The organism is Leptolyngbya sp. NK1-12 (assembly GCF_032598965.1).
In the GTDB taxonomy this organism is placed as follows: Bacteria; Cyanobacteriota; Cyanobacteriia; order Elainellales; family Elainellaceae; genus Elainella.
In genome coordinates, this window is the sequence record NZ_CP053586.1 from 5,917,145 (window position 1) to 5,972,039 (window position 54,895).

Consider the following 54,895-nt stretch of genomic DNA (forward strand, 5'->3'; position numbering starts at 1 on the left):
AGTGCTACACTGATTTTTCATCTAATGCTGCCAGCATGGTAGACAAGGCTTTTGTAAAAGCGATCGTGTCTTTCTGAGTTAAATACCGACCAAAGTACTGAGCAATGCTCTGAGCATACACTGCCCACATTCTCTGCTGCATTTCTAGTCCAGCTTTTGTTAACACGGCATACGCGCCTCGACGATCGTCCTTGCAGATTTTTCGTTGAATCAACCCTGCTGCTTCGAGGCGATCGGCGAGGCGGGTTACATTGGTGCGGTTCACCAGTAAAACCTCCGCCAACTCACTCAGCCGCAATTGTTGTTCAGGAGCCTGCTTGAGGGCGATCAGCACGTCATACCACTCAAACGGGGGCAGTTCAGCCTGCTTAAAGTCTTGCTCTATCCGGTCAACCAAGCGGGTATGAGCCGTCAGAAACAGTTTCCACAGAGAGTTTTGAGCCGCGTCAAGCTGAGTCATACCATCTAAATCAATAATTTCTACTGTAATTATTGCATTTGTAATAGGTTGATGCTATACCTCTATTAGTTACATTTGTAATTATCTTGATTGTAACTAGAAACCTACTCCCTACTCCTCAATGCTAAACATTCCTCCTACAACTCCATCAAAGAGCCTTTCTCCTCGTTGGTTGGGTCTCTTTGCCATCCTTGTGACGGTTGTGTGCTGGGCAGTTGCGGCTAACATTGCCTTTGACCTGTTTACCAGCGGTGTTCACCCGTTGGAGTTGGCTGGCATCAGCGCCATGATAGCGACCTTTGGTTTGGCAATTCTCCACAGCTTTTGGGGAGGAGGACACAAACCCATGCACCGGAAGCAGTTTGTTCTGGGTCTAGTGCTGGTCTTTCTGGTCGCCGCAGATTATATTGCCATTCAACAATTGCCTGTGGCGATCGCGATCGTCCTCCTGTTCACCGCGCCAATTCTAGTCGTGCTGTGGACAGCGTTAGTATCTCGTCGTGCCCCATCTCGTTTGGTTCTGATTGCCCTGATTTTGTCGATTCTAGGGGTTGTGCTGGTCTCTAGACTGTTAGAAATTCCGCTAGAGCAAGTCAATTGGTTTGGCGTTGGCATTGGTCTCACAACAGCAGTTTGCTTTGCTGCTTACATCATTTTGAGTGAGCAACTAGCTAGTTCCGAAGCACCTATTAACATCCTGCTGAAAACCTATGCCGTTGCCAGTCTGTTCTGGTTGGTATACCAATTCACGCAGGGATTACCGCTGACGCTGCTAACTCCCACCCACTTTCCAAAAGTCCTAGTTGTTGGCATTGTGGGAAATTTACTGCCTTACCTGCTGTTTTTGTGGAGTATCCAGCGGGTTCATGCCGAACGAGCCGCGATCGTCGCAACCTTAGAACCCTTTGTAGCAGCTATTCTGGCATGGTTCTGGTTTGGTCAAACATTAACCTGGTTGCAAATCATAGGCGGCATTTTGATCATCACAGCGGCGACGGCTCTGCAACTGAAAGAGTCTCAGCCTTCTTCACCAATCAAGAAAGACTAATTTTTTCGAGTCGCGATCGCAACTTGAAGTCATCAAAACATCAATTCACAGGAATTCAATTATGTCTACTTCTGAATTAGAACTTGTGAGTCATCATTTGTGCCCTTATGTTCAACGAGCTGTAATTACGTTGTTAGAGAAGGACATTCCTCACCGACGCACTTATATCGATCTGTTGAATAAACCGGAGTGGTTTAGGCAAATCTCTCCATTGGGCAAAGTTCCTCTCTTGAAAGTGGGTGATGAAGTCTTATTTGAATCTGCTGTCATTTGTGAATACCTGGATGAAGTTACGCTAGGTTCCCTCCATCCGGCTGACCCACTGACTAAAGCAAAGCATCGTGCCTGGATTGAATTTGGCTCCAGTATTCTGAATGCGATCGCAGGATTTTATAACGCCGCAACTGAAGCAGCCTTTGAGCTAAAGCGCCTTGATTTAGTTGATAAGTTCGTCTGGATCGAGCGCCACTGGCAAGGAGGTCCGTATTTTGCAGGGGATGACTTTACACTCGTCGATGCGGTATACGGACCGATTTTTCGTTATTTTGATGTATTTGACACCATTGCTGACTTCAAAGTATTTGCAGATACACCCTATCTCCGCAATTGGCGACAAGCGTTGCAAGCCCGTCCTTCTATTCAACAAGCTGTCAGTGCAGACTATCCCCAACAATTGCTGACGTTTCTCCAGCAGCGAAATTCTTACCTATCTGGGCTAATCAATTCCACAACAGTTCAACTCTCTACAAACCGAAGTTAAAGGGTTTTTATGACACATGTACTGCACATCGATACCAGTCCACGTCTCGATCGCTCTCACTCTCGCTTACTGGCAAGGGAATTTTTAGAGCAATGGAAAACAAATCATCCGAATGCAACCATTACCCATCGTGACTTGGCGCGTCAGCCAATTCCTTACATTAACGATACCTGGGTGAGCGCAAAGTTTACATCTGCTGATCAATACACACCTGAGTTGGCAGCCGCGATCGCGCTTTCTGATGAATTGATCGATGAATTCCTGTCTGCCGATCGTTACGTCTTATCTACACCCATGTATAACTTTGGCATTCCCGCTGTACTCAAATCCTATATTGATTACATTGTCCGCCCCAAACGAACGTTTGCAGCGACAGAAGCGGGATTCAAAGGATTAGTAACTAACAAGAAAATGGTGCTGGTTCAGACGCGAGGCAGTGATTTTCGTCCCGGTTCTGTCTATGATGCAGTAAATTTTCAGGAACCCTATCTAAAAACGGTTTTCGGCTTTATCGGTATCACAGATATTGAGGCGATAGCTGCCAATGGACTCAACACACACCTGCGTGAGCAGGAACTAGCAACTGCTCAAACCGCGCTGCAAAGGCTTTCTGCCACCTGGTGAATTCCTGTTTAAGTATTCAATGCTCCAAACGGTTTGGCATCCGAGAAGTCATAGATTTCAATGGATTCTCCACGCCGCAGCATCCGTTTTTCCAAGTGTGGAAACTCAACAATTTCGACATCCATCACTCCACAGGGTACAGACCTTCTGCAAACTTGCGATCGCGTTAACCCTTTGCCTAGCCTAAATCCCACCCCTTTGGTCAGCCAGACAAATCAAGTTGTGCGATCGTAGCCCAAATTTGCTCAACTTGCAGATTCACCTCAACTGGCGTCTTGCCTTGACATGCAACCATTTAGTTGCATAATAGGGATATGGATGTCGTGTTCAAAGCCCTCTCCGATTCCAGTCGAAGACAGTTGCTCGATCAGTTGTACACCCACAATGGACAAACTCTAGGAGAACTTTGCGAACACCTGGCCATGTCGCGGCAGGCAGTCAGTAAACATCTTGCGGTGTTAGAGGCTGCCAATCTTGTCGTCACGCTGTGGCAGGGACGAGAAAAACTGCACTATCTCAATCCCGCGCCGATTCAAGAGATCTACGATCGCTGGCTTAGCAAGTACGATCGTCAACAACTCGATGCCTTGAGCCAACTCAAGCGCAACCTCGAACGAAACCCTCAGGAGACCGACCATGAGTAACCCGACATTCCTCTATGTCACCTACATTGCCACCACGATTGAACAACTCTGGGATGCAATCACCAGTGACTCCTTCACTCAGCAGTATTTGGGCGAGGAGCAGCTTCAGTCGGATTGGCAAGCGGGGTCACCTGTTGAGCAAGTTAACTCAGAGGGCGAATTAGAACGCAAGGGGGAAGTGTTGCGGTCGCAACCCCCGCACGAACTTTCCTACACCTTCCAGTTTTTCGATCACACCCAACCATCTCGTGTTCGCTTCTTGCTGGAGCCGTCTGGAACTAGAGTCAAACTCACCGTCATTCACGATCGATTGGAGGCGCAAAGCTATCTCAGCGTCAGCCGCAGAGGAACGATGTGCTTGTCTACTCTTAAACGCTTACTGGAACTCGAACTTGCAATTGCAGCTTAAACAACAGTCCTGATCTAACTCATTCAAGGAACTCATCATGACTCCGACTGTCATTGAACAATCGGGTCGAGGCGATCGCGCCTTTGACCTCTACTCTCGATTGCTGCGAGAACGGATTATTTTTCTAGCAGAACCCGTCATGCCCGAAATGGCAAACCGCATCGTCGCGCAACTGCTGTTTCTCGAAGCCGAAGATCCCGATAAAGATATCTACCTCTACATCAATTCTCCCGGTGGTTCTGTGAACGATGGGCTAGGGATCTATGACACGATGAACCACATTCGCCCTGATGTTTGCACAATTTGCTATGGCTTTGCTGCGAGTATGGGCGCATTTTTGTTGGGGGCAGGTGCAAAAGGCAAACGCAGCAGTTTACCCAGTTCGCGGATCATGATTCACCAGCCTTCTGGAGGTGCACAGGGGCAAGCTGCAGATATCGAGATTCAAGCGAAGGAAATTCTCTATCTCAAGAACCAGATCAATCAGCGGATGGCGGACTATACCGGACAGTCGCTGGAGCAGATTGAGCAAGATACCGAGCGCGATTTCTATCTGTCGGCTCAAGAGGCTGTCGCCTATAGCTTGATTGACAAGGTAATCGAGCGCCCGATGCTCCAGATGCCTGCTGAACTGGTGGCAGCGAGATAAATTGTGTGCTCCCCTGATTCAGCATAGTTCCAGGGAACGTAACCCCTGTTTGCAGCTTGACAGCCAGGGTTAGCCCTGGGGGTTAGTCTTCATCGTTCTACCTTCCAAAGGGTTGGGTAGCGGGTGATTGCACCATCGCGATCGACCTCTAGAATATCGGCATAGCCGACATCCGGCGCGGCATATTCGTATTGATAGTCTGATAGTCGATGGTATTGTTGCTCAAGTTTCTTCAGCGTAAAGTTTGGAAAATCTAACCAAGCAGCAGGGGCTTGCGATCGCTCTCCAATTCTTAATGACAAGCGCCGAATCGCAATCAAATTTGTAGCAGGCGTAAAGCCCAAATCTAGATCGGTACAGCCTGCTGCTTGCTGTGTTTCTAAACCATTGAGACTCCAACACTGATTTTGAGTCAAAGCAATTGTGAGCATAACGGCTGATTTCCCCACATATCCTGAGACATGAGCGGCAAAAGTTTTCCAATTAACATCAGTTTCGACCTTGTAGGAGAGTCCGCATGGCATCTGATTAAACAGAAAAAGGGCTGTTCCCGACAATTGCCAACCGTTGATAGTCTCCCAAAGATAACAAATATCGTGTCCTGGGAGATCTAATCTACGCCAGAGAATCGTATGGTCAGGAGAATTCATTCAACACTCCAGAGTTAATTGTTACAGAGGGCGGCACTGAGTTTCCTCACCTGGTGTGATGAATAAGACGGAACTGGATGAGTGAACTTTAGCAGTATGCCAAATACCACGGTGCACCAGTACGTAATCACCTGGGGCATTTAGGGATATCAAACTTTCAATTCCATTTTGCTCCAGGATGAAATCAACCTGACCTGACAGTAGACAAACAAATTCGTCTCCGGCAGGGTGCATTTCCCAACAATCCCAATCTTTCTCGAAGGTATAGTGTGAAATCAGCCGTTTTCCTTTGAAGTCACCGAATTTGTGTTCAAGATCTTGATAAAAGCGATCGCTCACTGTAATTGGAATTGGATCACCGTTTTCTTCAAGCACAACAAAGGTAGAACTGATTGTAGATGTATTAACGTTACTGCTCATAAAACATTCTTCAACGGATTAATATTTTGATTAAGGTAGATGTGAGAAAAGCATATTGAGATTTTACTAAACTGTTTCCAGATAGTTCAAAGTCCCAAAACAGTGCTGAAGAGTTGGGCTACCGGAACACACTATGTCCAATCTTCAACAGTCAACGCCCACCGTTCATGGTCACGCCATTCTCCGTTGATTTTGAGGTATCGTCGAGAAAAACCCTCCTTCGTAAAACCCAATCGTTTTACTAAATTGATTGAAGCCATATTCTCAGGCTGGATATTGGCTTCAATTCGATGGAGACCGAGTGTATCAAAAGCATGATTGATCACTAAACGAATCCCTTCCGACATCAAGCCCTGACCGGCAAAATTTACATCAACGTGATAACCAAGATAGGCATTTTGAAACGCTCTGTAGAAGATTTGACTGAGATTTGCGACTCCAACAATCTCGTGAGTTGAATGGCAAATCAGCAAACCTTCAAAGTCTTCATTCTGGCAACGACTGATGTAAGCTTTGCACTCTTCCTCAGTCAGTGGCGGCGAAACCCAGAGAAAATAAAAGTCTTTGCTTCTTTGGTGAAGGGAGAGCAATTCTTGACAATCGTCTTCGGTTGGTTTTCTAATAAAAACGCGAAATGACATGGAGATTCTTGGCTCTTCAGTCGCTACAAACATTAACTTAACCGTAGCTCAGATGGACGGTTTGCCAGTGAAAACCGCCAACTGAGCGTCGAAAGCACGTTTGAAGGCGGGTCGGGCTTCGCCGCGAGCGACATAAGCGACAAGGTTCGGATAGTCGTCCAGAATGCCTGATCCGCTTAGCCTGCGTAGCACCTGCACCATCAGCAAATCACTAGCGCTAAACGCCCCATCGAGCCACTCACCAGCGCCGAGCCGAGCGGAAAGGTCGTTCAGTCGGCTGCGGATGCGATCCTCAACGATCGCCAGTCGCTCCTCGTGCCAGTCCTTGTCGCGCTCTAAATACAGAGAGACTTCGCGTTGAACGATCACAGGCTCCACCGTGGAGAGCGCAGCAAACATCCATGCGATCGCGCGTGACCGGGCGTCTGCATCGTTCGGCAGCAGTCCCGCATAGCGCTCCGCGATATGGAACACGATCGCGCCCGACTCGAACAAGACGAGATCGCCTTCTTCATAGGTCGGAATCTGTCCGAAAGGTTGGAGGGATCGATGGGCGCTTTGCTTCATTGCACTGAAAGAAACAAGGTGAACGTCATAAGGTTGACCCACTTCTTCAAGCGCCCAGCGCACGGGCATGTCACGCGCCAGCCCCTGACCGCGATCGGGCGATTGTTCAAAAGCAGTGATGATGGGAATCATTGGAAAACTCCGAGTAATTGCAGGCTTGCCTTAAAGGTGTCGAATTTCGATAGGTGGCGATCGCCAGTTGTCATAGCGACCATCAACATACATAATTGGCGCATGTTTTGAAGACAGTCATCGGTTTCTCCATTTCATTAGGTTTCTACGCGGTGCGCTGTTACCCGAGAATGTCAACACCTTTATGGCCCTCTGGTACGCCTTGAACTAGAAACACGTCACCTTCAGTGTGACTAGTACGCAATGAGCGAATCGCTCCATACGCATCTGACTCATACCAACCTTTGGCTTGCTCCATTGATGGAAACTCAATGACAACCAAATCTCCAGACCAGGTACCTTCCAGCGGCGTATAGGGTCCGCCATGAACAAGATACTTGCCAGAGAAGGGGGCTAGGGTCTCATCAATGCGCTGCAAGTACTCTTTTATCTCTGGATCAAATCTGGTTTCGCGTATCACGGCTACAGCATATGCGGTCATCATTACTCTCCAGACAGTGCGCTCCAACGACCCTGTTCACCCGTCGCTAGTAATCTTTCGGGCTTAGCTAACCACGTTTGATATGGTCGGTGTGCAACAGGATTGTTAGGCATTGATGGCTTGTAGTTACCAAGATCGGCTTTAATTCCAAGCCGCGCAAACATCTCTTGCGGATTAAATCCAGTGTTTTTATGCATAGTCATTACTGCTGCACGCGCATCTTCAATAGCTTTCGCATCCCGCCATTCAACTATTGTGATGACGTTGAACTCTTCGGTATCTGCTGGCTGCTCAAGCAAGAAATCTTGAATGAAACCGGGTTGCGCTTTTAATAGCTGGTGTGTTTTTTTCACCTGAGTAAGAAATTCTTCGCGTGCTTGGTTAGGAACAACGAACTTATAAACTCGATAGATTCGGTGCGTAATTGATGATGTTTCTGCCTGTGTCATTAGATGATCTCCTGAAAACACATGTTTTTTATCTATGGCTTGAGATCCACCACGGTGCGACAATGCGACCTCACGCTGACCGCCCGCCTGAACCGCAGCAGTCATACTCGATCTGCTCATCCGCGTTCGGTCGCTCTCCAGGTGTCAGGTCGAACGACGACCATCAACGCATGTAATTGGCGCATCAACGATTTACCAATAACGAACTGCACTACAATGACAACTGCCCTGGTAAGTTTTCTTCATCAGACTTTTCCGATTTCTGGGTTTGTCAAATAAACTTCGAGGCGATCGAAACATTCTGACCAACCTGTGTTGTGAGAATCTCGCGATTCAGTCGATTCAAAGATAGCTTGCTGGAAGGTCATCAACGTTTTGTTGCCCTGTTCTTCAAATGTCACAGTCACCAGTGTTTCGTGTTTGGGTTGGCTGCTCTCGTCTTCCCAGGCAAAGGTGAACATTAAACGCTCTGGTTCATTGATTTCGCGGTAAATGCCCTGCATCCAATGGTCATTGCCTTCGGGAGAGCGAATACAGGCTCGATACATCCCGCCAACCTGTACATTCATATGACAGGCGATCGCCGTAAAATCCTTTGGACCTAACCAGCGGGAGAAGTGTTCAGGTTGAGTCCAAACTTTGAATACCAGGCTGCGAGGCGCATCGAACATGCGGGTGATCGTGAGTTGGCGATCGTGGATGGTCGTGGCATCATTCATACTGGTGCGTCCGCGTATTGTTCTGTTTGTGCACCAGATTGGATGGCATCGGGTTCCATGTATACAATTTCCCAGATGTGTCCGTCTAAATCTTGAAAACCGTGAGCATACATAAATCCGTGATCTAGTGGTTCGTTGTAGGTGTTGCCGCCAGCGGCGATCGCGTTACTCACCATTTCATCAACCGCAGCTCGACTTTCACTGGACAAACACACCAATACTTCAGTGCTTTTCATCGCATCACAAATCGCATTCGGTGTGAAGGATTTGAATTTGTCGTGAGTCAAGAGCATCACAAAGATGTCATCACTCACAATCATGCAAGTCGTGGTTTCATCGGTAAACTGAGGGTTGAAACTGAAGCCAAGTTTTGTGAAAAAGTCGATGGACTGTTTCAGTTTTTTGACAGGTAAATTAACAAAGATTTTTCTAGACATAATTCCTCTAACAATGTGTTTTTGGTGTGAATGGTGAGCAGTCTAATCCATGAACTGGATTTCGCCGGAAGAGCGTTGCTTCATCAGTTTATTCCTGGTAGATATTTATCCAGGCGATCGCCCACTGGTGCATGCAAAACCTCAACTGACAGGCGCTCAAGGTTTTGCTCGTTCCCGGGAACGACAATGTGTTCAAGGCGATTAGCAACTTCCGAACTCTCGAATGCTTGTGACCAAGATACGACGGTTCCTGCCGCCGCTGAAGCCAACTCAATAGTCAAGCGATACTTTGGCTCGGAGGCGTGCTGGACAACGACCTTCCTCGGTGGTTCTATTTCCGCAAACACATTTTCGTTTGGATAGTCTCTGCCATCGGGTCCGTGCATGGTGAAAGACCAGTGCCCACCATTCTTGAATTCGCAGATATTGAAAGTATTGGTGAAACCAGTTGGTCCCCACCACCGTGCCAAGCGTTCTGGCTGACTGATTGCGGCAAAGACTTGTTCTACGGTTGCTGGGATTTCACGAGATGTTTTGAAGACAGTCATCGGCTTCTCCATTTCGTTGGGTTTCTACAAAGTCTAGTTAGGTGCGAGTTCGTTGTTCGGCTAACTGATGCCGTCCGCTGCACGCTCGATCGTGGCAATGTCGATCTTGACCATTTGCATCATTGCTTCTTGGGCACGTCGGGCGCGGTCTACGTCGGGGTCGTTGATTAATTCGATCAGCCGTCTGGGGACGATTTGCCAGGGGACTCCCCAACGGTCTTTGACCCATCCGCAGGCGATTTCCGATCCACCCTCTGCGATCGCAGCCCATAGGCGATCCACTTCCGGTTGGTCATCACAATAGATTTGAAATGAAACGGCTTCAGTGAACGGAAACTGTGAACCGCCGTTTAGCCCCATGTATTGCATCCCAGCTAAAGTAAATTCGACCGTCAAGACCATTCCAGCAGGGACACTGGGTGTGTCAGTAGGAGACTTCAAAATGCGATCGATACGCGAATCTGGCAGGAGCGAGACATAGAACTCAGCCGCTGCCTCGGCGTTGCCGTTGAACCACAAACAAGGGACAATTTTTTGAGTTGTTGACACTGGATTCCTCCGGTTAAATTTCTGTCTTTAAGTCGCTGATTGCAAAAGCTATACATCGACAATCATCTCGAAGCCACCAAAGATCATGCGCTTGCCATCGAACGGCATTTCAGCATTCGGGTTCTTTTCAGGCTGCATACCGCGTGGGTCTGCCATGACTTTCTTCATGCCCTTATCTCTGACTTCGCGTGAGGGCCAAACAATCCAAGCAAAGCAAACGGTTTCGTCTGCCTTGCATTGAACAGCTAAGGGAAATGATGTGACTTCGCCTTCAGGAACGTCATCGCCCCAACATTCGACCACCTTGAGTGCCCCGTGTTCCTTAAATATAATCGCTGCGTCCTCTGCAAATTGCTTGTAAACTTCTTTGTTAACTGTAGGAACCGCTAAAACAAAACCATCAACGTAAGGCATGGAATTTTTCTCCTGATTACAAGTCTTGGACTGTTTTTTGGATTGACTGATGATAATGATTGAATGCTAATTAGACTGAAATTTTTCCAAGTGTTCATTGGTGCAATTCAGGACTCAAATCACCGAACACGGATATTATCTACAACTCACTAATTACTGAACGTTGTTATGAGCGCTAGTTTTTTGGGGCTGCTTGACCAGCATTGTGAGGTAGCTGCACACGAGTGTTATGACCAGCACAAACCCACCAGGCTTCTTGCTTGCGAATGAGTACGTAAAGGCATAGTTCGTCCGATTCCACTTCAGCATTTGCATTCGTTCGCACGAGTTGTACGTGTGCATAGGCGGTGTCTGGAGTTAAGCGCTTGACGTTGTGGATGGTGTACCGAAACGTTGAGTTACGAAGAGATCCCTCCAGAAAATTCTTATGCACAGTATGCAGAGGCTCTAACCCTTGTAATAGGACACCGTTTGGGCTGCCCCAAGAAATGTCATTAGTAAAGTAATGGTTGTATGCATCAGCGTCATGGTTATTTAGCGCGTCTTCAAGTGTCGCAATAAATTGGTTGATTTCTTCCGTATCTGAAGGGCTGTTATGTAATGGGGATTTTTCTAATCGATTCGACATACGTCCTCCACTTTGATAGCTTTCGTTGAGGTACCCGGCAAAACAATGACATTGACCCGTGCGATCTCATTACTCTTTGCTATCTTGGCTATTTTGGTGTAATTCCTGTGCCTGTAATTCTTGGAGATACTCATCCAGACGATCGAAACTCTGTTCCCAGAGTTGGCGGTAGTGATCTAACCAGTCAGCTAAATCCTTCAGCGGTTCCGGATTCAGCTGACAGGGTCGCCATTGTGCATCTCGACTGCGGGTAATTAGTTGAGCACGTTCTAGCACTTTGAGATGTTTGGAAATGGCGGGTAGACTCATCTCAAACGGTTCAGCGAGTTCTGTGACGGTAGCTTCTCCCTGAGCAAGTTGTGCCAAAATTGCTCGACGGGTGGGATCAGCGAGGGCGGACAAGGTGACACTCAGAGAGTCAGTGGACATCGGGAATTTAACTGCACAGTTAATTAACCACTAGGCTAAATGTACTATCCCGATCTGTCAAGGGCAATCTCTACTGCTTTGGTGAACTTTTGTGGTGAAGCCCGATTCGTCTTTACCTACAAACATCGGTAGTGCCCTTACGTAAAGGGTAGAGAAAATTAGAGGTAGCTATCATAGTTGAGTCGGTCATTGTGCGTCTCACTCTTGCAACATGAAGCCTTATCTCCTCTGCCCCAACTGCGGCTCAAACGACATTATGAAAAATGGCACCACTCGACGTGGCAAGCAAAATTACAAATGCCGCGACTGTGGTCGTCAATTTGTCGAAGACCCGCAATGGAAACCGATAGACCCAGAGCGCAAAGCAATGGTTGAGTGCCTGTTGTTGGAAAAGATTCCTTTAGCGGGGATTGCTCGTGTGATGCACCTGTCTGAAGACTGGCTGCAACGCTATGTCAACCGCTGCTATGCACAAGTGCGGCAACGGGTGCGAGTGCAACCCAAAGCCAAGGGGCACTTAGAGGTGCAGATGGATGAACTGTGGTCGTTTGTCGATGACAAGGGCAACAAGCAGTGGGTGTGGTTAGCCCTTGATGTGGCAACGCGTGAGATCGTCGGCTGCTATGTTGGAGACCGTTCAGCTGAGTCTGCCCTGTGATTGTGGCAATCGCTCCCTGCTGTTTATCGACAATGTGCCACCATGTATACCGATTACTGGGAAGCTTATGCCAAGGTGTTGCCGAGTAAACGTCATCGGGCTGTGGGCAAAGACAGTGGCTTGACCAGCTACATTGAACGGTTCAACAACACGCTCAGACAACGGGTGTCACGCTTGGTAAGGAAGACATTATCGTTCTCTAAGAAGCTAGAAAATCACCTTGGAGCAATTTGGTATTTCATCCATCACTACAACCAACTGATACGCTCAGAGGTATCGAGTTGCTAGTCAGAACTGGTTAATCTCTGTCCTTTACTAAATAGGACTACCCAAACATCTTTGTAGATGCCTTGCAACCTTACGTTGACTAAGAGTTTAGCTCTCGTTTCAGCTATTGATGCATTGAGAGTGAAATCATCATGGCAATCAGGCTAATCAATGCAAATCCTGCCCGCACGACATGAGCATACTCCCATTGATTTCGTAAATTTATCCAAGGTTCCTCTAATCGCTGCTCCCGATTTATCCCAAACGAGAAGAAGCGAGAACCCGCTTTGCTCAGCGTTTCTCCCTCTAGCCAAAACTGATTCACCGGATGTATCCAGAGCCAATACACCGTCTGCATCCCAATCAATCCGGATAATGCGATCCGGATAATGCGACAAAGGTGAGCCAGAATGTCAGGCTGCCAACTGGCGTAAAAAGCAATAGTGCGATCGCTGCAATCAATCCTCCAAACTCGCCCACACCACGGGCGATCGTAAATCCCGGATAGTAGATCGGTTGTGTAGCAAAGTAAGCTTCTTTGCTCAAGCGCATTTTCCCTGGTAGCTCCAGCGCATGGGCAAGCGCCATTGCCATTGCATCTGCAACTAGGAGAGTTGTGAGAATTTGTAGACCATTAAACATTTTTTGATTCCTCGGCTCTGGTTTTGTACCGTCGATTGGTGGAAGTCTCTGTCGGAACAGAAATCAGTAGCGTACTAAAACCGAATAACGTCAACACAAAATTCGTGAGATGACCATACTCCCACTGTTGTCGAAGTTGCATCCAATTAGTCGGCAACGATTGGGGGGTCGATTGCCTGAACACAACATTGACAGGTTCAATTTGCCAAAAGTAAACAACTGGGAACGCGAAGACTAGGCAGAGTGTTCCAATCAGTGTCCAGTAAACAGCAGGACGACGCTTTCGGACAAGAAATAACAGCGCGATTGCACTTACGAATGCCCCTACTGTGACGATCGCTCCCGGTCCTGGTGCGCCAAAATATCGGTAAAGGGTATTTTGCACTGTTACATAAAATTGCCCGTCATACTGCATCTTGGCAGGAAGCTCTAGGGCGTGGCTAAACTCTAAACCCATCCACAAGGCAACTAAAATCAGGGTGATAAACTGCAATGTTCTGAGAACCATCCGAACCTCCTATGAAATTTCTGGAGGATTGCAATTTTGTAGCTCATCGTCAGCTTGCGATACGATAATTATGACAACTAATTGTCATTTTGACTATTGATTGTCATCGTAGAGTATCAACTTTTGTAAGAATCTTTGTAAGCATCAACGGCAATGGCAAAGCGAGTCACGAAGAGAACCAAAGCAGGACGGGCGATCGAGGATTTAATCATTGAAATTGTGGCAACCTTCTTTCTCTTGCGAGCAGAAGGGATGCGAATTGGCGTTGTTTCTCCCTCTGGCGAAAGCTATTGGAGCGTGTTACGCCTGTTGAAAATCTATGGATCTCAAACAGTACCGCAGATTGCCCGCTATCGGTATGTGCCGCGTCAGAGTGTGCAGAAGCTCGCCAATGAGATGCTCAAGGATGGTGTGATTGAGTTGGTGAATAATCCTGCTCACAAACGCTCAAAACTATTGCGTCTCACATCTAAAGGGGAGGTCGTATTTCAGGAAATGAGCGATCGCATCGCTGAACTGGCTGAAACATTAGCCAAACAGCAAGATGCGGCTCAACTGCAAAATGCAGCGGATGTCGTGAAAAAACTACATGAGCAACTGCGGGAGATGTTGAACCAATAAGAGATTGGAGCTACTTTAATAGCATGACCGTGAATACTGCTGTCGCTGCCAGTGATGCGATTGCAGGAATTAATAACGCTATTCTCAAACGAATCCTGGACCATATCATGTCAAAATTTTTAAGGAGCTTGACTTTATCTGCTGAAGTTTTAGAAGCCTGGTATGGATTGTTTAAGATCGGTGATTCGGCTTACTTCGCCACTCTGCAGAATTTGACTACCTAACAAATGTTAACAACAAAGACCTGCCGAAGGATAGAAAAAGTACAGCCTCACCTTGTCGGGTGAAGTGGGAAGCAGACGCGATCGCTAATCTAGGAAAACTATATCAGATAGAGGAACCATAATCTTTTACATCTCTATCCTGGAATCAATTTCAAAACCAAGAATCTGAGCCTGAGATTCCCAAAATCACAGCTATTACAGCAGGAATCACTAACACGCGATTACCAGGCAAAATTGAGAGGCATACATCAAAAGACAAGATCTAAAAGACAAGATCTAATTATTTTCTAGAGCGACGTTTGTTTACTTAAAAGTGAAGTTAATCGTCAGTTAGAAGCCGTTTTTAGCATCAATATATCCATTGAGTGAAATCTAATTTTATGAAAGAGATTACCTATGGAAAAGACCTATCAGGGAAGCTGTCATTGCGGTAAGGTGCGCTTTGAAGCCGATATTAATTTGAGCCAGGGTACAGGCAGATGTAATTGCTCAATCTGTACCAAAAATAGATTATGGACAGTCATTATCGAACCTGATGCATTTCGTCTGCTGTTTGGAGAAAATGACCTGAGCGATTACCAATTCGGCTCTCACAGTGTCCAACACCTGTTTTGCAAACACTGTGGTGCGAGACCGTTTGGACGCGGATATCTGGATGAAATTGGTGGAGCATTTTACTCCATCAATATTGCCTGTCTGGATAATCTGAGTGATGAAGCATTTGCAAGTATTCCCGTCCACTACAGCGATGGGCGCAACAACAACTGGCAGTCGCCGCCTGCTGTAACGAGCCACCTTTGATATCACATTCACAAGACCTCTCGGAAGTCTCAAACGAGCAATCTTGCATTTTCAATGAATAGAACATCTGTATTGACAAGTCAAGCGTTTCCTCTTATATTTAACTTTGTGGTTAAATACACAGAAGGCTCATTAATCAACCTTTGCTCAACTTCTAGCTCAACGGGTATCAGGTTCAAACTCTAGAACAGCCGACAGAGGCAAGGAAAAACTACCATGATGCAAACCGAAATTGCCCATCCCAAAATTGTTGCCCAAACCGAGTGGCTGGCTGCTCGTAAAACTCTACTTGAACACGAAAAAGAATATACGAAGCATCGCGATCGCATTAATGCCGAGCGACGCAGGCTGCCGATGGTCAAACTTGAAAAGGAGTACACCTTTGAAGGAAAGAATGGCTCCGTCAGACTGATTGATTTGTTTGCTGGACGAACTCAACTGATCGTTTACCACTTCATGTTCGATCCCAATTGGCAGAAAGGCTGCATGGGCTGTACGGGCTACGTTAATTCTCTGGGCGATCTATCAATGCTGGAAGATCGCGACACCACATTCGTACTCGTCTCCCGTGCTCCATCTTCCAAACTCGAAGCTTACAAGAAACAAAACGAGTGGACTGTCCCCTGGTATTCCTCCTACGGCAGCGATTTCAACTACGACTTTCACGTCACCCTGGATGAAACCATTGCACCCATCGAGTACAACTACCGCGACAAAGCTGAGTTGGAGAAAAGAAACGGAGCGAATGTGATGCAGGGTGAAAGTCATGGACTCAGCGTCTTCTTCCGCATAGGCAACGATATCTTCCACACCTACTCAACCTACGGTCGTGGCGTAGAATCCCTCACCGATGCCTATAGCCTCCTCGATACGACTCCCTATGGGCGGCAGGAAGACTTTGAAGATTCTCCCCCAGGTTGGCCCCAGCAACCGACGTATGGATAGCAGGATGGGCAACCCAGTGCCGCTGACAACCAGGGGTGATCGCTCGATTGCCAAGACAATACGTGAATCAAGCATATCCAATGACAAAAACGTTTTACGCCATCCTGGTCAACTCACTGGTGGCTGCGCTAACCAACACTTTTGTCTGGTTCGCAGTCACCTTTTGGGTTTTTCTGCAAACTCAATCCGTCCTGGCAACCTCAGTGATGGCGGGTGTGTATGTTGGCACGGTTGCCATCTCTGGACTCTTTCTCGGATCACTGGTCGATCACTATCGCAAGCAAACAGTGATGCTCCTGTCCAGCGTTTGCTCTCTCATCTTATACACCCTCGCTCAGATCATTTTTAGTTCTACGCCACCCTCTGGTTTTGCAGATGTATCCAGCATTCCATTATGGATTTTTATCACCCTGACCTTAATAGGGGCGATCGCAGGCAATATCCGCACAATCGCCCTGCCAACCCTCGTCACCCTGCTGATTCCTGAAGCAGAGAGAGACAAAGCCAATGGTTTGGTGGGCACCGCGAATGGTGTATCATTTCTGATCGCTTCTATTTTCAGTGGACTGGCGATCGGGTTTCTGGGTGACTATTGGGTGCTGATTTGTGCGATCGCCCTAACCGTTGCCGTCATTCTGCATCTGGCAACCCTTTCCATTGCTGAACAAAAGATTATTCACGCGGAACATCACACTCAATACATCGACATTCGCGGTACAGTTCGGGCGATCGTGTTCGTCCCTGGATTATTCGGATTGATTTTCTTTAACTGTTTCAACAACTTCCTGGGCGGAATCTTCATGTCCCTGATGGATGCCTATGGGTTATCTCTGGTTTCAGTACAGGTTTGGGGAATTTTGTGGGGGCTTTTAAGTTTGGGATTTATTGTCGGTGGATTGGTTATTGCTAAACGCGGTTTAGGGAAAAACCCATTACAGACGCTATTTCTAGCAAATATTGTCATGTGGGTAATTGCCACTGGCTTTACGATTCAAGCCTCTATCGTGTTGCTGAGCATAGGGATGTTTGTTTATCTCTGCCTGATTCCAGTGGTTGAAGCCTCAGAACAAACGATTCTGCAAGCCGTCATTCCATTGGAACGGCAAGGGCGCGTCTTCGGCTTTGCTCAAAGTATCGAGCAAGCTGCATCACCCCTCACCGCGTTTATGATCGGACCGATCGCGCAGTTCATCTTTATCCCATTTATGACCACGGGGACAGGCGTGAATCTCATTGGTAGCTGGTTTGGCACTGGAGCCGATCGCGGCATTGCGCTGCTATTTACCTTGACTGGATTGATTGGGCTAATGGTGACATTACTGGCAATGCGATCGCCTGCTTATCGCAAGTTATCCACAAAGTATCAGAGACTCTACAGCGTATCACCTTTGGACAAGAAATGATCCCAGAATTACGTCATGCTACTCTCTCTGATTTGGGTTCTTTAAGACATTGGGACAAACAACCGCATGTGATTGCCTCAGATCCAAATGAGAATCACGCAAAACTGACACTGCTGCTCAAAGAGACGGGGCGGGGCTTATTTCTGATGCTGGATAACCTCTGTTGTTTGATTGCAGACGCTCTGGAGGCGATATACGATGGATGGCGAAAGAATGAAAACTCAATACTTCACAGCAACTAGTCTTGATGGATTTATTGCAACCGAAGATCACTCGCTAGACTGGCTATTTCCACTGGGTGATCTAAATAGTTCCAGCCATCTAGAGTTCATTGCGAATGTTGGTGCGTTGGCAATGGGATCTGCTACCTATGAGTGGATGGTACGCAATGCAGAAAAAGTCGCTGCCGCTTGTTCGATCGCCGCCAGATTGACCAAATCCTCAACTTGGGCAGAGCGAATCTGATAGTGTGAAGTGCTCATGTCTCGTTCATGCTTAATACCCGTTCGTACACTTCACGAATCCCGCCTAGTGGAGTAGTTTCATACTGCTGTGCGTTATCACCAATGCAAAACCAGCTTGCTTGCGATCGCGTATAGAAGTGAGCGACTGGCTGCTGCACGATCGGTGTATCCATTGCACTCGCTGGAACAGCAATATGGTTGAGCGCGTGACTGACGATGGGCAGAGTAGAACCACACTTGCTACAAAATGCTCTTCTCAAATGTGATGATGAATTGAAATAGCTGAGGAATTCTTCACCCTTCAACCATTTGAAGGTCTTTGATTCCGCATGAAGGAACGGTGCAAAGGCAGATCCATGTAGTTTCTGACAGTTTTTGCAGTGACAAAATGTCAGAAAAGATGGTCCCTCAAATTCAAACGCGATCGCGCCGCATTGACATGAACCTTGATTAGACATTTGTGAACTCCTATCTTGAGATCGTCGAACAAAAAGCACCTACTCTAAATAAATGCCAGCAGATCGCGATTAAATTGCTCTTTGTGAGTGATGAACAGACCATGGGCTGCACCTTCATACACCTTGAATTGACTACCCCGGATTAACTGTGCGGTTTTTCTTCCTGTCACATCAATGGGATGACTTTGATCGCGATCGCCATGAATGATCAACGTGGGTACAGTGACAGCGTGCAGGTCAGGTCGAAAGTCTGTTTCAAAATTCGCACGCATCATCTCAATCGTGGCTTTGGGCGAAGCGCGTAGAGCGAGTCCCACCCCCCATTGCATCATCTCAGGCGAAATGGAAAGGGTAGACAGATCGGTGCCAAAAAATGTGGGGGCGATCGCGGCAAGATAGCGGGGGCGATCGCGCTTTAATTCAGTGATCGTGTCATCCAGAATTTGCTTGTCGAAGCCATCTGGATTGTCTTTCATTCTAAGCAAAAAAGGCGTGTTGGTTGCCACAAGGACAACTCGATCAATTCGGGCTGCCCCATGACGTGACAAATAGCGAACGACTTCACCACAGCCCATCGAATGGGCAACCAAGACGACATTTTGCAGGTCAAGCTGCTCAAGCAGTGCGGCTAGATCGTCAGCCAACGTATCGTAATCATAGCCATTGCTGGGTTGATCGGAACGACCACAACCTCTGCAATCGTAAGCAATACATCGCACATGATTTGGCAAATCTGACATCTGGTACTCCCAAATATCAGCACCGACTACCCAGCCGTGAATAAAAACAACCGGCTGACCTGCCCCCAAATCTTGGTAAAACAGGCGTGTGCCATCATTGGTTTCGATGAGAGATTTTTGAGATAACTGTTGTGCTGGTCGCGTCGCAGAACTTTGAGTTGATTGCAACATCATTTTCCGCCTCAATTGGTATGTACCTATGATGTGAAAAGGAGATAATCGAAGCAATTACCTGACAGGTAATCAACCCCCTTGTTTTCGCAAGTTTTGTCATGCAACAGCGCACCAGTGCCGCAGATCCACAACTTGGCTCATTTGGACTGCTCCTCAAGCAATGGCGCAGCCAACGAGGATTTAGCCAGCTTGACTTAGCAGTGATCAGTCAGGTATCTCAACGTCACATCAGTTTCCTCGAATCGGGACGTGCCAAACCCAGTCGAGAGATGGTGCTGCAATTGGCAACTGTTTTAGAAATTCCGCTGAGACAGCAAAATCTGATGTTAACCGCTGCTGGGTTTGCTCCGATTCACGCAGAAACGGATCTATCAGCTCCTGAAATGGCTTCAGTTCGTAAAGCGATCGATTTTATGGTGCGGCAACAAGAACCCTACCCCGCAATCGTGGTTGATCGCTACTGGAATTTGCTCTTAACCAACGATGCGGCGACTCGATTGCTCACACTGTTCATTGACCGAGAGCAACTACAGACGCACTTTTACCAAAATGGCAACCTCAATTTCATGCGAGTCCTGTTTCATCCTCTGGGTTTGCGTCCGTTTGTGGTGAACTGGGAAGACTTTGCAGGACATTTGCTGCAACGATTGCACCGAGAAGCGACCGCAGAAGGAGAAAAGGAACAATTGGCGATACTACTAAACGAGTTAATGAGTTACCCAGGAGTTTCAGAGATTCGCTATCCTTTCGATCTCACTACCCAAAACACCATGCTACTCACGGTGCATTTCAAGCGAGCAGATCTGGAGTTACAGTTTTTCTGCACCGTTGCCACCTTAGGCACACCCTATGACATCACATTGCAAGAACTACGGATTGAGTGTCTATTTCCCGCCGATGAAGCCACTGAACAGAACTGGATTCGTTTAATCTCACACAATTAATCATCCTTGAAGGAACTATCTAATCAATGAAATCGATATTAGCTGATTGTCTGCAAGCCATGCCTAAAGTAGAGATTCACGTTCACTTGGTGGGCGCGATCGCTGCTGAAATTGTTTATCAAATGGCACAAAAAAATCAAGTAGAAATCCCTGTGACTTCACTGGAGGAATGGAAGTCATTCTATCAGTTCCGTGATTTAGCTCATTTTGTCGAGGTTTATACCATTGCCAGTCGCTGCATCCAAACACCTGAAGACTATGTACTGATCGTTGAGCAATTTCTCAAGCATCAATCAGAGCAAAACATTAAGTACAGTGAAGTTCATTTTAGCACAACATTACATGTGAACAAATTCTCAGATGATGAGTTATTTCATGCGTTAGAAACAGGTGCAGTGCAGGGAGAAACAAATTACGGTAGCCGTGTCCGTTTCATTGCAACTATTTCTCGCCATCAGCCGGATTTGCAGAATCGAGCTTTGGAATGTGCTTTACTGGGTCAAGAGAGAGGCATCATTGTTGGTCTGGGTCTTGCAGGACTAGAGACAGGGCATCCACCAGAAGGTTTTACCGAAACCTTTGCAGAGGCAAAGCGGCAGGGGTTACGAGTCGTTGCTCATGGGGGTGAAACAGAGGGTGCAAACAGCATTTGGGGCGCATTGAAGAATTTACAGGTTGAACGAATTGGTCACGGAGTTCGATGTTTGGAGGATAATGCCTTAGTTGAAGAACTCCGAATTTCACAAACACCGCTTGAAGTTTCGCCTCAAAGCAACTACTGCCTTGGTGTTGTGCCGCGAGCGCAACCGCATCCAATTCGTCAAATGGTCGATGCTGGACTTTATTGCACCCTTAACTCTGATGATCCACCCATGTTCAACACCAACTTGGTGAATGAGTACTCGACTCTAGCAACTCAAGGTTTTTCCTGGGAGGAACTCTGGCAGTTGAATCTCAACACTCTGGAAGCCACGTTTTTGCGTGAGGCAGAAAAAGCAGCATATCGGATTCAATGGCAAGGTTTCTTGGAGACACTGGGTGAGGAATAAGCTTCTTACCCATTCCCCTCAAATATCTCTACCATTGCCATATCCTCGTATTTGAGCATATCGCAATGGTAGAGATATTTGCCCCGGTAAGGAGCAAAGCGAAGGATCGCACGCACCACTTCTCGTGGGTTCACAAGAAATGTGCCCTTTTAACCAAAATCAGTACGAGCAGGTCTTTGGTAATTGCGGGAAAGTACTTGAAAGTGCGCTAGGTGCAGATGGAAAGGATGCGGAATGTCGGTAAGTACCTCCTAAATTTCAGTTGAATTAAGTTTTGGACAAAACTCAACACGGTTGGGGTCAAACTCTTTGCCTGTGTTAGCCTACATTTCAACAAGTTAACAGAGTGCAGGCATTATGAAACTTGCAGATTTGCCCCAGCAGGTGCTTAATGATTTATGTCAGGAGCAGCAGTGGCGATTGGATATTGACCCGGGGTTTGACAGCAAACACGAATTTTGGATGGCATGGCACCATTTCCTCCAGTTACCGGAAGAGCCAAACTTTCCTCAGTGCGAGGAAAGTTTGGCAGATTTCTTGACGCTTGAGGGCTACAACTTGCTGCTACCCGTGCCGCGATCGCATCACAGCAGCATTGATATGATTCGATTGATTCCAAGTGCAGATCAGCAGACACTCACCGTGTTTCTTCAAGATTCCTACCATCGGGATTGGTTTACCCAACCCACGGATGCCCGTTATGGTTTTTTGGCGATCGCGGATCGGTATCAAAAATTTGGCTGTGACTTCTATCTTGCCAGCTACTATCATTTTTCCTACCTGGTGGGCAAAGATTACGAGAAGGCTGTCCAGATATTGGCTCAAAAGTTAGCCGCTAGTCAGTAATAGAAACTGCCTATCCGTCGATTATTGGGCCAGCACCCAAATCTGTCGGGTATCATAAAACTCGCCTCGTCGCTCAATGGTGAAGCCTAATAATAAAATAATAGGGTTAGCCACAGTTGCACCAGCGGCATTTTAACGGATTGTTGGAGTTGAATCAGCGGGTAGTGTTCTAGACGTGTGGATGAGGGCTAAGTACAGGACAAAAGCTTGCAAAGTTTGAGTAGGAGAGGGTTTCATGAGAATTACCACATTCGTCCATAAAACCCTCATGAATCAGGTTACTCTACTTCGAGATGCTTTGCGTCCCCATTTAGCTTGGCATGGAGCAAGATTAAGCTTTGTCGCTGCGTTCCTCATTGCCCTGTTGCGAGTGAAAACCGTGAACTTCGCCGAGTTGGCAACAGGGTTTAGTGGCAAGGCTCAAACCGACTCCCATTACAAACGCTTGCAACGATTCTTCCGCTCCTACGAACTCAATTACACCGAGATTGCTCAAACTGTTGTTGCGCTCATGGACATTCCAGAGCCATGGACTTTGTCGTTAGACCGAACTGAATGGCAATTCGGTGATTGCGTCTTCAACATTCTGATGTTGGGTGTAGTGCATGAGGGGGTTGCTTTTCCCCTGGTCTGGTGTCTGCTCGATAAGCGAGGTAATTCCAATAGTACTGAACGTATGAGCTTGTTCAACCAGTTTCTAGAACGATTCGGGGATCGAGACATTGCCTGTTTAACGGCTGACCGGGAGTTCGTCGGTAAAGCCTGGTTCGGGTATCTGCTGAGTAATCCTCTGACTCCCTTTCGGATTCGCATTCGAGAGAATCATAAACTCAGTAATGGTCGAATTTGTCTCAAAGTCGCGATTGCGTTTGCTGATTTAGCGGTGGGACAAAGCAAGATTTTGCGTCACAAACGACGCTTATGGGGGCACTGGGTCTACATTGCGGCTTTGCGATTAGAGGACAACTCACTATTAGTCGTTGCAACCCAAAGTTCCCCTAAATCTGCCATCACCGATTACGCCAAATGCTGGTCAATTGAAACATTATTCGGCATTTTCAAAACCCGTGGGTTCCGCCTAGAATCAACTCATCTGATAGATGGGGAGCGATTGAGCAAGCTCTTGGCATTACTCTCATTAGCCCTGTGCTGGATAATCCTCACCGGAGAATGGCTTCATGAGGTTAAGCCATTGACGATCAAAAAGCATGGGCGCAGAGCCAAGAGTATTTTCCGTTATGGCTTTGACCATCTCCGCCACATTGTTCTCAACTTGGAGCAGAAAATGAATGATTTTCGGGATGTTCTACAATTTTTGTCCTGTACTTAGGGTACGAACTAACGCTTCCCCCAAATGTCCTGCACTGCCTGTCACCAAGATCTTCATCCCCATACCGATCCGTTATCGTAGATTCACTCCACCATCGTAATATGGAGTATCTTTTAGTTCACTTCTTGCTGGCTTGCCGCTATTACCTCCGGCGATAAGTTGCGGTCATGAAGTGTTGCCACTGCCCGTCATCCATGCATGCAGGTAGTTGCTGTTCGCCAGAAGATGTAAGTGCTGGCTCACTCAATCCCCAAGTACTTAAAGGCTGTTTGTAAAATCGCATCAGCAGATTCTGGGTAAATGTGTCCCTGCCCCAATGCCTAAGAAAGAGGTAGGGGCATCGCTTCGATATTCTTCCAACAGTTGCCTCAACTCTGACGATAATGAAACCGATCTCGTCCCCTGCTTCCCCTTTGTCGTTGCTCACCGAAAGGTGATCTGACCATGCACCGCCCATCTGCCTAAATCAGCCGTGTGCAAAAAACACGGCTCATGGTCAGAGTAGCCATGTAGAGGCAAACGCTAAACAACCTCTCGTGCCCGACCGTCAATCCCACTTTATAGGAGCGCAACAACAAGGAGACGATCGCAGTCCTAGTTGTAATGTACTTTTTGGCACGGAAGTTATCTAAGCCAGAAGCTTGAAACCCTTTAATTGAGCAGGCTTCAGAGCAAAAAGATTCGCGCCATCAATTTGAAAATACTTAAGAGCATAAATTTCTGCTTGAAAATGGCTCACCGTCGCTAGCTAAGATTTAACGTCCTGTTAAGCCTCAAAGTCTCATGCAGCGGAAGTTTGAGCGACCAAAAATCCGCGCCGCGAATTTGAAAGCATTTAGAAGCTTAAGTTGCAGTATCTAAAGAATTTATTACTATGAAATAAAATACTCGCGCCACGAATTTGATAATGAGATCTAGTAAAAACTGACGGGTTTTGAGATGGCGAAAATAGTAAAACCCTTATCCTGAAGGGATTTCACGCTTTATGATGCCGCGCCACGAATTTGAAAGCCGCGCCATTTTTTGTGAAAACGGACATCTGGTATGCCCGTTAGGGCTATATATTGGGGGACTTCCGATCCCCATTTTTGCTCAGTTTCCCTCAAAATTGGCTACGGTGTACACACAAGTTGAAGATCCCCCCTAACCCCCCCTTAAATAGCTATCCATTACGCAGAAGTGGGTAGAAATGTGATGAGGACTGGCTTTGGAGGGTTGGGTATGGGAATCTAGGGAATAAGCAAGCTTGAACGATAGGGTCAGGGAGATGCGAGATTGGGTGCGCTAGGAAATTAAAAGCGATCCATTTGATGATTTTCGGCATGGGCAACGATTGCGGGAAACGGTACGGCGGTTAGCCCAGCATCCGAGCGAGAGTGTGCCGAGTGCGAGCAGCAGTGCGGCAGAGAGTCAAAGCATCTAGCGGTTTTGGGCAACTAGGCGAGTGCAGCCGAAGCAGATATTAGCGAGTCAACGAGCGAGTGTGCTGGAACGAGCAAAGCAACAGGCAGTAGTGCTGGCAATCCAGGATACGACGGATTTGAACTTCAGTGGGCTGAAGCAAACGAGTGGGTTAGGAGGATTCTTAGCCCGTGCTGGCGATGGGGAACCCGGAGTGAAAACCCTTTGGCGGGGACTGGGCAAGTTGCACCACTTACTCGAAGGAGCGCAACTTGCGTCCAGAACCTAGTCTCTCTCTACAATCCACCGACTTCTGCGTAATGGATAGCACTAATGAGAGCGGCAATAAAGGATCCTGTAATTTTCCTGTAATTTGTTGTAGCCACAGGAATCAACCCTACCCTTCGTAAGGGGGCTAGGAGGGATCAATCAGAATTTGCGATCTACTGAGGCTGCCCTTTTCCCCTCTCCCCAGGTTCCATCGTTTCTGATTCTCTACTCTTTCACGACCTTATTGATAAACGACGCGAACACGATTAGGTTGTCTTGATAATGACGCGTTCGGTAGTCAAACCGGCCAGCGCAGGTAATTAACCGCAATGTCGGTTCAGGCGTTTTTCCGTAAACGGCATCGGTAGGGAACGCATCTTTAGAAACCTGCTGGATCTGCTCCACCTTAAATCTCACGGCCTGCTCAGTTGGATCCATCAGTTGAATTTCATCACCGGGTTGCAGCTCGCGCAGACGATAAAACGCGGCTGGACCGGACGTTGAGTCAAAATGGCCCACAACTACGGCAGCTCCCGGCTCCCCAGGACGTGCTCCCCCCATCCACCACCCCGCTCTAGCAAAATCCTCTGGAACCTGAAGAGTGCCGTCTGCATTCAGGCCAAGCTGGATGACATGCGTATTGACCTCGATGGCAGGAATATGAATCCAGGTGGGGTCAATACCTGAAAAGTCAGGAGTTGCCTCTGCTGCCTCAACTGTCTGAGATGCCACGAGTTCACTGCTATCAACTGGCGTGACTGCTGGAGAGGCCACCACCGGAGAGGCGGCAACCGCCGGAGAAGGCACTGGAGAAGCCACTGGAGAAACAGAATTTGCCACGGGCCGATTCCGATTCAACGCACCCGTGGCTATTCTCTCAACCATTCCCACTGTGGTACCTAGCATCATTCCAGACAGGAACGATAAATATAGCAGAAGCCATATAGGCACTTGGTGCCTATGCTGTAGCTTATACTCCAGCTTATGCCGTAATAGTTGCGACAGGCCCACCATTACTTATGCTTTGGATCTGCTTACTTACGCGAACGATACGCTGCAACACCAACCCCGGTCAAAACTAATCCACCTACCGTAGCGGCAATCGGCAGCGTTGTTCCCATGCCAGCTTCGTAAGCGCCGCCTGCACCCGCAGCAACTCCACCATTCGGCACACCGTTATCATCCTCATCACCATTATCTACTTGAGCCAGAGCAGGGCCGATCGCTGTAAAACTAATTAGTGCAGCAGGCGCTAATAATAAAAAACCGGCCATAATCGCTGTGCCAATCGAACGCTTTGTCGGCAGTACGAGCTTCATAACAACCTCCTTCGGTTGTACAAGTTCAATGGATTGAATTAAGTAGAGTTGGTTAACTAAATCGTATCCAACTTGACATACTTATATCACAGCATATAGACCGCTCATGAACATTCGATGAGAGAAAGATGAGTTTTCTTTCATGCAGTAATTTTGTAATATTGATCTCCCCTGATTAAAAGAACCTAAATAGAAACGGTTGAAGATTTGGTGGGAGCAGCATTGATAATTGGTAATACCAATTCTTTGTGAAGTTTCACAGTATTTTGACCCCTCCCAGCCTCCCCTTACTAATCTCCTTACTAAGGGGAGGTCCGTAGGGGGCGGTGGGGTGAATTTTGTGCAGCTTCACATCAAGTTGGTATAACGCATCAGGCATCACCAAGAGTTCCTCTATCCTCGAGTTCTAGAATTAGGAGGATGAGCAATTGCCCACCCTCCGTTTGTTAATTTTGTTAATTTTTAGTAGCCTGCTGAATAGTGGGTAGCCGAATGGCAAATACCAGTATCACCACAGGAAACTAAGCCGGAACTACGCGAAGGCGAAACTATTGGAGCCAATATCAATCACATTAATGCTATTCAAGACAGCTATGTTTTGCCCCATTGCACTGATCACGGCACCCATTTCGCCTTGGGTAAAGCTAAGGTCATCAATGCTGCTGACGCCAGATACACCCGCTAGCCCGATCACATCAACACCGACTTCAAAATCAATAACGATGTTAGAGGTTTCAGGTAGTTCACCATTGGCGATCCAAAACTGATCGACTCCTGCGCCTCCAACCATCGTTGTCTCACCTGTTCCCAGTGCATACATCGCGTCATCACCAACGCCACCCAGCAACGTGTCATCTGCACCACCGAACAGAATATCATCTCCCTCAGCTCCATAGAGCCGATTGTTGCCTGCTCCAGTCGATACTAAGGTATCATTGCCTGCGCCACCGAATAGAACTGCGTTGCCAGTGGCGAGTAGCGTATCATCGCCGCTCGTTGCCTTTTCACCTTCACCCGATGCTGTCACACCGGCCCGCATGGTTTCCGCCAGGTGTACCAAATCCACATGATCTGGAATGCCTGGAACTTCAACGCCATAGTTCTCGAAACCTGCGCCGATATAACCAGTCAGCACTTCGGAACCTGCACCCTGATAAAACACTGGCACGGGACGATTCGAGTGGTTGCCCCACTCATACTTATCTTCGGGATTAGAACCGAAGTAGTGGCCGGCTAGATTCGGGTCGAATGCTAAGGTGAGCGCTTCAGCACCATATTGACGGTACAACGCTGGGAAATTGTCATTGAGGGTCAAGTAATGATCATGATCTGCGGTAACAATCAACAGATTCTCTTCCCAGCCACCGTTTGCTTCAATCCAGTCAATCGTGTACTCAACGGCATCATCCAGATCAAACACTGTACCGAGCAAATTTTCCATGTTGTTGTCATGGAGCACCCAGTCCATGTCGCCCTGCTCGACCATCAGGAAGAATCCATCTTCATCTTTGCTGAGGAAATCGAGTGAGGCTTGGGTCATCTCCAAGAAGGAGGGGTTTTCGTTCAGCTCTCGCTGAATAAATTCATCTACGGTTTCACCTTCGGCTAGAGGGCGAATAGTATCGGGGAGTTCCCCGGCTCGTTGAGACGAGCGATGGGAGAAGGTATCCAGCCCAGTATTACTGTAGTCACTGTTAGCCGTCCGGAGTGGTAAATTACCGTTTTGTCCCCGTGCTCCATAGAGTCCAAACAGGCGATCGCCGTCTTCTGGGTTCAATTCTGTGGCGGTTTGCAATAATGTTTCACCGGCATCGGGTCCGCGCTCCAGAAATGTATATCCGTATCGGTTACCCGTGGGATTATCAACTAGATGGCGATAAGTAGACTCAGCAATAAACTGATAGGTAAACTCACCGCTTGTATCTGTTTCGTTGTTTAGATCCAATGGATGTCCACCACCCAGAATTAAATCTGGTTGAGTTTGCAACAACATCTGTTGCAGAATGGTGTCATTTTCTGGATAGTCGTCATCGTAATCATTTCGATTATTGACATGTGCCGCAGGTGCCGCAGGAGTTGCGTGGCTGATGGGTACAGTCGAAACTACACCTACTGCTTTACCTTCTGCCTGTGCCGTTTCCAAAACGGTTTCGATGGGTTGTTCATATAGGTCAACCCCTAAACCACCGTTGAAGGTTTTCACCCCCGAAAACAGTGCTGTACCCGCTGCGGAAGAATCAACATAGTTTTGCTCAATGTAGTCTGGGTTGGTGCCAGGTGTCCAGGGGTTAGGGCCGCCCTGAACAGGGTCATAGCCAACTAGATTACCACCTGCCGGATTTCCTTCTGCATTAAAGCTGGGATTGAAGGCAAAGCCTGTACGTACAGGAGCCTCTCCGGTGCCACGATCGTCAGGAATTCCTTCTAATGCCGAATTGTCGGTATCACCTGCCACGATCGCAGAGTAGGTTGTAGCATTGGTATAATTTTCTAGCTCTTGAAAGCTTAACCCTGCGCCTTTGCCTGAGGTATAAAAGTCACCCAGGGTCATTCCATTGTGCCCTGCATCGATTTGCTTGGCGATCGCGGCAGCACGAGCCATTTCTCAGCCCATTCCATCGCCAACAAAGATGATGACGTTCTTAGCCATGAATGCTATCTCCAATTCAGTTTTAGTTAAGAAAATCCATCAGGTTCAAGATCAAGCAAAACAATCTGTTCGTCCCAGAGTTGCTATTAGCGTGTCTAGCAAAGTCGAATTTCTCACTCGTTATTCTTTTTAAAGCGTTTAGATTAAGGTTGACAGCCTTAAGAAATTAAGAAGCCATTATGGAACACATAAAAATGACTTAAATTTCAGCGTAGAACTACTGTGCAAAGACAAGCATAAAATAATCATTCAGAGGAAAGAATGGTGTCCAGAAGATGAAGGAAATTGAAACGAAGTTTGTTGTCATTTTTCCGTCACTTTTCTCTGGTACTATGACACATCTCCTTCTACAGCTATGTCTGCAAGCAGGGACGCAATTGTGATTCACTTAATATGGTTCACTCAATAAAAGATCGTGCAAAGCAAACAAAATTGTGCGGTGATGGCAAATCAGGGCTTCTAGGGATTTCAGGAGTAATGATGGGCTTAGCAATGCCTGCCGAAGGTACTAAGTAGGTCAATCGAGTGAAACGGTAGATAGAGTGCGGCCATCTTGCCCGCGCCAGCGAGACGCTTGCACTACGGATCTGCAAATTAATGATGTTGAGCTACTTAACTTTGCCCAGGTTTCTCAACGGCTGACCTATTCGCCGGAACTAAATGCCTTGATGCTTGCCAGTTTCTCATTTTTATTCAAAAGCTAAAGGTGGTGCGAACAGTGCCAACGTAGATGGGAGTATTGCTGGCATCATTTTCTGGATTTAGGATCACAAACACACCAGGGGTAACGGCAATATTGTCGTTCAGTTGCAAGCGATAAAACACTTCTAAGTGTAAAGCCGCATCTGATTCTCGATCGCCATACTGATTGTGCGTTACTCGTGGCGGGTGACCGGCAATTACACCCAACAAATTTCCATCTCCAGCCAAATCGGGAAAACCGAGCAGCACGGCCCAGGTGAGGATATCTGCTTGGGGATTGTCATCTAAATCTTTAGCGGTCGCTTGAATCCACCCGACTCGTCCGCCCAGCGTGAAATGGTCACCAATATCCACAGAGGCTTCTGCACCCAGGGAATTAGCAATAATAGCATCAGAATTATCTTCAAACGGATCTCTAGCTAGGGCACTGCCTGTGCCTGTATCTAAACCGTTGAACGATCGCACGTAGGTTAAACTGAAGCGAGCCGAATCTACAGGCTCCAGCGTGACTTGAGCCACTGCCGCGTAGGGACTTTGGGAAAAGCCAACTTCTGGGTCGGTGGCTCCACTGGCAACATACCCCAACTCTAATCTAAGGTCATCCGTGAGTTCATAGGTCAATCCAATCCCAGGAACTCCGCCTTGGCGTCGGATCGGGTTCTCACGCCCAAAGGTGGAAATGGCTCCATCGCCACTACCGCTAAACAGAGGATTAACAGTACTGACATAATCTCCCAAGCCGCCGCCCACCAAACTAACGACAACAAGTGCTCGATCGCCCAGTTCCGTTTCGTAATCTAATCGATCCAATTCAACTAGACTACCTGTGCTGCCGTCGAATCCTAGGTTTGCCATCTGAGTTCCGGTGGCGGCTTCAAATTCTGGAATATTACGAGCTTGCAGACGCATACGCAACTGATCGTCGCCGCTAAAGCTGGTTGTCAATTCCAGCCGCACCCGGTTGCCCAACACAACATTGCGCTCAACAGACTCATCACTCCCGTCTGCTTTACGCTCGCCGCCTGCTCCGGTCAAGGCAAAAATCACTTCGCCATTCAGTCGGGTGGTTGTAGAAAATGATTGGGCTTCTAGGGCGGCAGTTCGCATTTCTAGCTCATCCGCTCGAGATCGGATGGTCGCAAGTTCGGCAGCAAAATCCGTTTGCAAGCGGCTGAGGGTGGTCAGATCTTCGCTAGAGACTGTATTCGCTGTTGATGCTGAAATTTGCTCATTCATGCGGTCGAGACAAGCCGACAGCGCTGCGGCAAATTCGTAGCGGCTCAACGATTGCTCACCGCGGAAGGTGCCATCTGGATAGCCTACGATGCAGTCATATCGCTCTGTGAGGGATTGCAAGGCTTGAAACGCCCAATCGCCTGGATTGACATCAGCGAGTTGGGACGCCGAGGGAATATTGTCTAATGGTTCGGGTTGGGGCAGCGAGGCAGTGCTAGGTAGTGTCCATAAAGCAATTGCTGCGATTGCCAAACTAGAGCTAAGAAACTGAATCATTCTGAATCAATAACGAGCGGTTAGCAGTTATGCACGAATCAGGTGAATAAGAAACTGAATTTTAACCAAGATGTTGTCAAATCAATTCAGCTATTATGCTGGCATCACGATTGACTGGCTGAATCGTTGCTCGCAATGCTCTAGGATCATTTCCGTAAAGGGTCGGCGATCCGGAAATTGCATGCTCAGGTAGATATGACGAACTAAGATGAGAGTTGTGTAAACATCGATTGAGTGACGAGTTTCCTCTCCGCTTAGCTGAACAAATTCTTCAGTCAATCTGGTCTGTTGAGCCGCGAGGGCATTCGGATCGCCCAGGAGGCGGAGTCCTTGCTCAATCAAATGACCATTGAAATTGCCAATATCTAGACCTGGATCGCCACCTGCAAATAGATCAAAGTCTAGTAGATAGAGCCGCGAGCCATTCACTAAGACTTGATCAGGATAAAAATCACGATGAATGCCACAGAAAAGGGGCGACGAAATCGTGCATGCCAAACGTTCGCATGCAGTTAGAATTCGCTCTAATCGGGTTTGCCACTGAGGGTGCTGTTGAGTGACTCTGGCAAGCCGATCGTGCAGAATCGTCAGTTCCTCTTTTATACCGTGACAGCGATGGGGCAAAATCCAGGCTTGATGCAGTTTATGAGCGGCGGCGGCAATACGCTGAGAGAGTTCTAGCCCCTCATGCTTGGGTAATAGCGTGGTAGCTGGAACACCAGATACTTTGCACTGAAGCCACATATGCCACTCTGGAATCTGCCCGACTGGTTCTGGGACAGAAATGCCATCGGGACTATCCCTGTGAAAGCTATAATCCCACAGGATTTTTTGCAGCCGATAACTCGCCTGGTTGAGGCGCTTTGCTCGCACCTTGCCAATCCAGGTCATCGACCGAATTCGGCCTGACTGCTCCACAATTACGTCATATTCAATCAAGCATCGGCGGTTTAGTTTATGGCGAACAACGCGAATCGCCTGTAGCTGTAAGTATTGAATGCGACGAGAGTTATAGAAGACCTGAGCCTGAAATTTGCTTTGAACTTGCTGTGGATCAAGGGCTGCTGCTAAAAAGGCAAAGGCGGGATCAGCGAGGATGTTGAATGGGTCTGTAATCGGAATAGACATGACACTAGAACATGACACTAGAAAGTTCTAAGCTGGGTAACTCGAACAGAGCCGATCGGATGGAACTTGGGCTAGACGTTGCTCAATGCGATCTAAAATGGCGCTGATTTTAGCTAACCAATCTGGTTCACAATAGCGGAATGGTTCAGATGCCAAGCGAAATAAGCCAACCGCAACATAAAGCTGAATCCAATCGTTTGAAATAGAGTCACCAGCGACAGTCCGATATCCGGCAATTAGAGTTGCGGCTAGTTGTTCACATTGGTAGGTAGACAGCCTGCCGCACAGCTCGGCTTGCTCTAATTTAGCGATGAATGAGCCTAAATCTGTGGCTGGATCGCCGCGTCCAGCCCGGTCAAAATCGATTACGCTAATGCCTTCAGAACTCAGTAAAACCTGTTCTGCATTAAAGTCACCATGAATCGGCAGACGCAGAGGAGGCGCATTCAGCAGCACGGTGGCTAGCCGCACGGCAATTGTTTGAATGCGATGTTTTTGCTGCGGACAGAGCCAGGTTAAATCAGCAGCTAGGGTCAATAGAGTTGTGGCTTCATCACTGCGCGTCAACGTCCTCAGGTGTTTAGGATCTTGTTGATGGAGTTGCGCCAGCGCACTGCCGGTTTGGGTCATCTCCCAGGTTAGGTTTGGTAGGATGATTTGCTCAGCCAATGACCGGCCCGCAATCCAGGGAAGGCACAATCAACGATCGTTTCCCAAACGAGAGCAATTCACAGGTCGTGTTGTAGCCTCCCATTGACACCACACAGTCTGCTTGGCTCAAGAGTTGCGTTGGTTCTTCTAAATAGTCCAAAACCCGTAATCGGGAATGAGCAGCAGCCCGATCATGAAGTTGCTGCCGTTGTTTCAACGACATAAACGGTCCGGTTAAAATCACCCCATTGGTGTCAGGCGGTAATGCCGCTTGCGCAAACATCTGAGCTAAATTGGCACCGTCCTGGCCACCTCCCACCAAACAGAGGGCCAGCTTACCGGGCGGTAGATGCAAACTGACTAAAATGTCTTCGGTAGATGCCAAATATTGCAAACGCTGACGCTGATCGAAATAGCCAGCATAGCGAATCTTGGCTGCCACCTCTGGCGATAATCGATATTCTTGAACTAGATCAAACACATTCGGATCGCCATACACCCAAACTGCATCATAGTACTGGGCAATCGCTTCCTCATTGCGAGCACGCAGCCATTCTCGTTGTACAACTCGGGGTTCATCTAACACATCCCGCAATCCTAATACACAGCGCGTTTGTCCTTGTGCCCTCAGGTATTCCAGCGTTGGATTGAGTTCTCGCACTGCACCGCGCGGCACATTATCTACAAGAAATAGATCGGGGGTAAAGGTTTTCATTGCCGCCTGAATTACCTGCGATCGAATCGCAATCAGCTCTTGCAGCGGCATATCTAGACGGCGGGGCTGATACTGTCCATTGATCTCTTTGCGCAATGCTGGCAAAGACAGGTAATCAATATTGGCAGGTAAATCAACACTATGTCCCTCTTCCATGCCGCTGATTAGCAAAATCGAAGCTTGCGGGAGCACCCGAACCAAGGTTTGAGCAATCAACAAATTACGTCGCTTGTGGCCCAACCCCATCGTGTCGTGGGAATAGAGAGCAATGCGAATAGAACTGATTTGATTGGAGAGTTGCGACTGCAACCGTTGCCTGGTGTTAATCGATCCTCTATTGGCTTCTTCCGGTTGATGGGGAAGCCCCTCGCTGCACCGGATGGTTCTGTTGCTTTTAACGAGCAGTTTCATCACTTTCACACATCCTTATCGAGGTAAGACCACTTGTATGGCAACGGGTATTCTGCACCCTTTGGGCTAAAAACCTAGAGTGACTATCAACCCTAAATTGTTTCGAGTACCGTCAATAAAACTTCGAGTACCGTCAATAAAGATTAACGATAGGTAAAATCTAAGTTAAATAAACAATAGCTAAATGTATGCCCTAGATCATGGGTTTTTCATGAGAAATGATGAGAGTATTCTCATGTTTACTAAACGCTCGTCTGAATTAGCCCATGCCAAATTAGCGCTGCATCAAAGCAACGTCTTAATATAGAACTACAATATAGAACTACTGCCTAAGCTCTGCAAAACCTGAGCAATATTAGGATGCGTTGTATACCTCTATACTTTACGGCGCTTGTGAAATGAAAACATCCTACTTACGTCAGAAAAACGAGCGGTGATCCTATTCAAACTTGCAGCCGGTAACCGAGGCCTCGCACAGTTTTGATCGATCCTCGTCCCAATTTTTTTCTTAAGTAGCCAATATAGACATCGACAATATTAGAACTGGGATCGTAATCGTAACCCCAGACTTGGTCTAGCAATTCTTCCCGGGTCCAAACTTGTCCAGGTTGGCGTGCCAGTATTTCTAATAGAGTAAATTCGCGAGTCGATAGCTCGATTCGGTATCCCTTAAACTGAGCACTGCGCTGCTTCAGATCGAGAACTAAATCTCCTGTTTTTAAAACTGTCTCTTCTGGGGACTGTAACGGCCGCTGATATCGCAATTGCACTCGAATCCGAGCAATCAATTCCTCTAATGAAAAGGGCTTGGTCAAATAATCATTGGCTCCCGCTTCCAAGGCTTTCACCTTATCTTGGACATCTTGAATCACAGTCAGCACAATAATTGGCAGCATCTCCCCGCGCCTGCGCAACTCCTCAATCACCTGAATGCCATGCTTTTCTGGCAACCCTAAGTCAAGAATTAGGAGTTCAAAATCTTCTGTCCGAGCCATGTAGGTGGCCTTAACGCCATCATCAGCTACGGTAGTTGTAAAACCATGCGCTTGTAACCCTTTCTGCAAAAAAGCAGCAATTTGTGGTTCATCTTCTGCAATCAGAATTCGCTTCATCGGATCATCATATCCTGCGGTGGATCAAGGGGCAGAATGATGCTGAATCGCGAGCCTTTGCCTAGCTCACTAGCAACGGTCACCTGTCCCCCGTGGGCTTCTGCGATCGCTTTCACAATCGATAGACCTAAACCCGCTCCTTTTGATTTACGACGGCTATTGGCAGCACGAGCAAAGCGTTGCATAATTCGTGCTTGATCGGCGGGATCAATCCCTATACCTGTATCCTCTACCCAAAAACATACTGTATCTCCAGTCAATTGGGAACCGAGTGTAATGACATCGTTTGCAGCCGTGTGTTCCACTGCATTTTGCACCAGATTCATTACGGCTTGCGTTAAGCGCTGTCGATCGGCCACAATGCGGAGCGATACCTGAGAAGCAAACTGCCAATTGCGTGAAGCCAATGCTGTTGCCTTAGTAAATAATTCTTGGGTTAGTTTGCTAACCTCTAGCAGTTCTCAATTCAAGAAATCCGGTCGTTCGGCTCGGGCAAGCAGCAGCAAATCATCTACCAAGCGGCTCATTCGATTGAGCTCATCATCCATTAAATCGAGCGCCTCGTAGCGTTCTCCTAGCGATTGGCGCAGCATTTCTAGATTGCCGCGAATCACGGTGATGGGGGTTTGAAACTCATGGCTGGCATCGTTAATAAACTCCCGTTGACTAGAAAAGGAGGCTTGCAGGCGATCAAGCATTTGATTAAAGGTTGCAGCCAACTCTGCAATCTCATCCGCACCTCTGATCGGGATTCGTCGATCAAAAGATTGATCAAAATCTTTAATTGAGCGAGCCGTTTCTGTAAGCAATTCTAATGGTGAGAGGACTTTACCAATCGCAATCCAGGCCAGAATTAGCGCTAGCAACAGTACGCTAATAATCACTTGAGCAGCTACCAACACCGCTTGATCAATTTCTCTTTTTAAGTTACTGAGAGAATGCGCGACAACAAACACGCCAAAATTATTGTTTAGTGTTTGAATCGGTTGAGCTAGATAAATGATGGTCTCTCGTTCCGTGGATGTTTGCCCTTGAATCGGGGATTCAGTTTGAGCTAGCGATCGCAATAGGCTAATATTGCTACTCAAGGCATCGGGTAAAGCAATTGGACTAGTTTGATACACGTCCCCATTCAGTAGCGTAATTAAAAATTCATCATCATCCGGCACGCTACGAGATAAAAACACATCAAAAATGGCTGCAACATCATTGCCAAAGGGTTCCCCTGTCGCGGGGTTGCGTCCATTTGCTAATTTTTGAATTTCCTCAACCTCTTGTTCTAGTGAGCGCTGGACCCGATTCAGCAACTGGGCAAACAAAATTTGCCGGATTGCAAAGATTGCAACAACCGTTGAAAGGGCAATCAGAACCACCAACCAAACTAAAATCCGTGCCCGTGCACCGAGAAAAAATTTGCGCCATCTCATGGCTACTACCTTACCCGAAGAGCCTGAAGCACTCAATCGCCTCACGGAATCTCTCAGAGAATATACGTCACTGGGTAATCAGGATGCTTGGGATTCGGAATCAGCCTTTGGTTTTTGCAGTCCACCAACAGATCCAGCTTTTCTAGCACCACCTGACCGATCAATACCTCATCACCGGCCACCAATGCATCTTCGATCGTACGTCTGCCTTCCCATTCGACCTGAATGGCTCCTGTTACATCTACCATCGCTTCGCGGCCATCGGCAAAGGTTGCAGGCTGCTGCCCTACAATGCGGAGGCCAAGCTGCTGCACAATCGCCTTTGGCAGAACCAAATAGACCGATCCTGTATCGACCAGCGCATCAACTTCACAGGTTCGCAGCAACCGAGGGGCCAACAGTCCTCGCGCTACCAGCTCTTCGTCTACAGCATTGGTTAACTTAATGTTTGTCCGAACGGCGCCCATTGCGTTTGTAGCCATCTCAGTCTCCGAGTTTAGAATTCCCCAGGCCTAACCTGCCTGACCTCAGCGGCGACGAGCTTGCAGCTTGCGGTACACGTCGCGCAGGTCTACCTTGTGATGTGCTAACGCCACCATCGTGTGATAAAGCAAATCGGCAACTTCGCCAGCAATCGCGTCCTTGTCATCGTCCTTGAACGCCATTACCACCTCTGCCGACTCTTCGCCGATTTTTTTCAGAATTTTGTTGTCGCCACCCTCGAATAACTTGCAGGTGTAGGAGTCTGGGTTGGGATGATCGCGGCGGTCGCAAATTACCTCAAACACTTGAGACAGTGTATCGGCTGGGGGAGCCTTGATCGACCCCTCGATTTGGTGGAAGCAGCTTCGTTCGCCGGTGTGGCAGGCAATGTCGCCAATTTGCTCGACGGTGACTAGAATTGCGTCGCTGTCGCAGTCATAGCGAATGGATTTGACCTGCTGCAAATGCCCCGAAGTTGCACCCTTATGCCAAAATTCTTGCCGCGAGCGGCTCCAGAACCAGGTTTCACCGGTCTCCAGGGTTTTCTGGAGTGATTCCTGATTCATCCAGGCCATCATCAGCACCGTCCCATCCAAGTAGTCCTGAACAATGGCAGGCACCAAGCCCTGTTCGTTGTAGCGGATTTGCTCGACTGGAACGGCAGACTGGAAGGTTACAGCAGGAGTAGACATAGTTTTCAACGGGTTTTAACGTCTTGCAACAGCAGGTATTCCCATTATCAATGAAGGCACGACCGAGATAATCAATCGCTTCACTGGATCAGAGGGTCGATTAGGGCACTGCCGATTTAGGATAAGTAGAAGTGAGTCAATCAAGTCATCAATCGCTGTGACTTTGGATCGATAGTCGGTTGAAGCGTATAAGAGGAGAGAATTTTGGTTACTACGCCCCTTAAGACTACAAAATCAGAAGAAATCTTTGCAGCCGCTCAAAAGCTGATGCCCGGTGGGGTTAGCTCTCCGGTCCGGGCCTTCAAATCCGTGGGTGGGCAGCCGATTGTGTTTGACCATGTCAAGGGTGCCTATATCTGGGATGTGGACGGCAATCAGTATATTGATTACGTCGGCACCTGGGGACCGGCCATCTGCGGCCATGCCCATCCAGAGGTGTTGGCAGCTCTGCGGGACGCACTCGAAAAGGGCACTAGCTTTGGCGCGCCCTGCTATCTGGAGAACGTGCTGGCGGAAATGGTAATCGACGCTGTTCCCAGCATTGAAATGGTGCGGTTTGTCAACTCTGGTACTGAAGCCTGTATGGGTGTGCTGCGGCTGATGCGAGCCTTTACCGGACGCGACAAACTGATCAAGTTTGAAGGCTGCTACCACGGCCATGCCGATATGTTTCTGGTAAAAGCTGGTTCCGGGGTGGCGACGCTGGGCTTACCTGATTCCCCTGGTGTGCCCAAATCCACCACAGCCAACACCCTGACCGCCCCCTACAACGATCTAGACGCCGTCAAGCAGTTGTTTGAAGAAAATCCGGACCAAATCGCGGGCGTGATCCTAGAACCCGTCGTTGGCAATGCCGGATTCATTCCACCCGATGCTGGTTTTCTAGAAGGACTGCGCCTTTTGACCCAAGAGCATGGTGCGCTGCTAGTATTCGACGAAGTGATGACCGGCTTCCGGATTGCCTACGGCGGCGCGCAAGAGAAATTTGGCATCACGCCAGATCTGACTACCTTGGGCAAGATTATCGGCGGCGGTTTGCCGGTCGGCGCTTACGGCGGACGCAAGGAGATTATGCAGCTCGTGGCTCCAGCCGGTCCAATGTATCAGGCGGGCACGCTTTCCGGGAATCCCCTCGCCATGACGGCTGGGATCAAAACCCTAGAGCTATTGCAGCGTCCGGGCACCTATGAGCAGCTCGACCGGATTACCAAAAAACTGTCGGATGGCCTGCTGCAAATCGCTCAAGAAACCGGCCACGCCGCCTGCGGTGGACAAATCAGCGGCATGTTTGGTTTCTTCTTTACCGAAGGCCCGGTTCACAACTACGAAGACGCCAAAAAATCCGACACCGCCAAGTTCGGACGCTTCCATCGCGGCATGCTAGAGCACGGCATCTATCTTGCCCCCTCCCAGTTTGAGGCTGGCTTTACCTCCCTCGCCCACACCGACGAGGACATTGACCGCACCCTAGAAGCCGCTAGAGCCGTAATGGCAAGCCTTTAAGCTTAAAGGCTAAACAACAATGAAAACAATGTGAACGATGTCCTCTCTCAGGTGAGGACATTTTTTGTTTTGAGGATTCTCAGATTTGGATCTTTTTGGATCTTTAAAGTAGTATCGGCTCACTTGTACTAATTTTGGGCTGTACTTTTTGGGCTGTACTCGTGAGTTCAGATCCATCAAGCACCGCGTCGGTCACTTGGCTGATCAGTCCCTTGGCTAATGAAGATATATGACTAAAAGAACCAATAATAAGCAGTGTAGATCTCACAGTATCAACGTGATTCAAGGCCAAATTACTGGTTTTGCCTAAACTCTCTAACTGCTTGAGGTCGGGACTCAATCGCTGCGCACTGAGCCAGTCGTTCAAGATTGATACCCTTAACGAATTGGCTTTTGTTTGCTTTTTGGTAGTTCGTTAGAACCAATTGATAGACACTGATCTCACCGTCTTCCCAAAACCAGACCTCTTGAACTCCTAACGCCTTGTATCGCTTAAGTTTGTCGGGTCCACCGCTGGGGATGACAACTTCTATTGCCAAGTCTGGAATTGATTTCCTTACACCAAAACAATAGGACTCATCTGCTTGAGCCGAAGCTACCGCTTCCTTTTCTTGAGAGAACGAACCCGTGGCAACAAACTCCATTCCCTGATTGAGCATGAAATCTTCGAGTAGATAACCAATATTGCCTTTCACAATTTCATGTTCTAGTGAAGTAGACAAAATCTCTAGCTCTCCCTCGTAGTAGAACAAGCGAACTCCAGGTGAGCCAGCGAAACCACTTTGAATCGCCTTAAAACTCTCCCAACTCACACCAGTTTGGATAAATCGCTGTTCAGCGGGTTTGCCTAGAAGCTGGGTCATCATGGTTGCCCTCTGCTGCAATCGTCTGCCTATGATCCACGATAGGATACACTCAATTTAACTGTCACACTATATCTGTCACACCATGCCTGTGAACGACCCCGTTCACCTGCCGCTAGCGGCTTTATTCCTTCTGCAATGCTGTCACTCTTGACAGGTGGATTGTTATCTTGGTTGACCATTCGCGGTTTCGTGAAGTTTCACTGGGTCATAACACGATGGATCGCAACTGTAACACTGATTGTCTTTGGGACATTTTGGCTTGAACCTTGGACAAATGCAGCAAAAACATTGGAAACGTAACCATAGGATCCTAAAGCGCCGCTGCTTAAACGTAGACAGATTAGACGTAGACAGATAAGATTCCAACCACTGCTATAACCAAGAATGCAAGCTACCCAACAGGAAAGGACTAGAAGCAATACAAATTTGAGTTCTAGGTCTTGAGTCTTCAGTTGATTTCCGCTCGATTTCAATTCAAAACTCAAAACTTAGAACTCAAAACTTTTTTAGCATCCACATCCCGTGTGGCCACAGCCATGCTGACCGTTCTGATGGCCGTCGGCACAGGCTTGGCTGCAATAGTATTTGCCTTCTTTTTCTACAGCCTGGTCCACGGAAACAACGCAAAGGCAAGGCTCACAGGCGCATTTCATTTGAGTAACGGTGGTCATTAGTTTTCTCCTAGGTCGCTTTCACATTATTAGAATAACATCTGAACAGATATTCAGATATTGTTGTAAGCAAATCTTTAGAATCCAGAGGGCTAGAAGCTGACGGCATTGTTGGCCTAATTATTTGGCCTAATTATTTGGCCTAATTATTTGGCCTAATTATTTGGCCAACAGTTCTACCTCTTCCCTCTTGCACTCTTCAAAAAATAGTTATAAAATAACGATTGTTCGATATAAATAAATTCTACCCCTGCTTGAGAAGTATGAAATGACACGCGCAAGCGTCATCATTGAAGGAGGTGAGAACCCGCCTAATCACATCGCATCATGCCCAAAATCGTTGACCACGAACAATACCGTAAAGACCTGATTGCCAAATCCTTTGATTTGTTTGCTGAAAAGGGGTACGCCATCACCATGCGGCAGATTGCCCAAGGCTTGGGGGTGTCTACGGGCACGCTGTATCACTATTTCCCCAGTAAGGAAGCGTTGTTTGAGCAGTTGGTGATTCAGCAGGCCAACCAGGACCTGTTGCAGGTTGCCGATGAACTCAAGCAAGCCAACACCTTGACCGAACGGATTGAAGCCGCGTTTCTCTACCTGGAGAAGAATCAGGACTACTTCTTTAAGCAAATGATGATCTGGATGGATTTCAGCCAGCACCAAAATCGCGAAGGCAAAGAATGTAGTGAAGTGCTGCGACAGGTAGAGGAAAACATCTATGCCGCCATTGTTGACCTGCTAGGAATTGACGATCCCGATCTGCTGCATTTCATTTGTGCCCTGGTCGATGGGCTGATTATTGGTCAAATCTACGGCACTCCAACTTCAATTTCTCGCCAGGGCAAGCTTTTAGCCAAGATGGTGACGGCTTATTTGAAAGAAGACAGGAGCCAGGAGTTAGAGAACAGTAACCATTGATTTTCTGACCCCGAATGACCAATGACTCAATGATTAATGACCAATAACCAATAACAGCCACAGCTTTCATTCTTGTTATCTCTGTGGCTTGTCACTCGAAACGACCTGCGTAAGTACGAGTCGAGGAATCACTGAGGAATCACCAATGATGAACAAACTCACCCAAACAGCCCAACCTATCCGGGAGCCTTAGCAGTTTTGCCGTAAAACCTGAGGAGAAACCCTGGCTGAGGCTGGGTTCTGATATTACTCTTCTCCCTAAATCGACGGTTATGAAATCACAATGGCAACGCTACCGGGAACTGGAATTGATCTCCGATCCGCTCCTGCAACTCCAGCAAGCCCCCTCCGGTTCTGCCCCTCGCTCTTGGCTACAAAACCTCTGGACTGCGATTGATCTGGCCCTGTTCCGCAACCTAGAGGCGCGCGTCTGGCAAAGTGCCGATCCCAAAACCGGCCAAGTTCGCTGGCATCTGTACAATCCTGAAACCGGCAAAACTCAGCATCTCAACTCGGATGCAGAAGTGCGCCACTGGCTAGAGCAGATATTTCATGGCTAATACTAGTTCTTAGTTTTGAGTTTTGAATTTTGAGTTTTGAGTTACGGACCCTGCACAATTTAGCCTGTTGAGCTTGGTGATCTGTAGCTCAATCAAAGGGAAAAGGTATCACTTCAACTTATAAAACGTTTTGCTTATGAGCCTGCAAAGTCTACCCAAACGCTCGTGGATAATTGGCCTCTCGATTGCCGCAACGATTCTGACAGGTGGCTTGTCGCTGATGACCTTCTCCCAGTTCAGTGCCCAAACACCGACAGAACCGGTTCCGACTGCACCCAGCCCTCGTAAAGTGGGAGCCTTGGGGCGGCTAGAGCCAGAAGCCAAGGTGATTGAACTCTCTGCCCCAATAGCTCTCGATGGCGATCGGGTGGCGCAGCTCCTGATCAACGAAGGCGACCGAGTCACCGCCGGACAGGTGATCGCGATTCTCGATTCTCGGGATCGGTTAGCGGATGCCCTACGGCAGGCCGAGCAGCAAGTGGCCGTGGCCCAAGCCAGATTGGCCCAAGTTCAGGCCGGAGCTAAAACCGGAGAAATCCAGGCTCAGCAAGCCACGATTGGCCGCCTCCAGGCTGAGTTGACTGGCACCCAAGCCACCCAAACCGCCGAAATTGCCCGCTGGCAAGCTGAAGTCCGCACGGCCCAAGCCGAATTCGACCGCTTTCGTCAGTTGTTTGAACAGGGCGCCATCGCTGCCTCTGACCTAGACAGCAAACGCTTAGCGCTCGAAACTGCCCAGGCCCAGCTCAATCAGGCCCAAGCTGAGCAAACCCGCACCCGCGAGTCGCTGCAAGCCGAGATTCGTCAAGCTCAGGCGACCCTGGACCAAATTGCCGAGGTGCGCCCGGTTGATGTGCAGGCGGCCCAAACCGAGGTGAAGGAAGCGATTGCGGCGGCAGCACGAGCCAAAACCGACCTAGAGCAAGCCTATATTCGTGCTCCAATCGATGCCCAGATTCTCAAAATCCAGGCGCGGGCGGGCGAAAAAATCGGAGATGCCGGGATTGTGGAACTGGCCCAAACCAATCAAATGGTGGCCGTGGCCGAAGTTTACCAGTCGGATATTGGCAAGGTGCAAATCGGTCAGCCGGCAGTGGTGACTGGTTCTAGCTTCGCAGGTGAGCTGCGGGGTACCGTCTCCCAGATTGGCCTGCAAGTGTCGCGGCAAAATGTATTCAGCAACGAACCGGGCGAGAATCTGGATCGGCGGGTGGTGGAAGTTAAGATTCGCCTCAACCCAACCGATAGCCAAAAAGTAGCGGGTTTGACGAATCTGCAAGTGCACACCGAAATTCTGGTTGGTCAACCCGAAATTGACCAGCCAGAACCCATCCCATCCCCGAAGGCCGATGCCGCACTCCAACTTCAGGTAGCCCAATCCCATTCCGCTTGTTCAACCTTAAAGATAACGAACGCTCGATTTAAGCTAAATCGAATCTGCTGATTTTTTCCATAACGAACGATTGATATCCAGAGGTTATGATGCTGCAACCGATCTATTTTCTGCTTTGCATTGTGGGCACAGTTCTGCCCTATTCGCAGGTTGGTTCGTTTCTGCTGCAAAACGGATTGAATCTACCGCTCTTCGTCGAACAACTTTTTGCCACGCCAATCTCTAGCGCCTTTGGTCTCGATGTGGTGATTTCTGCCATCGTGCTGCTGATTTTTATCGTTGCCGAAGGAACCCGCCTCGGTATGAAACGCTTGTGGATCTACATTGCCAGCACCTTCTTGATTGGTGTCTCGCTTGGTCTTCCCCTGTTTTTACTGATGCGCCAACGTCAACTAGAGGCCACTGCCAACCCGACTAAATTGAACCCCCTTTGAATCCATCCACAGCGCCTATGCGGTCAAGTCCCATGCGATCAATCTGTCCTCTGGTCTGGTTCCGCCTTTGTCGCCTCAAAATCTTTCCCTGGGTCAACTTAGCCATTGCCAGTTGGCACCTGATCCGCACCTGCGGCAGCCCCTCCGAAGCTACCCGCTTCGCCATCGCTCTCGCCAAACTCGATCACCTAGGACTCATTTCCCTGCTCAACGACTGCCTCTGGTAACGCCCCAACTCAAAACTACGCGCTATGCCTAACGGCAGGCTATCGCCAACTGCGCAGGCTACGCCACCAAAACTCGGTTCGGCTGGCTCACCGGAAGCCAAAACTCAAAACTCAAAACTCAAAACTGACCAAAATGTTGCGTAAAACTCCCGTCGCTTGGCTCCAGTTAATCAAAGAGAAGACCCGTCTGCTGGTTGCAATTGCCGGCATTGGGTTTGCCGATATGCTGATGTTCGTTCAGCTTGGCTTTCTCGATTCGCTCTACGATAGCGCCACGTTGCCCCACCGGGCACTGCAAGCCGATTTGGTGATCACCAACCCCCAGTTCAAAAGCCTGACTTCGGTGCAGAGTTTTTCCAGAGAGCGGCTGTATCAGGCTCAAAGTGATGACGATGTGGCCTCGGTCAGTTCGATTTACATTGGCATGGGAGATTGGAAAAATCCCGAAACCAGACTTAAGCGCTCGATTCTGGTTTGGGGCGTGGAACCAACCTTGCCCAGCTTTGACCTGCCAGGGTTAGCTGAGCACACGGATAGCTTAAAGCAATTGAATCAGGTGTTGTTCGATCAGGCGGGTCGTCCAGAGTATGGGCCGATTCCGGCTCTGTTGCAGCAAGGGCAGGTTGATGCCGAACTAAACCGCCAGACTGTGCAAGTAGCCGGACTGTTCACGATGGGGTCGTCGTTTGTAGCAGATGGCAACATCATTACCAGCGACTCTACATTCCTCAAGCTTTACCAGGATCGCCGTTCAGACCAGGTAGACATTGGCCTGATTCAACTCAAACCTGGCGTTGATCTTCAGCAGGTGCAAGCTCGCCTCGCTGCTGCTTTGCCGCCAGATGTGCGCGTCTTGACGGTGGAGGAATTCGCTGCCGTTGAAAAACACTATTGGGAGAGCCAGGGTACAATCGGGTTTATTTTTGGGATTGGTGTTGTGGTCGGTTTTATCGTCGGTACGGTGATTGTTTATCAGATTCTCTATACAGATGTTGCCAATCATTTACCCGAATACGCCACGCTGAAGGCAATGGGGTACGATAATCGCTATTTGCTAACTATGTTACTGCAAGAGGCGCTATTGTTAGCTGCTTTTGGTTATATTCCTGGTTTCGCGGTTGCTGTGGGGCTATATCACCTCACTCATGCTATGACGCTTTTACCGATTGGAATGACCATGAGCCGCGCCGTTACTGTTTTTATTCTTACATTAATTATGTGTAGCGTGTCCGGAGCCGTTGCATCTCAAAAACTACGCTCAGCCGATCCGGCAGATATTTTCTAACGAACTTGATTGGCTGCAATCATCAACTAACGTCACTCAATAGATAATAAGTCGTTATGCAATTTCATCCTGCTTCCGTTACCGAATCTATCGTTACCGTGTCGGCTCCTGCTATCGTTGCCCATAAACTCAATCATTATTTTGGCACGGGTTCACTGCGTAAACAGGCATTATTTGAGATCAACCTCACTATTGCTGCCGGTGAAATCGTGATCATGACTGGACCGTCCGGATCGGGTAAAACGACGCTGCTGACGCTCATGGGGGGCCTCCGCTCGGCTCAGGAAGGCAGTCTCAAGATCCTAGGGCAAGAAATCTGCGGTGCTACCAAACACCAGTTAACACAGCTCCGCAAGCAAATCGGCTATATTTTCCAGGCCCATAACCTGATGAGCTTCCTCACCGCTAAGCAAAATGTTCGCATGTCGCTGGAATTACACGACGAATACAGCAGCACTGACCTGGATGCCAAAGCAATCGCCATGCTCGAAGCTGTAGGGCTGGGCCATCGGGTGGATTACTATCCCGAAAACCTTTCCGGCGGCCAAAAACAGCGGGTCGCGATTGCCCGTGCCCTGATCAGTCATCCCAAAATTGTTTTAGCGGATGAACCTACCGCAGCTCTGGATAAACAGTCCGGTCGGGAGGTGGTAGAGCTAATGCAGAACCTGGCCAAGGAACAGGGCTGCACCATTCTGCTCGTCACCCACGACAACCGGATTCTCGACATCGCGGACCGAATTGTTTATATGGAAGATGGTCGCTTAGCAGAGGGTTGAGTTCGGTTGTGCCAAGCAGTTTTGCTGAACCTAGACCAGCGCTAAAATACAGCTATCGTTTAGAGGAACTGAATCTATGCCTTCCTCGTTGCCCCAGTTGCCTCATAATGTCCTTGCGCCTCTGCAATGGCAATCAGCTACGTGGGAGGATTATTTGGCGTACCGCGATCAACCGACCGATCAACGAATGCGGCTCTACTTCAACGGTCAAGCGCTTTTGGTGGATATGGGCAGCGAAGGAATTGATCATGCCAGCACCAGCGATTTGTTTTTGCTGTTGATCTACGTTTGGGTGAATCAACATCAGCCCAATTTAGCGGTCGGTTCCTTTGGTCGCTGTTTGTTAGAGAAAACGGGCTACCGAGCGGCTTCACCGGATTTGGTGCTGTATTTGGGCGAAGGCATGCCGCGACGCGAAACTGGAAACCTGCGATGCATTGATTTAGACATTTGGCCTGTGCCTGATCTGGTGGGCGAAATTGCCGACACCTCGCTGGCTAGTGATTTGGACGAAAAGAAAAAGCTCTACGCCGATTTGCAAATCCCAGAATATTGGGTAATTGACGTACAGGGAAAACGGGTGTTGGCGTTTTGGTTGCAGCCGGAAGGAGTGTATCGCCAGTTGATTCAGTCAGTAACCTTGCCTGGATTGTCAATTCACCTCTTGGAACAGGCACTAGAGCGTTTAGGTGAAGAGCCGAACTTTGCTGTTGCTAACTGGTTTGGGCAGCAGATTCAATAACTTTCTGAATGCAGAAGGTTAGAATCTGGAAGGTAAGATTGTCTTGATCCCCTGCTATGACTCGCTCATCCCAGAAATTTACAGAACAAGAATTACTAACAGAAATTTACAGCGCTTTCGAGCCATTTCAACCTCCTACGCCAGAAACCTATGTGGACTGCCAGGAAGTACGTGGCCGTTGGAATGTGATGCGAGAATTAGGGAATAAGATCACCCGCTCAAAAAAGCCAACCTGTCAGATCTACACCGGGCATCGAGGTGTGGGTAAATCTACAGAACTGCTGCGGCTGAAGCAAGCACTGGAACGACAAAAGTATTTTGTGGTGTACTTTGCAGCAGATGATGAAGACATCGAGCCAAACGATACCGAATATGCCGATATTTTGTTTGCTTGCACCCGGCATCTGGTTCAGGAAATCAAGTTAGAAAAAGAGAAAAATCCGCTGTTGCAATGGATGGAGAGCCGCTGGCAATCGCTGAAGGATTTGGCCTTAACGGAAGTTGCATTCGATGGCTTGAGTTTAGAAGGACAGATTTCTCAGTTTGCCAAAATTACCACTAACCTGCGAGCGGTGCCTGATAAACGGAGAGAAATGCGGCAGAAGATCAACACCTTTACCCCTTCGCTAGTGGCGGCTCTGAATGAATTTATTCAAGTGGCTCAGAAAACCTTGCCAGCCGACTGCCGTGGCATTGTGATTATGGCAGATAACTTGGATCGAATTGCGGAAACTCAATCAGAGGGAGAGCTGAGTAACTACGACGAAATCTATCTCAATCGCAGTGAGATTCTGCGTGGGTTAGATTGCCATGTGATTTACACGGTACCGATCTCGATGGTGTATTCAGAACGCGCTACCCGTCTAGAAGACAACTACGATAAACCAGATGTGTTACCCATGGTGATGCTGCGCAACCGGGATGGTAGCCCCAACCCAACGGGTTTGCAAAAGTTTCGCGAGCTGATCTACAAACGGATTGCCCAAATTGATCCCGACCTAGCCAATGGACTCGACAGCCAGGTGTTTGACAGTAGCGAAACCTTGGAGCAGTTGTGCCTGATGAGCGGCGGCCATATGCGCAATCTGATGCAGTTGATTCAGCGGGCCATTGACTGAATTGATCAGCTACCAATTACAGCAGAAGCGGTGCAAAATTCGATCGAAGAGGCTCGTGAGACCTACCGCAACACCGTACTCGATTCTCAGTGGGAGATTTTGGCTCATGTGTCAGAATCGAAGCAGGCGGGCAATAACGAACAGCATTTACGGCTATTGCTGAATCGCTGTTTGTTGAGATACCGCTACTATGATGACAAAGGCAAACTGCACTGTTGGGACGATATCCACCCCTTGATTGAAGAGATTGAGCAATTTCAGGCCGCTCTCACCCGCATTCGTCAGCCATGAGTATAGATGCCAGCTTAGACCCCAGCCTAGATACCAGCTTGGTGAAGTCGGTTAGCCATCGAACGCCAGATGCAGACGACCAGTATCGTGCTCTGCTGCGGTCGTTGCGACGGCGCAAGGGGTTTGGGTTGATTTTTATCCAGGCGGCTCCAGCCAAAGCCACCGAGCTAATTGCCCAGGTGCGGCAGGACTTACCCCAAAAGCACATTGAAGTATTACAACTAGAGCAACCGATCGACAAACTGCTGCCTTTAATCGAGCAATTACCGGACCGCGACAAAATCAATATTCTGTTTATTCAAGGCATTGAGCGTTCACTCACCGACTATATTCGACCTGGCTATGGCGGCCAAGGCGACTACTACACCCTCGACACCGTGCCGCCCATTCTCAGCCACCTCAACCAGCAGCGAGATAGCCTGCGCGATCGGTTTCCCCACCTTTGCTTTGTATTTGTGCTGCCGCGTTTTGCCCTCAAATTTTTCATCCACCGCGCCCCCGACTTTTTTGATTGGCGAGCTGGCATCTACGATTTTCCCTCCGATGGCGAGATCTTGATGCAATCGTCTGAGCAGGTTTTGGCAGCAGGTGACTACAACCAATATCTATCGCTGACCCACGCCGAACGCCTCGACCAAATCCACGCCATTCAAGCCCTACTGGATGAACCGTCCCTTCCAGTGAATAAAAGAGTCTCTCTTTGGCTTGAGCAAGGCTTGGTATGGGCTGCTGATCGTGCTCACGAGCTAGCATTGACTTGCTTTAACCAAGCGATCCACTATAAACCCGACTACCACGAAGCCTGGTACAACCGAGGGAAGGCACTGTCAGCCTTAAGACGCAAAGAAGAGGCGATCTCCAGCTATGACCATGCTATTGGGATTAAACCCGACTACCACGAAGCCTGGTACAACCGAGGCAATGCACTGTCAGCCTTGGGACGCAAAGAAGAGGCGATCTCCAGCTATGACCACGCTCTTGCGATTAAACCCGACTTGCACGCAGCTTGGAACAACCGAGGCAATGCGCTGTCAGCCTTGGGACGCAAAGAAGAGGCGATCTCTAGCTATGACCATGCTATTGGGATTAAACCGGACTACCACGAAGCCTGGAACAACCGAGGCAATGCGCTGTCAGCCTTGGGACGCAAAGAAGAGGCGATCTCTAGCTATGACCACGCTCTTGCGATTAAACCGGATAAATACAATGCTTGGGATAACCGAGGTGATGTCTTACAAGAGCTGGGCCGTTACGAAGACGCGCTTGCCAGTTATGATCGCGCCATTGCCCTCAAGCCCGACTATCACTTTCCTCACAAAGGTCGGGGCACGGTGTTGATGCAGTTAGGCCGCCATGACGAAGCTCTGACCAGTTTCGATCGCGCCATTGCCCTCAAGCCGGATTACGCAGCAGCCTATTACAACAAAGCTCGCTGTCTTGCCCTTCAAGGCAACATTGCCGCTACAGTCGAAACCCTGCAACAGGCGATTGCTCTCAAGCCTGACTATCGTGATCTGGCCCAAATGGAGGCCGACTTTGACCGGGTGCGGAGTGACGAACGGTTTCAGTCCCTGATCGAAGCGTAACGTGATTTTCCTTAAGAGGCTTGGCCAAAATTTCGTCTTTTATTGATCTCGTTGAGCAGTTCTGAGAAATTTTCTTGCTCAGCTTCTTCGATTGATGACACAGGTGGCAATGTTGCCAAGACAGGTTCAGTTGCCAGCTTATCCATCAACGCATAAAATGCTTGCCGATCGTCTCGATGTTCCAACAAATAGGCAAGCAGCGCTTTGCGATTCATAATTTGGAAATTAGGCTGGCTCATAGAAATCTCCGTTCGCCATTCGGACTAATCAAAACAATTGTTGCTTCACCCGCCAAAACAAAAATATCTCCACTGCGTTCATCTTGACGAATGATAAAAATCGGTAAATACAGCTTGGTTAAGAGACTGTTTATAAATGAATTTTAAGAGGCTAGAATCGACTTCCTATCTGATCCTCCCTAACCCTCCTTAAATAAGGAGGGAACTGAGTCAAATCTCTGAAGTCCCCCTTTTTAAGGGGGATTTAGGGGGATCTCAATCTTTGTTTACAAACAAGCTCTAAGTTATAGCAAACGATGAAGCTATTTAGTGCTTGAACTTGAGTAGGCAGTGCAGAAATAAATTTACTCCCAGCGAAATACAGCAGTCCCTAGTCTGCCCATTCTTGCTGTAAGCTTAAACCTCGATTACCCAGAACTCGCCCAAATGGAAGCCGACTTTGATCGGGTACGAAGTGACGAGCAGTTCCAGACAGGGATAGCAGAATAAACTGAGATTAATAGCACTAGAGGCAAGCAACATGACTGAAATTCGCCAGCGCATTGATCGATATCTCGACCAGCTATCGAATGAGCGCCTCAACCTTGTTGTTGATTTTTTAGCCTACTTAGCCGATCGAGAAAGCGAAGCCGCCACTCAAGAGTTATTGAACATTCCTGGCTTCATTGAATCGTTTGAGAAAGGTAAACAGCAAATCGCTGAGGGGAAAGTGAGAGACTGGAGAACGATTCGCACGGATGTATGAAATCGTTTTGTCGGCTGAAGCCGAAGCTGTCTTCGCAACTGCTGATCGAGTTCTTGCTAACAAAATTGCTCGATGTCTTGAACAGCTTGAACAAAACCCCAAACTTCACCCCAATATCAGAGGTTTGAAGGGGCGCTTAGCGGGTTGTTATCGTTATCGCATTGGAGATTTATAGAGTTGTTTACGAAATTAGCGAGGCGAATCAACAAGTTCGAGTTATAACCATTGCTCACCGAAAAGATGTCTATGAATAGGTTCAAGCCCAAGCAGGTTCTTTCTGCATCAACGCTTCCACTTCTTCCCGATCCAGCGGTTTAGCAAAGAAAAAGCCTTGACCGTATTCGGCACCCAGCGAACGCAACTGCCGCAACTGTTCTGCCAATTCCACACCTTCTGCAATCACGTTCATGCCCAGGTTATGCGCCAACGAAACAATCGCTCGGACAATTTCGGCGCTTTCACTGTCGGTACTCATGTGGCTGATAAACGACTGATCGATTTTGACGGTATCAATTGGGAAACGGTGCAGATAGCTGAGCGACGAATAGCCAGTACCAAAGTCATCGATCAGCAACTGGACTCCCATCGCCTTAAGCTGCTCTAGCATCACCTTGGCCGCCTCTGGATTCTCCATGATTGCGCTTTCGGTGATTTCTAGCTTCAGGTTGAGGTTCCAGGCGTTCTGGAGGTCGGGGTGGCGCAGCAATTGGCTGATCTGATCCAACAAACTGGGCTGGGAAAACTGCTTGGTTGATAAATTAACGCTGACCGAAAGCGGCATGTCAGGCGAAAATTGCCGCTGCCACTGACCTAACTGCCGACAGGCTTCGGTAAGAATCCACTGGCCTAGGGGCACAATCAGACCCGTATCTTCGGCTAGGGGAATAAACTCGGTAGGCGGAATCAATCCCCGCTCCGGATGTTGCCAGCGCACCAAGGCTTCAAAGCCGCTGATTTTGCCGGTTGCCAGCGCCACAATCGGCTGATACTGAATCCGAAATTCCTGCGGTTGCAGTGGACTGGCACTGGCCGCCACGGCTCGCCGCAAATCGGTTTCTAGTTGCAGCAACGCCACTGCCCGCTTGTGCATTGCCATATCGAATAGGGCATGACGCGAACGACCCAGCGTTTTTGCTCGGTACATGGCCGTATCGGCGTTGCGCAGCAGATCTTCCGGACGGTCACAGTCGGCTTCGTTCATGGCGATGCCAATGCTGGCCGAAGTAAACACTTCTTGGCCGCCGAGGTTGAAGGGCGCTTGCAGCGCTTGGTGAATCCGTTCGGCTAGGTGGCAGGCATCGTCGGCATCCCGGATGCCCTCTAGCAGCACCGTAAATTCATCGCCACCCAAGCGAGCAATGGTATCCACCGAGCGCAGACAGGCTTCCAAACGACGGGCAATCGCGATCAGCAACTGGTCGCCCACAATATGGCCCAAGCTATCGTTCAGCACCTTAAACCGATCCAGGTCCATGAACAGAACGGCAAACCGGTAGCCAGGAATCCGCCTACTGCGACCAATCGCCTGCTGCAACCGATCCATAAACAAAGCACGATTGGCTAGTCCAGTAAGGCTGTCGTGGAGGGCGTGGTGCAAGAGCTGCTGCTCGGCCCGTTTGCGTTCGGTGATGTCGGTTTGAGAACCGGCGATGCGATAGGCTTTCTGATTACTGTCGCATACGGCAAAGCCGCGACTCAGCATCCAGCGATAGGAACCATCTCGGTGGCGCATCCGGTGCTCGATTTCAAAATGCCGCGTTTGCCCTTGGAGGTGGGCGGTGATTTGCGCCTCTAGCCATTTGGTTTCGTCGGGGTGCACCCGCTTGAACCACTCTTCGGGCCGGTTGCCGATCTCCCAATCCTCGTAGCCCAGCATTGCTTTCCAGCGAGGCGAGAAGTAGATTTGATCAGTGCGTAGATTCCAGTCCCAGAGGCCATCATTGGCTCCGTGCACGGCAAGGGCATAGCGTTCTTGGCTTTCGCGCAGTGCTTCTTCAAACTGTTTGCGGTCGGTAATGTCAAGTCCGACAAAAACGGCGGCCTGATTTTGCGAATACTTTTGTGCCGCTAGCAAGTAGCTACGGGTTGCGCCATCCACCTGCGCTGCCACCTCAACCGTGCTGGACTCCACCGGACTGGCGAGAAACTGCTGCACAAACGCGGCAAAGCCGGGACTGGCTTCCATAAAGCCCAGCTTTTTGCCAATAAAGTCCTCTGGGCGCAGTTTGAAGGTTTCCGCTAGGTAGCGATTAATGCCTAGGTATTCCAGATCCGAACTAAACCAAGATACACAGCCCGGAACCGCATCCAGCACCGCCTGTAGCTGATCCTTTGCCGCCTGAAGCTCTTGACGCGCCCGCTTGCGATCGCTGACATCCCGACCAAAGACAGCAACGCCGGTGATCTGCTGGTTCTCGCGAATCGGGTTGAAGGAAATTTCCACATCTGCCGGTAACTCAGGCACATCAAAATGCAGCTCGATCGCAAATCGCTCTCCAGCCAAGGCGCGGTCGTAGCAATCTTTCCAGAGGGGTTGCTGTGCCACCGGCAAACAGGCTACCAAATCGAGGCCAGGGCACAAGTTGAGGCTATACGCTTTCGCAAATTGCTGTTGGCAGGCCGAGTTCCAGACAATTAATTCGTACTGGTGATTGACCGACCAAACCGCATCCAGCGTGTGCTCGATTAAAGCCGTTAAATTTGCCGCTTTGGGATCCATGGGAGTTGTCACGTTCAGGGTTGATTTTACTAGTGTGATTAACTCTGGAGTGGCAATTTGACGACTAGGCAACACTAATACTGGTAAGCTTCCTACCTGCTGCAAGAGTTCCGTCAGGGCCGATGTTTGCTGAGTGGGAAGGGAATCAAATGTAATCAGCAAGTCCCATTTTTGATTCGCTAGGGCTAGGGAAAGCGTTTCGAATGAATCAACCCATTGCCAGCCCAGAGGACAACCGTTTTCTACCAATCCCCGACTGATCTCTGCTGCCTCTTCAATTGAATTGACCCAAATTAATCCCTGCCGCAGCGATTGACTCACCGCATTCCCTCCTTGCACCCTGATGGCAGTAATGGCGTATCCGTAAATGAAGTAGCTGAAATAGCGAAAAATAGCTGAAGTAGATGGTGTAGATGGTTGATTGAACGTCCTCACCGCAGCAATGAGCAGTCACAATGGCTAATCACAACTGAGGAACTGAGAAACGCGCTAGGTTTAAGGAATGTATCTAAATGTTTCGATCAAACTGGGGCTAAGGCAAAAGGTAGAAATTACTGAGTAGGTCAGTATCTTCACGGAAACATTAACTTTCAGTTCCGTAAAATTACAGG

Annotated in this window: 67 protein-coding genes and 3 pseudogenes; 33 read left to right on the forward strand and 37 right to left on the reverse strand. The window is 48.5% G+C overall.

Annotated features, from left to right (window positions below; all coding sequences use genetic code 11):
* Positions 1-4 precede the first annotated feature (4 nt).
* A complete protein-coding gene (locus HJG54_RS25250) occupies positions 5-460 on the reverse strand; it encodes a MarR family winged helix-turn-helix transcriptional regulator (protein WP_316431985.1) in 456 nt (151 codons plus the stop codon).
* A gap of 121 nt (positions 461-581) precedes the next feature.
* On the opposite strand from HJG54_RS25250, the gene HJG54_RS25255 reads away from it, so the two are divergent.
* The 6 genes from HJG54_RS25255 to clpP all read left to right on the forward strand — a co-directional run bounded on the left by HJG54_RS25255 (position 582) and on the right by clpP (position 4,594).
* Positions 582-1,508, forward strand: a complete 927-nt coding sequence (locus HJG54_RS25255) for an EamA family transporter (RefSeq protein ID WP_316431986.1) — start codon at positions 582-584, stop codon at positions 1,506-1,508.
* Between the two features lie 61 nt (positions 1,509-1,569).
* Complete coding sequence (locus HJG54_RS25260; protein WP_316431987.1) at positions 1,570-2,268, forward strand: glutathione S-transferase family protein; 699 nt, start codon at positions 1,570-1,572, stop codon at positions 2,266-2,268.
* Between the two features lie 9 nt (positions 2,269-2,277).
* Positions 2,278-2,892: an FMN-dependent NADH-azoreductase gene (locus HJG54_RS25265; protein ID WP_316431988.1), complete on the forward strand. Its 615-nt coding sequence runs from the start codon at positions 2,278-2,280 to the stop codon at positions 2,890-2,892.
* A gap of 314 nt (positions 2,893-3,206) precedes the next feature.
* Complete coding sequence (locus HJG54_RS25270) at positions 3,207-3,536, forward strand: ArsR/SmtB family transcription factor (RefSeq protein ID WP_316431989.1); 330 nt, start codon at positions 3,207-3,209, stop codon at positions 3,534-3,536.
* Positions 3,529-3,945, forward strand: coding sequence for an SRPBCC domain-containing protein (locus HJG54_RS25275; RefSeq protein WP_316431990.1), 417 nt, complete (start codon positions 3,529-3,531; stop codon positions 3,943-3,945). Before HJG54_RS25270 ends, HJG54_RS25275 begins: the two co-directional genes overlap by 8 nt.
* Before the next feature lie 37 nt (positions 3,946-3,982).
* Complete coding sequence (clpP, locus tag HJG54_RS25280) at positions 3,983-4,594, forward strand: ATP-dependent Clp endopeptidase proteolytic subunit ClpP (protein WP_316431992.1); 612 nt, start codon at positions 3,983-3,985, stop codon at positions 4,592-4,594.
* An 89-nt stretch (positions 4,595-4,683) separates the two neighbouring features.
* Here the strand turns inward: clpP and HJG54_RS25285 are convergent, their stop codons facing one another.
* The 13 genes from HJG54_RS25285 to HJG54_RS25345 form a co-directional block, all read right to left on the reverse strand.
* Positions 4,684-5,244 carry a putative glycolipid-binding domain-containing protein gene (locus HJG54_RS25285; protein ID WP_316431993.1) on the reverse strand — a complete coding sequence of 187 codons (561 nt, stop codon included), beginning with the start codon at positions 5,242-5,244 and terminating at the stop codon, positions 4,684-4,686.
* 21 nt (positions 5,245-5,265) lie between these two features.
* Positions 5,266-5,664 (reverse strand): hypothetical protein, encoded by a 399-nt coding sequence (locus tag HJG54_RS25290; protein ID WP_316431994.1) that lies wholly within the window; start codon positions 5,662-5,664, stop codon positions 5,266-5,268.
* A gap of 131 nt (positions 5,665-5,795) precedes the next feature.
* Positions 5,796-6,305: a GNAT family N-acetyltransferase gene (locus HJG54_RS25295; protein WP_316431996.1), complete on the reverse strand. Its 510-nt coding sequence runs from the start codon at positions 6,303-6,305 to the stop codon at positions 5,796-5,798.
* 48 nt (positions 6,306-6,353) lie between these two features.
* Positions 6,354-7,004, reverse strand: coding sequence for a glutathione S-transferase family protein (locus HJG54_RS25300; protein ID WP_316431997.1), 651 nt, complete (start codon positions 7,002-7,004; stop codon positions 6,354-6,356).
* 160 nt (positions 7,005-7,164) lie between these two features.
* Positions 7,165-7,488: a DUF1330 domain-containing protein gene (locus tag HJG54_RS25305; protein ID WP_316431998.1), complete on the reverse strand. Its 324-nt coding sequence runs from the start codon at positions 7,486-7,488 to the stop codon at positions 7,165-7,167.
* A complete protein-coding gene (locus HJG54_RS25310; protein WP_316431999.1) occupies positions 7,488-8,039 on the reverse strand; it encodes an antibiotic biosynthesis monooxygenase family protein in 552 nt (183 codons plus the stop codon). The genes HJG54_RS25305 and HJG54_RS25310 overlap by 1 nt, the downstream gene beginning before the upstream one ends.
* 140 nt (positions 8,040-8,179) lie before the next feature.
* Positions 8,180-8,653: an SRPBCC domain-containing protein gene (locus HJG54_RS25315; protein WP_316432000.1), complete on the reverse strand. Its 474-nt coding sequence runs from the start codon at positions 8,651-8,653 to the stop codon at positions 8,180-8,182.
* Complete coding sequence (locus tag HJG54_RS25320; RefSeq protein WP_316432001.1) at positions 8,650-9,090, reverse strand: VOC family protein; 441 nt, start codon at positions 9,088-9,090, stop codon at positions 8,650-8,652. The genes HJG54_RS25315 and HJG54_RS25320 overlap by 4 nt, the downstream gene beginning before the upstream one ends.
* Before the next feature lie 83 nt (positions 9,091-9,173).
* Positions 9,174-9,638: an SRPBCC family protein gene (locus HJG54_RS25325; protein ID WP_316432002.1), complete on the reverse strand. Its 465-nt coding sequence runs from the start codon at positions 9,636-9,638 to the stop codon at positions 9,174-9,176.
* A gap of 60 nt (positions 9,639-9,698) precedes the next feature.
* A complete protein-coding gene (locus HJG54_RS25330) occupies positions 9,699-10,187 on the reverse strand; it encodes a VOC family protein (protein WP_316432003.1) in 489 nt (162 codons plus the stop codon).
* A 48-nt stretch (positions 10,188-10,235) separates the two neighbouring features.
* Positions 10,236-10,601, reverse strand: coding sequence for a DUF1428 domain-containing protein (locus HJG54_RS25335; protein ID WP_316432004.1), 366 nt, complete (start codon positions 10,599-10,601; stop codon positions 10,236-10,238).
* A 175-nt stretch (positions 10,602-10,776) separates the two neighbouring features.
* A complete protein-coding gene (locus HJG54_RS25340; protein WP_316432005.1) occupies positions 10,777-11,229 on the reverse strand; it encodes a YybH family protein in 453 nt (150 codons plus the stop codon).
* Between the two features lie 69 nt (positions 11,230-11,298).
* On the reverse strand, positions 11,299-11,658 hold the full coding sequence (locus HJG54_RS25345; protein WP_316432006.1) for an ArsR/SmtB family transcription factor: 360 nt from the start codon (positions 11,656-11,658) through the stop codon (positions 11,299-11,301).
* Positions 11,659-11,869: 211 nt separating this feature from the next.
* Here HJG54_RS25345 and HJG54_RS25350 point away from each other — a divergent pair.
* Positions 11,870-12,604 (forward strand): annotated as a pseudogene (locus tag HJG54_RS25350) (IS1 family transposase).
* Between the two features lie 103 nt (positions 12,605-12,707).
* Here the strand turns inward: HJG54_RS25350 and HJG54_RS25355 are convergent.
* Genes HJG54_RS25355 through HJG54_RS25365 form a run of 3 tightly spaced genes read right to left on the reverse strand, consistent with a single transcriptional unit; the run spans position 12,708 to position 13,733 of the window.
* On the reverse strand, positions 12,708-12,941 hold the full coding sequence (locus HJG54_RS25355; protein WP_316432007.1) for a hypothetical protein: 234 nt from the start codon (positions 12,939-12,941) through the stop codon (positions 12,708-12,710).
* Between the two features lie 5 nt (positions 12,942-12,946).
* On the reverse strand, positions 12,947-13,225 hold the full coding sequence (locus HJG54_RS25360) for a hypothetical protein (protein ID WP_316432008.1): 279 nt from the start codon (positions 13,223-13,225) through the stop codon (positions 12,947-12,949).
* Entirely contained in the window at positions 13,218-13,733 is a 516-nt protein-coding gene (locus tag HJG54_RS25365) for a hypothetical protein (RefSeq protein ID WP_316432009.1), read from the reverse strand. Before HJG54_RS25365 ends, HJG54_RS25360 begins: the two co-directional genes overlap by 8 nt.
* A gap of 153 nt (positions 13,734-13,886) precedes the next feature.
* On the opposite strand from HJG54_RS25365, the gene HJG54_RS25370 reads away from it, so the two are divergent.
* From HJG54_RS25370 to HJG54_RS25395, 6 genes are all read left to right on the forward strand, one after another.
* A complete protein-coding gene (locus tag HJG54_RS25370) occupies positions 13,887-14,354 on the forward strand; it encodes a MarR family winged helix-turn-helix transcriptional regulator (protein ID WP_316432010.1) in 468 nt (155 codons plus the stop codon).
* 23 nt (positions 14,355-14,377) lie between these two features.
* A complete protein-coding gene (locus tag HJG54_RS25375; RefSeq protein WP_316432011.1) occupies positions 14,378-14,578 on the forward strand; it encodes a hypothetical protein in 201 nt (66 codons plus the stop codon).
* Between the two features lie 396 nt (positions 14,579-14,974).
* Positions 14,975-15,379: a GFA family protein gene (locus tag HJG54_RS25380; protein ID WP_316432012.1), complete on the forward strand. Its 405-nt coding sequence runs from the start codon at positions 14,975-14,977 to the stop codon at positions 15,377-15,379.
* 216 nt (positions 15,380-15,595) lie between these two features.
* On the forward strand, positions 15,596-16,324 hold the full coding sequence (locus HJG54_RS25385; protein WP_316432013.1) for a DUF899 domain-containing protein: 729 nt from the start codon (positions 15,596-15,598) through the stop codon (positions 16,322-16,324).
* Positions 16,325-16,404: 80 nt separating this feature from the next.
* On the forward strand, positions 16,405-17,727 hold the full coding sequence (locus HJG54_RS25390; protein WP_316432014.1) for an MFS transporter: 1,323 nt from the start codon (positions 16,405-16,407) through the stop codon (positions 17,725-17,727).
* 198 nt (positions 17,728-17,925) lie between these two features.
* Entirely contained in the window at positions 17,926-18,192 is a 267-nt protein-coding gene (locus HJG54_RS25395) for a hypothetical protein (RefSeq protein ID WP_316432015.1), read from the forward strand.
* A 13-nt stretch (positions 18,193-18,205) separates the two neighbouring features.
* Here HJG54_RS25395 and HJG54_RS25400 read toward each other — a convergent pair whose 3' ends face one another.
* Both HJG54_RS25400 and HJG54_RS25405 read right to left on the reverse strand, forming a co-directional pair.
* On the reverse strand, positions 18,206-18,649 hold the full coding sequence (locus tag HJG54_RS25400) for a GFA family protein (protein WP_316432016.1): 444 nt from the start codon (positions 18,647-18,649) through the stop codon (positions 18,206-18,208).
* A 44-nt stretch (positions 18,650-18,693) separates the two neighbouring features.
* Positions 18,694-19,563: an alpha/beta hydrolase gene (locus HJG54_RS25405; RefSeq protein WP_316432017.1), complete on the reverse strand. Its 870-nt coding sequence runs from the start codon at positions 19,561-19,563 to the stop codon at positions 18,694-18,696.
* Between the two features lie 98 nt (positions 19,564-19,661).
* On the opposite strand from HJG54_RS25405, the gene HJG54_RS25410 reads away from it, so the two are divergent.
* Together HJG54_RS25410 and add are read left to right on the forward strand one after the other, a co-directional pair.
* Positions 19,662-20,507, forward strand: a complete 846-nt coding sequence (locus HJG54_RS25410) for a helix-turn-helix domain-containing protein (RefSeq protein WP_316432018.1) — start codon at positions 19,662-19,664, stop codon at positions 20,505-20,507.
* 26 nt (positions 20,508-20,533) lie between these two features.
* Positions 20,534-21,556 (forward strand): adenosine deaminase, encoded by a 1,023-nt coding sequence (gene add, locus HJG54_RS25415; RefSeq protein ID WP_316432019.1) that lies wholly within the window; start codon positions 20,534-20,536, stop codon positions 21,554-21,556.
* Positions 21,557-21,561: 5 nt separating this feature from the next.
* On the opposite strand, the pseudogene HJG54_RS35565 reads toward add, so the two are convergent.
* Positions 21,562-21,792 (reverse strand): annotated as a pseudogene (locus tag HJG54_RS35565) (multicopper oxidase domain-containing protein).
* Positions 21,793-21,913: 121 nt separating this feature from the next.
* Here HJG54_RS35565 and HJG54_RS25420 point away from each other — a divergent pair.
* The 4 genes and pseudogenes from HJG54_RS25420 to HJG54_RS35575 all read left to right on the forward strand — a co-directional run.
* Entirely contained in the window at positions 21,914-22,402 is a 489-nt protein-coding gene (locus HJG54_RS25420) for a hypothetical protein (RefSeq protein ID WP_316432020.1), read from the forward strand.
* 268 nt (positions 22,403-22,670) lie between these two features.
* The gene (locus tag HJG54_RS25425) at positions 22,671-23,732 is read left to right on the forward strand and encodes an IS4 family transposase (protein WP_316435668.1); all 1,062 of its coding nucleotides are present in this window, start codon (positions 22,671-22,673) and stop codon (positions 23,730-23,732) included.
* Positions 23,733-25,023: 1,291 nt separating this feature from the next.
* Positions 25,024-25,155, forward strand: a complete 132-nt coding sequence (locus tag HJG54_RS35570) for a transposase DNA-binding-containing protein (RefSeq protein WP_420717400.1) — start codon at positions 25,024-25,026, stop codon at positions 25,153-25,155.
* A gap of 144 nt (positions 25,156-25,299) precedes the next feature.
* A pseudogene (locus HJG54_RS35575) lies at positions 25,300-25,422 on the forward strand (IS4 family transposase); the annotation flags it as partial.
* A 206-nt stretch (positions 25,423-25,628) separates the two neighbouring features.
* Here HJG54_RS35575 and HJG54_RS25435 read toward each other — a convergent pair.
* The 12 genes from HJG54_RS25435 to hisIE all read right to left on the reverse strand — a co-directional run bounded on the left by HJG54_RS25435 (position 25,629) and on the right by hisIE (position 38,205).
* The gene (locus HJG54_RS25435) at positions 25,629-26,243 is read right to left on the reverse strand and encodes a class F sortase (protein ID WP_316432022.1); all 615 of its coding nucleotides are present in this window, start codon (positions 26,241-26,243) and stop codon (positions 25,629-25,631) included.
* 194 nt (positions 26,244-26,437) lie between these two features.
* Positions 26,438-26,722: a hypothetical protein gene (locus HJG54_RS25440; RefSeq protein ID WP_316432023.1), complete on the reverse strand. Its 285-nt coding sequence runs from the start codon at positions 26,720-26,722 to the stop codon at positions 26,438-26,440.
* A gap of 532 nt (positions 26,723-27,254) precedes the next feature.
* Positions 27,255-29,324: an alkaline phosphatase gene (locus HJG54_RS25445; protein ID WP_316432024.1), complete on the reverse strand. Its 2,070-nt coding sequence runs from the start codon at positions 29,322-29,324 to the stop codon at positions 27,255-27,257.
* Between the two features lie 741 nt (positions 29,325-30,065).
* Positions 30,066-31,586, reverse strand: a complete 1,521-nt coding sequence (locus HJG54_RS25450; protein WP_316432025.1) for an iron uptake porin — start codon at positions 31,584-31,586, stop codon at positions 30,066-30,068.
* A gap of 93 nt (positions 31,587-31,679) precedes the next feature.
* Positions 31,680-32,714, reverse strand: coding sequence for an aminoglycoside phosphotransferase family protein (locus tag HJG54_RS25455; protein ID WP_316432026.1), 1,035 nt, complete (start codon positions 32,712-32,714; stop codon positions 31,680-31,682).
* A 27-nt stretch (positions 32,715-32,741) separates the two neighbouring features.
* Positions 32,742-33,383, reverse strand: a complete 642-nt coding sequence (locus HJG54_RS25460) for an aminoglycoside phosphotransferase family protein (RefSeq protein WP_316432027.1) — start codon at positions 33,381-33,383, stop codon at positions 32,742-32,744.
* Positions 33,376-34,491 carry a glycosyltransferase gene (locus HJG54_RS25465; RefSeq protein ID WP_316432028.1) on the reverse strand — a complete coding sequence of 372 codons (1,116 nt, stop codon included), beginning with the start codon at positions 34,489-34,491 and terminating at the stop codon, positions 33,376-33,378. The genes HJG54_RS25460 and HJG54_RS25465 overlap by 8 nt, the downstream gene beginning before the upstream one ends.
* A 443-nt stretch (positions 34,492-34,934) precedes the next feature.
* Complete coding sequence (locus HJG54_RS25470) at positions 34,935-35,603, reverse strand: response regulator transcription factor (RefSeq protein ID WP_316432030.1); 669 nt, start codon at positions 35,601-35,603, stop codon at positions 34,935-34,937.
* On the reverse strand, positions 35,600-36,010 hold the full coding sequence (locus tag HJG54_RS25475) for an ATP-binding protein (protein ID WP_316432032.1): 411 nt from the start codon (positions 36,008-36,010) through the stop codon (positions 35,600-35,602). The genes HJG54_RS25470 and HJG54_RS25475 overlap by 4 nt, the downstream gene beginning before the upstream one ends.
* A gap of 54 nt (positions 36,011-36,064) precedes the next feature.
* Entirely contained in the window at positions 36,065-37,030 is a 966-nt protein-coding gene (locus HJG54_RS25480) for a HAMP domain-containing sensor histidine kinase (RefSeq protein WP_316432034.1), read from the reverse strand.
* Between the two features lie 53 nt (positions 37,031-37,083).
* On the reverse strand, positions 37,084-37,512 hold the full coding sequence (locus HJG54_RS25485; RefSeq protein WP_316432037.1) for a clan AA aspartic protease: 429 nt from the start codon (positions 37,510-37,512) through the stop codon (positions 37,084-37,086).
* A gap of 45 nt (positions 37,513-37,557) precedes the next feature.
* A complete protein-coding gene (hisIE, locus tag HJG54_RS25490) occupies positions 37,558-38,205 on the reverse strand; it encodes a bifunctional phosphoribosyl-AMP cyclohydrolase/phosphoribosyl-ATP diphosphatase HisIE (RefSeq protein ID WP_316432038.1) in 648 nt (215 codons plus the stop codon).
* A gap of 204 nt (positions 38,206-38,409) precedes the next feature.
* Between hisIE and hemL the strand changes: the two genes are divergently transcribed.
* The gene (gene hemL, locus HJG54_RS25495; RefSeq protein ID WP_035999119.1) at positions 38,410-39,708 is read left to right on the forward strand and encodes a glutamate-1-semialdehyde 2,1-aminomutase; all 1,299 of its coding nucleotides are present in this window, start codon (positions 38,410-38,412) and stop codon (positions 39,706-39,708) included.
* Between the two features lie 293 nt (positions 39,709-40,001).
* Here the strand turns inward: hemL and HJG54_RS25500 are convergent, their stop codons facing one another.
* Positions 40,002-40,574 (reverse strand): Uma2 family endonuclease, encoded by a 573-nt coding sequence (locus tag HJG54_RS25500; RefSeq protein ID WP_316432040.1) that lies wholly within the window; start codon positions 40,572-40,574, stop codon positions 40,002-40,004.
* Between the two features lie 506 nt (positions 40,575-41,080).
* Positions 41,081-41,245, reverse strand: a complete 165-nt coding sequence (locus HJG54_RS25505; RefSeq protein ID WP_072009717.1) for a metallothionein — start codon at positions 41,243-41,245, stop codon at positions 41,081-41,083.
* Between the two features lie 327 nt (positions 41,246-41,572).
* Between HJG54_RS25505 and HJG54_RS25510 the strand changes: the two genes are divergently transcribed.
* The 11 genes from HJG54_RS25510 (at position 41,573) to HJG54_RS25560 (ending at position 50,581) form a co-directional block, all read left to right on the forward strand.
* A complete protein-coding gene (locus tag HJG54_RS25510) occupies positions 41,573-42,166 on the forward strand; it encodes a TetR/AcrR family transcriptional regulator (protein WP_316432041.1) in 594 nt (197 codons plus the stop codon).
* A gap of 272 nt (positions 42,167-42,438) precedes the next feature.
* Positions 42,439-42,726, forward strand: coding sequence for a hypothetical protein (locus HJG54_RS25515; protein WP_316432042.1), 288 nt, complete (start codon positions 42,439-42,441; stop codon positions 42,724-42,726).
* A gap of 136 nt (positions 42,727-42,862) precedes the next feature.
* Positions 42,863-44,170 carry an ABC exporter membrane fusion protein gene (locus HJG54_RS25520; protein WP_316432043.1) on the forward strand — a complete coding sequence of 436 codons (1,308 nt, stop codon included), beginning with the start codon at positions 42,863-42,865 and terminating at the stop codon, positions 44,168-44,170.
* Between the two features lie 35 nt (positions 44,171-44,205).
* A complete protein-coding gene (locus tag HJG54_RS25525; protein WP_316432044.1) occupies positions 44,206-44,553 on the forward strand; it encodes a DUF2834 domain-containing protein in 348 nt (115 codons plus the stop codon).
* 32 nt (positions 44,554-44,585) lie between these two features.
* Positions 44,586-44,780, forward strand: coding sequence for a hypothetical protein (locus HJG54_RS25530; RefSeq protein WP_316432045.1), 195 nt, complete (start codon positions 44,586-44,588; stop codon positions 44,778-44,780).
* Positions 44,781-44,913: 133 nt separating this feature from the next.
* Positions 44,914-46,065: an ABC transporter permease DevC gene (gene devC, locus HJG54_RS25535; RefSeq protein ID WP_316432046.1), complete on the forward strand. Its 1,152-nt coding sequence runs from the start codon at positions 44,914-44,916 to the stop codon at positions 46,063-46,065.
* Between the two features lie 56 nt (positions 46,066-46,121).
* Positions 46,122-46,844: a DevA family ABC transporter ATP-binding protein gene (locus HJG54_RS25540; protein WP_316432047.1), complete on the forward strand. Its 723-nt coding sequence runs from the start codon at positions 46,122-46,124 to the stop codon at positions 46,842-46,844.
* Between the two features lie 76 nt (positions 46,845-46,920).
* Positions 46,921-47,586: a Uma2 family endonuclease gene (locus HJG54_RS25545; RefSeq protein ID WP_316432048.1), complete on the forward strand. Its 666-nt coding sequence runs from the start codon at positions 46,921-46,923 to the stop codon at positions 47,584-47,586.
* 56 nt (positions 47,587-47,642) lie between these two features.
* Positions 47,643-48,704 carry an ATP-binding protein gene (locus HJG54_RS25550; RefSeq protein ID WP_316432049.1) on the forward strand — a complete coding sequence of 354 codons (1,062 nt, stop codon included), beginning with the start codon at positions 47,643-47,645 and terminating at the stop codon, positions 48,702-48,704.
* A 30-nt stretch (positions 48,705-48,734) separates the two neighbouring features.
* Complete coding sequence (locus HJG54_RS25555; RefSeq protein ID WP_316432050.1) at positions 48,735-48,995, forward strand: hypothetical protein; 261 nt, start codon at positions 48,735-48,737, stop codon at positions 48,993-48,995.
* On the forward strand, positions 48,992-50,581 hold the full coding sequence (locus tag HJG54_RS25560; protein WP_316432052.1) for a tetratricopeptide repeat protein: 1,590 nt from the start codon (positions 48,992-48,994) through the stop codon (positions 50,579-50,581). The genes HJG54_RS25555 and HJG54_RS25560 overlap by 4 nt, the downstream gene beginning before the upstream one ends.
* 11 nt (positions 50,582-50,592) lie before the next feature.
* On the opposite strand, the gene HJG54_RS25565 is transcribed toward HJG54_RS25560, so the two are convergent.
* Both HJG54_RS25565 and HJG54_RS35580 read right to left on the reverse strand, forming a co-directional pair.
* A complete protein-coding gene (locus HJG54_RS25565) occupies positions 50,593-50,820 on the reverse strand; it encodes a DUF6887 family protein (protein WP_316432053.1) in 228 nt (75 codons plus the stop codon).
* Positions 50,817-50,954 carry a DUF6888 family protein gene (locus HJG54_RS35580; protein ID WP_420717401.1) on the reverse strand — a complete coding sequence of 46 codons (138 nt, stop codon included), beginning with the start codon at positions 50,952-50,954 and terminating at the stop codon, positions 50,817-50,819. The genes HJG54_RS25565 and HJG54_RS35580 overlap by 4 nt, the downstream gene beginning before the upstream one ends.
* A 386-nt stretch (positions 50,955-51,340) precedes the next feature.
* Between HJG54_RS35580 and HJG54_RS25570 the strand changes: the two genes are divergently transcribed.
* Positions 51,341-51,565 carry a hypothetical protein gene (locus tag HJG54_RS25570; protein ID WP_316432054.1) on the forward strand — a complete coding sequence of 75 codons (225 nt, stop codon included), beginning with the start codon at positions 51,341-51,343 and terminating at the stop codon, positions 51,563-51,565.
* Entirely contained in the window at positions 51,558-51,740 is a 183-nt protein-coding gene (locus tag HJG54_RS25575) for a hypothetical protein (protein WP_316432055.1), read from the forward strand. The genes HJG54_RS25570 and HJG54_RS25575 overlap by 8 nt, the downstream gene beginning before the upstream one ends.
* Positions 51,741-51,821: 81 nt before the next feature.
* Here the strand turns inward: HJG54_RS25575 and HJG54_RS25580 are convergent, their stop codons facing one another.
* Entirely contained in the window at positions 51,822-54,719 is a 2,898-nt protein-coding gene (locus HJG54_RS25580; protein WP_316432056.1) for an EAL domain-containing protein, read from the reverse strand.
* Between the last annotated feature and the right edge of the window lie 176 nt (positions 54,720-54,895).

Coding starts and splice junctions, on each gene's coding strand:
- HJG54_RS25250 (WP_316431985.1), bottom strand. CDS start 460: ATGACTCAGCTTGACGCGGCTCAAAACTCTCTGTGGAAACTGTTTCTG.
- HJG54_RS25255 (WP_316431986.1), top strand. CDS start 582: ATGCTAAACATTCCTCCTACAACTCCATCAAAGAGCCTTTCTCCTCGT.
- HJG54_RS25260 (WP_316431987.1), top strand. CDS start 1,570: ATGTCTACTTCTGAATTAGAACTTGTGAGTCATCATTTGTGCCCTTAT.
- HJG54_RS25265 (WP_316431988.1), top strand. CDS start 2,278: ATGACACATGTACTGCACATCGATACCAGTCCACGTCTCGATCGCTCT.
- HJG54_RS25270 (WP_316431989.1), top strand. CDS start 3,207: ATGGATGTCGTGTTCAAAGCCCTCTCCGATTCCAGTCGAAGACAGTTG.
- HJG54_RS25275 (WP_316431990.1), top strand. CDS start 3,529: ATGAGTAACCCGACATTCCTCTATGTCACCTACATTGCCACCACGATT.
- clpP (WP_316431992.1), top strand. CDS start 3,983: ATGACTCCGACTGTCATTGAACAATCGGGTCGAGGCGATCGCGCCTTT.
- HJG54_RS25285 (WP_316431993.1), bottom strand. CDS start 5,244: ATGAATTCTCCTGACCATACGATTCTCTGGCGTAGATTAGATCTCCCA.
- HJG54_RS25290 (WP_316431994.1), bottom strand. CDS start 5,664: ATGAGCAGTAACGTTAATACATCTACAATCAGTTCTACCTTTGTTGTG.
- HJG54_RS25295 (WP_316431996.1), bottom strand. CDS start 6,305: ATGTCATTTCGCGTTTTTATTAGAAAACCAACCGAAGACGATTGTCAA.
- HJG54_RS25300 (WP_316431997.1), bottom strand. CDS start 7,004: ATGATTCCCATCATCACTGCTTTTGAACAATCGCCCGATCGCGGTCAG.
- HJG54_RS25305 (WP_316431998.1), bottom strand. CDS start 7,488: ATGATGACCGCATATGCTGTAGCCGTGATACGCGAAACCAGATTTGAT.
- HJG54_RS25310 (WP_316431999.1), bottom strand. CDS start 8,039: ATGACTGCTGCGGTTCAGGCGGGCGGTCAGCGTGAGGTCGCATTGTCG.
- HJG54_RS25315 (WP_316432000.1), bottom strand. CDS start 8,653: ATGAATGATGCCACGACCATCCACGATCGCCAACTCACGATCACCCGC.
- HJG54_RS25320 (WP_316432001.1), bottom strand. CDS start 9,090: ATGTCTAGAAAAATCTTTGTTAATTTACCTGTCAAAAAACTGAAACAG.
- HJG54_RS25325 (WP_316432002.1), bottom strand. CDS start 9,638: ATGACTGTCTTCAAAACATCTCGTGAAATCCCAGCAACCGTAGAACAA.
- HJG54_RS25335 (WP_316432004.1), bottom strand. CDS start 10,601: ATGCCTTACGTTGATGGTTTTGTTTTAGCGGTTCCTACAGTTAACAAA.
- HJG54_RS25340 (WP_316432005.1), bottom strand. CDS start 11,229: ATGTCGAATCGATTAGAAAAATCCCCATTACATAACAGCCCTTCAGAT.
- HJG54_RS25345 (WP_316432006.1), bottom strand. CDS start 11,658: ATGTCCACTGACTCTCTGAGTGTCACCTTGTCCGCCCTCGCTGATCCC.
- HJG54_RS25355 (WP_316432007.1), bottom strand. CDS start 12,941: ATGCAGACGGTGTATTGGCTCTGGATACATCCGGTGAATCAGTTTTGG.
- HJG54_RS25360 (WP_316432008.1), bottom strand. CDS start 13,225: ATGTTTAATGGTCTACAAATTCTCACAACTCTCCTAGTTGCAGATGCA.
- HJG54_RS25365 (WP_316432009.1), bottom strand. CDS start 13,733: ATGGTTCTCAGAACATTGCAGTTTATCACCCTGATTTTAGTTGCCTTG.
- HJG54_RS25370 (WP_316432010.1), top strand. CDS start 13,887: ATGGCAAAGCGAGTCACGAAGAGAACCAAAGCAGGACGGGCGATCGAG.
- HJG54_RS25375 (WP_316432011.1), top strand. CDS start 14,378: ATGACCGTGAATACTGCTGTCGCTGCCAGTGATGCGATTGCAGGAATT.
- HJG54_RS25380 (WP_316432012.1), top strand. CDS start 14,975: ATGGAAAAGACCTATCAGGGAAGCTGTCATTGCGGTAAGGTGCGCTTT.
- HJG54_RS25385 (WP_316432013.1), top strand. CDS start 15,596: ATGATGCAAACCGAAATTGCCCATCCCAAAATTGTTGCCCAAACCGAG.
- HJG54_RS25390 (WP_316432014.1), top strand. CDS start 16,405: ATGACAAAAACGTTTTACGCCATCCTGGTCAACTCACTGGTGGCTGCG.
- HJG54_RS25395 (WP_316432015.1), top strand. CDS start 17,926: ATGGATGGCGAAAGAATGAAAACTCAATACTTCACAGCAACTAGTCTT.
- HJG54_RS25400 (WP_316432016.1), bottom strand. CDS start 18,649: ATGTCTAATCAAGGTTCATGTCAATGCGGCGCGATCGCGTTTGAATTT.
- HJG54_RS25405 (WP_316432017.1), bottom strand. CDS start 19,563: ATGATGTTGCAATCAACTCAAAGTTCTGCGACGCGACCAGCACAACAG.
- HJG54_RS25410 (WP_316432018.1), top strand. CDS start 19,662: ATGCAACAGCGCACCAGTGCCGCAGATCCACAACTTGGCTCATTTGGA.
- add (WP_316432019.1), top strand. CDS start 20,534: ATGAAATCGATATTAGCTGATTGTCTGCAAGCCATGCCTAAAGTAGAG.
- HJG54_RS25420 (WP_316432020.1), top strand. CDS start 21,914: ATGAAACTTGCAGATTTGCCCCAGCAGGTGCTTAATGATTTATGTCAG.
- HJG54_RS25425 (WP_316435668.1), top strand. CDS start 22,671: ATGAATCAGGTTACTCTACTTCGAGATGCTTTGCGTCCCCATTTAGCT.
- HJG54_RS25440 (WP_316432023.1), bottom strand. CDS start 26,722: ATGAAGCTCGTACTGCCGACAAAGCGTTCGATTGGCACAGCGATTATG.
- HJG54_RS25445 (WP_316432024.1), bottom strand. CDS start 29,324: ATGGCTCGTGCTGCCGCGATCGCCAAGCAAATCGATGCAGGGCACAAT.
- HJG54_RS25450 (WP_316432025.1), bottom strand. CDS start 31,586: ATGATTCAGTTTCTTAGCTCTAGTTTGGCAATCGCAGCAATTGCTTTA.
- HJG54_RS25455 (WP_316432026.1), bottom strand. CDS start 32,714: ATGTCTATTCCGATTACAGACCCATTCAACATCCTCGCTGATCCCGCC.
- HJG54_RS25465 (WP_316432028.1), bottom strand. CDS start 34,491: ATGAAACTGCTCGTTAAAAGCAACAGAACCATCCGGTGCAGCGAGGGG.
- HJG54_RS25470 (WP_316432030.1), bottom strand. CDS start 35,603: ATGAAGCGAATTCTGATTGCAGAAGATGAACCACAAATTGCTGCTTTT.
- HJG54_RS25480 (WP_316432034.1), bottom strand. CDS start 37,030: ATGAGATGGCGCAAATTTTTTCTCGGTGCACGGGCACGGATTTTAGTT.
- HJG54_RS25485 (WP_316432037.1), bottom strand. CDS start 37,512: ATGGCTACAAACGCAATGGGCGCCGTTCGGACAAACATTAAGTTAACC.
- hisIE (WP_316432038.1), bottom strand. CDS start 38,205: ATGTCTACTCCTGCTGTAACCTTCCAGTCTGCCGTTCCAGTCGAGCAA.
- HJG54_RS25500 (WP_316432040.1), bottom strand. CDS start 40,574: ATGATGACCCAGCTTCTAGGCAAACCCGCTGAACAGCGATTTATCCAA.
- HJG54_RS25505 (WP_072009717.1), bottom strand. CDS start 41,245: ATGACCACCGTTACTCAAATGAAATGCGCCTGTGAGCCTTGCCTTTGC.
- HJG54_RS25510 (WP_316432041.1), top strand. CDS start 41,573: ATGCCCAAAATCGTTGACCACGAACAATACCGTAAAGACCTGATTGCC.
- HJG54_RS25515 (WP_316432042.1), top strand. CDS start 42,439: ATGAAATCACAATGGCAACGCTACCGGGAACTGGAATTGATCTCCGAT.
- HJG54_RS25520 (WP_316432043.1), top strand. CDS start 42,863: ATGAGCCTGCAAAGTCTACCCAAACGCTCGTGGATAATTGGCCTCTCG.
- HJG54_RS25525 (WP_316432044.1), top strand. CDS start 44,206: ATGATGCTGCAACCGATCTATTTTCTGCTTTGCATTGTGGGCACAGTT.
- HJG54_RS25530 (WP_316432045.1), top strand. CDS start 44,586: ATGCGATCAATCTGTCCTCTGGTCTGGTTCCGCCTTTGTCGCCTCAAA.
- devC (WP_316432046.1), top strand. CDS start 44,914: ATGTTGCGTAAAACTCCCGTCGCTTGGCTCCAGTTAATCAAAGAGAAG.
- HJG54_RS25540 (WP_316432047.1), top strand. CDS start 46,122: ATGCAATTTCATCCTGCTTCCGTTACCGAATCTATCGTTACCGTGTCG.
- HJG54_RS25545 (WP_316432048.1), top strand. CDS start 46,921: ATGCCTTCCTCGTTGCCCCAGTTGCCTCATAATGTCCTTGCGCCTCTG.
- HJG54_RS25550 (WP_316432049.1), top strand. CDS start 47,643: ATGACTCGCTCATCCCAGAAATTTACAGAACAAGAATTACTAACAGAA.
- HJG54_RS25560 (WP_316432052.1), top strand. CDS start 48,992: ATGAGTATAGATGCCAGCTTAGACCCCAGCCTAGATACCAGCTTGGTG.
- HJG54_RS25565 (WP_316432053.1), bottom strand. CDS start 50,820: ATGAGCCAGCCTAATTTCCAAATTATGAATCGCAAAGCGCTGCTTGCC.
- HJG54_RS25570 (WP_316432054.1), top strand. CDS start 51,341: ATGACTGAAATTCGCCAGCGCATTGATCGATATCTCGACCAGCTATCG.
- HJG54_RS25575 (WP_316432055.1), top strand. CDS start 51,558: ATGTATGAAATCGTTTTGTCGGCTGAAGCCGAAGCTGTCTTCGCAACT.